Below are 54664 nucleotides of genomic sequence, written 5' to 3' on the forward strand. Positions count from 1 at the left end.
TCCGGCAAGCAGGTTCTGGGCCTCGCCGAGGACGGCGTCGGCTATGCGCTCGACGACAACAATGCCAGCCTCGTGACGCCCGAGATGAAGGCCGCCGCCGAGAAGGCCAAGGCCGACATCATCGCCGGCACCGTGAAGGTCCACAGCTACTACGCCGACAACGCCTGCCCCTATTGAGGCGGCTTCGCGGGCGCCCCGACGGCGCCCGCATCCCGGCTTCAGTAATGCGGCGGCCGGTCGATCGCGGGCGCCGGCTCGGCCTGCTGCAGCCGATCGGCGAACTGGCGGAGCACGGCCTCCAGCCGGTCGATCGCCGCGCCCTGCCGGCGGACCTCCTCGGAGAGGTCCTCGATCACGAGGCCCTGATGCGAGAGGAGGATCTGCAGATCCTCGATGCGCGGGTCGGCGTTCATGGCTCGGGTCTTTCCTGGTTCGGCTGTCGGGCGAGGCTCTATCATCCAAAGCCCGCGCGGCGAAACATCGGCTCTGGAGAACGCCCGGCCGCATGGCGAAGGCGGCTTTCCATCGCGCATCCAAGTCCATAGACTCGGCGAGGGCATAAGGACGGAGCGTTCATGGCGGCGATCGAGCTGATCGGAATTTCGAAGAGCTTCGGCGCCGTCGCCGCCAATCGCGACATCCGCCTCGCCGTCGAGAAGGGCACGATCCACGGGATCGTCGGCGAGAACGGCGCGGGCAAGTCGACGCTCATGTCGATCATCTACGGCTTCTATCAGGCCGATTCCGGCGAGATCCGCGTCGACGGCAAGCCGATCGCCATCCGCGGCACGAGCGAGGCCATCGCGGCCGGCATCGGCATGGTACATCAGCACTTCATGCTGATCGACAATTTCACCGTCGTCGAGAACGTCATGCTGGGCGCCGAGAAATCCGCCTTCCTCTCCTCCGGCATCGCGCGCGTGCGCGCCGAGCTGAAGCGCCTGTCGAAGGACCATGGCCTCGACATCGATCCCGATGCGGTCGTCGGCGAGCTGCCGGTCGGGCTGCAGCAGCGGGTGGAGATCCTGAAGAGCCTCTATCGCGGCGCCGATATCCTGATCCTCGACGAGCCGACGGGCGTCCTGACGCCGCCCGAGGCCGATCATCTCTTCGCCGTGCTCCGCCAACTGCGCGACGAGGGCAAGACGATCATCCTCATCACCCACAAGCTGCGCGAGATCCTGGCCGTCACCGACAGCGTCTCCGTCATGCGGCGGGGCGAGATGGTGGCGACGGTGAAGACGGCCGAGACGAGTTCGGCGGCGCTGGCCGAGCTGATGGTCGGGCGCCGTGTGCTCCTCTCGGTCGACAAGGCGCCGGCGACGCCGCGCGAGACGCGCCTGTCGGTCAAGGGCCTGACGGTCCGCGACGGACGCGGCGTCGCGATGGCCAAGGACGTGTCCTTCGATCTGAGGGCCGGCGAGATCGTCGGCATCGCCGGCGTCGCGGGCAACGGCCAGTCGGAGCTTCTGGAAGCCCTGGCGGGCCTGCGCGGCGCCGAGAGCGGCCGGGTCGAGCTTCTCGGCGAGCCGCTCGATCCGACGCGGGCCGGCGATCCCGCCGCATTGCGGGCGAAGGGCCTCGCCCATGTGCCGGAGGATCGCCACTCCATGGGCCTCGTCCTCGCCTTCGAGGAAAACGAGAATGCCGTTCTCGGCTATCATCGCGAGCCCGGCTTCTCGCGCGGCGGCTTTCTCGATCGCGCCGCCATGCGCCGGGACGCGGCCGAGAAGATCGCGGCCTACGACATCCGTCCGCCCGACGCCCGGCTGAAGACCGCGAACTTCTCCGGCGGCAACCAGCAGAAGATCGTGCTGGCGCGCGAGATGGAGCGCGGCCCGAAGGTGCTCCTGATCGGCCAGCCGACGCGCGGCGTCGATGTCGGTGCCATCGAGTTCATCCACCGGCGCATCGTCGAGATGCGCGATGCCGGCTGCGCCATCCTCCTCGTCTCCGTCGAGCTCGACGAGATCCGCGCTTTGTCCGACCGCATCCTCGTCATGTTCGACGGCCGGATCGTCGGAGAGCGGGGGCCGGGCGCCGAGGAGCGCGATCTCGGCTGCCTGATGGCGGGCGTCGGCACGACTGCGATCGAGGGGCGGGCGGCATGAGGGATGCGCGGATCACGCTGGTGACGCTCGGCGTCTCCGATCTCCAACGCGCCAGCGCCTTCTACGAGGCGCTCGGCTGGACGCGGACGCAGGCGGGCAACGAGAGCGTCGTCTTCCTGCAAGGGGAGGGCCTGGTTCTCTCGCTCTTCGGTCTTGCCGATCTCGCCAAGGATGCCGGCCTGACGGCGGAGCCCCTGCCGGCCTTTCGCGGCGTGACGCTCGCGATCAACCTTCCCAGCGAGGCGGAGACGGACCGGCTCTTCGACACGGCGCTCGGCGCCGGCGCGACGGCGGTGAAGCGGCCGGAAAAGGTCTTCTGGGGCGGCTATTCCGGCTATTTCGCCGATCCCGACGGCCATCTCTGGGAACTCGCCCACAACCCCTTCTTCGCCATGGACGAGCGGGGTCTGCTCGATCTCGATCCCGCGCGCCCGGAGACCGCATCTTGAGCCGTCCCTATGCCAAGCTGCCGAGGATCGTCGACTACGGACTGATCCCGATCCTCAACGTCGCCGTCGCCTTTCTGGTGGCGGGCCTTGTCGTCCTCATCGTCGGCGAAAGCCCGCTGGAGGCGGCGCGGCTGATGCTGCGGGGCGCCTTCGGCTATGGCGAGGGCATCGGCTTTACGCTCTACTACACGACGAACTTCATCTTCACCGGGCTCGCCGTCGCGGTCGCCTTCCATGCCGGGCTCTTCAACATCGGCGGGGAGGGGCAGGCCTATCTCGGCGGTCTCGGCGTGGCGCTGGTGGCGCTCGGCCTCGGCGGCTCACTGTCCTGGTGGCTGACGCTGCCGATCGCGGCGCTGTCGGGCTTCGTCTTCGGCGCCGCTTTCGCCTTCATTCCCGCGATCCTCCAGGCCCGGCGCGGCAGCCACATCGTCATCACGACGATCATGTTCAACTTCATCGCCGCCAGCATCATGGTCTATCTCCTCGTCGGCCCGCTGAAGCCGATGGGCTCCATGCAGCCGGAGACGCGCACCTTCGAGGCGGGCGCGCAGGTTCCCAAGCTGAAGGGTCTCTTCGAGGCCTTCGGCGCCAGTCTCGGCGGCGCGCCGCTGAACGTGACCTTCTTCGTCGCGCTGGCCGCCGCCCTCGCGGTCTGGGTCCTCATCTGGCGCACCCGGCTCGGCTACGAGATCCGCACGCTCGGCGCCTCGCCCAAGGCCGCGCTCTATGCCGGCATGAAGCGCACGCGGCTCGTGGTGATCGCCATGGCGATCTCGGGCGGCCTCGCCGGCATGATGGCGCTGAACCCGGTCATGGGCGACCAGTACCGGCTGCAGATCGACTTTCCCGCGGGCGCCGGCTTCGTCGGCATCGCGGTCGCGCTGATGGGGCGGGCGCATCCGGCGGGCATCCTGCCGGCCGCCCTTCTCTTCGGCGTGCTCTACCAGGGCGGGGCGGAACTCGCCTTCGACATGCCGGCCATCTCTCGCGACATGATCGTCATCATCCAGGGCCTCGTCATCCTCTTCGCCGGCGCGCTGGAGAACATGCTGCGGCCGATGGTGGGCGCGGGCTGGCGGCGCATCGCCCTGCGCTCGACCAGGACGACGCCCGTCGCGGAGGCCCGCTGATGGACGCCGCCTTCCTCGTCAACACGCTGGATTCGACGCTCCGCCTGTCGACGCCGCTGATCCTGGCGGCGTTGGCCGGGCTCTATTCCGAGCGGGCCGGCGTCTTCGACATCAGCCTCGAAGGCAAGATGCTGGTCGCGGCCTTCGTCTCCGCCGTGGTCGCCTCCCTGTCCGGCTCGGCGGTGGTCGGCCTTCTCGGCGGCATCGGTGCGGCCGTCGCCTTCTCCCTGGTGCACGGCCTCGCCTCCATCACCTATCGCGGCAACCAGATCGTCTCCGGCGTCGCGCTGAACTTCGTCGCCGCCGGCCTCACCGTGCTTCTCGGCCAGAACTGGTACGGGCAGGGCGGGCGCACCCCGGCGCTCGTCGGGCCCGAGCGCTTCGGCGAGGTCACGCTGCCCTTCGCCGCCGAGATCGCGGGCGTGCCGGTGCTGGGGCCGATCTATTCGGGCATCCTGTCCGGCCAGAACATCCTCGTCTACGCCGCCTTCGCGATGGTGCCGGTGACATGGTGGGTGCTGTTTCGCACGCGCTTCGGCCTGCGCCTGCGCGCGGTCGGCGAAAATCCTGCGGCCGTGGACACGGCGGGCATCTCCGTCGCCTGGCTGCGCTATCGTGCCGTCATCGTCTGCGGCGTGCTGACGGGCGTCGCCGGCACCTATCTGGCGCTGGCGCAGGGCGCCGGCTTCAACCGCGACATGACGGCCGGCAAGGGCTACATCGCGCTCGCCGCGCTGATCTTCGCCAAGTGGAAGCCGCTGCCGGTCCTCGGCGCCTGCCTCCTCTTCGGCCTGCTCGACGCGGTCGCGATCCGCATCCAGGGCGTCAGCCTGCCCCTCGTCGGCGAGGTGTCGGTGCAGTTCGTCCAGGCTCTGCCCTATGTGCTGACCGTCGTGCTTCTGGCCGGCTTCGTCGGCAAGGCCGTGCCGCCCAAGGCCGGCGGCGTACCCTATGTGAAGGAACGATAGACCATGGCCGACGATCTCTTCTCGCTCGCGCGATCGGCCATGCGAAAGGCCCATGCGCCCTATTCGCAGTTTCCCGTCGGCGCCGCGATCCGCACGGTGGACGGGCGCCTCTTCGCCGGCTGCAATGTCGAGGTCGTGAGCTTTCCCGAAGGCTGGTGCGCGGAGGCGACCGCGATCGGCCACATGGTCATGGACGGCGGCGGGCGCATCGCCGAAATCGCCGTCGTGGCGCCCAAGAAGGCGCGCTGCACGCCCTGCGGCGGCTGCCGCCAGCGCATCGCCGAATTCGCCGGGCCGGATGCGCGCGTCCACCTCTGCGACGAGACCGGCGTCGTCGAGACGCTGCGCCTCGACGCGCTCTTCCCGCGCGGCTTCGAGTCCGACGAGGTCGGGGGAGCCGCGGCATGAGCGCCGTCGACGTCGAGGCCCTGCGCGCCCGGCTCGGCGGCCGGTCGCCGAAGATCGCCCTCGTGCTCGGCTCCGGCCTCGGCGCGCTCGCCGCCGAGATCGAGGATGCGCTTCGCATTCCCTATGACGAGATCGAGAACTTTCCAAAGAGCGCCGTTTCCGGCCATTCCGGCGAGCTCGTCGCCGGGCGGCTCGCGGGCGTCGAGATCCTCGCTCTCTCCGGCCGCGTCCACTATTACGAGGCCGGCGACAGCGCCGCGATGCGCCCCGCGCTGGAGGCGCTGAAGGGCCTCGGCATCCGCATTCTCGTCCTCACCAACGCGGCGGGGTCGCTGAAGCCGGAGATCCATCCGGGCGAGGTCATGCTGATCGAGGATCACATCGCCTTTTCCGGCCGCAATCCGCTGATCGGTGAGCCCTCCGACGCCCGGTTCACCGGCATGACGGCGGCCTATGACGAGGCCTTGCGCGCGACCTTGATCGAGGCCGCGACCAAGGAGGACGTAGCCCTCCATCGCGGCGTCTACATGTGGTTTTCCGGCCCGTCCTTCGAGACGCCGGCCGAAGTGCGCATGGCGCGGCTTCTGGGGGCGGACGCGGTCGGCATGTCCACCGTTCCCGAGACCATCCTCGCCCGCTTTCTCGGGCTGAAGGTCGTCGCGGCCTCCGTCGTCACGAACTACGGCGCCGGCATGACCGGCGCCGAACTCAGCCATCACGAGACCAAGACCGTGGCCCCGAAGGGCGGCGCGACGCTGGCGCGCATTCTCAAGGCCGCGCTGCCCGACTTCCGCCCATGATGCTCCCGCAGGAGACCATCCGCCGCAAGCGCGACGGCCACGCGCTGGACGCGGCCGAAATCGCGGGCTTCGTCGCGGGCGTTTCGGACGGGCGCGTCGGGGAGGGGCAGATGGCCGCCTTCGCCATGGCCGTGTTCCTGCGCGGCATGGCGGCGGAGGAGACGGTCGCCCTGACGGTCGCCATGCGCGATTCCGGCGACGTGCTGGACTGGTCGGGCTTTTCGCGGCCGATCCTCGACAAGCATTCGACCGGCGGCATCGGCGACAATGTCTCGCTGATGCTGGCGCCGATCGTCGCCGCCTGCGGCGGCGCGGTGCCGATGATCTCCGGGCGCGGCCTCGGCCACACCGGCGGCACGCTGGACAAGCTGGAATCGATCCCCGGCTACACGGTGGCGCCCGACACCGCGCTCTTCCGCCGGACGGTCGCCGAGGTCGGCTGCGCCATCATCGGCCCGACCGGACGCCTCGCCCCTGCGGACGGGCGCCTCTACGCCGTCCGCGACGTGACGGCAACGGTGGAATCCATCCCGCTCATCACCGCCTCCATCCTCTCGAAGAAGCTCGCCTCCGGCCTGCAGGGGCTGGTCCTCGACGTGAAGACCGGCTCGGGCGCCTTCATGGCCTCGCGCGAGGCGGCCGAAGAGCTGGCGCGAAGCATGGTCGAGGTCGCGAACGGGGCGGGCCTGCCGACCGTCGCGCTCCTCACCGACATGGACGAGGCCCTGGCGAGCGCCGCCGGCAATGCCGTCGAGATCGAAAACGCCGTGCGTTTCCTCACCGGCGAACATCGCGACGCCCGCCTCCTCGACGTGACGCTTTCTCTCGCCGCCGAAATGCTGGCGCAAGGAGGCCTCGCCTCCGATGTCGCGTCCGGCCGCGCCCGCGCCGAGGCGGCTCTCGCCGACGGTTCGGCCGCGGAGGTCTTCGGCCGGATGGTCGCCGCCCTCGGCGGGCCTCTCGATTTCGTGCCGCGCAGGACGGCCTATCTGCCGAAGGCGGCGGTCGTCGGCGAGATCGCGAGCCCTGAGGCCGGTTTCGTCGTGGGCGTCGATGCGCGCCGGCTCGGTCTTGCCGTCCTCGCGCTCGGCGGCGGGCGCACGCGGCCGACCGACGCGGTGGATCACGCGGTCGGCCTCACCGCCTTGGAGGGCATCGGCGCGCGCATCGAGGCGGGCCAGCCGCTCGGGCTCGTCCATGCCCGCGATGCGGATGCGGCCGAGGCGGCGGTGCGCCTCGTGCGCGAGGCCTATACGCTCGGCGACGCCGCTCCGGCGCAGCGCGCGACGGTCATCGCGCGGATCGCGTGAGGGCTCACTGGACGAGGTTCAACGTCGCGCCCTCGACGCCGAAGCGCTTGAGCTTGCTAAGAAAGCTCATGCCGAGGAGCGTCGTGGACAGAACCTTGCCGCGCGAGACCATGACCTCGACGTCGCGCACCTCGATCGTGCCGATCTGCACGCGGTCGAGCTTGGCGAGCGCCACCTCCGTCTGCCCGTTGGCGGTCTCGGCCTTGTAGCGGAAATCCGCCGGGGCGAGGACGAGGCCGAGCTTGCGCGCGGTCTCCTCGCTGATCGAGACATAGGTCGCCCCGGTGTCGACGAGGACGGGAACCGCGCGGCCGTTGAAACGCGCGCTGGTGCGAAAGTGCCCGTCGGGCTCGGCGGTGAGCCGCGCGGAACGTCCGAGGGGAGCCGTGCTGGGCGCGGCGGCTTCCACGACGGCGGCCGGCGGCGACACGATCTCTTCGCGCCCCGCCTCCGCCGAGAGTTCGGCCTGATAGCGCTGGAACACGGAGGGAAAGGCGAAGCCGACGACCGCCACGGCCCCGACGATCGCGATCAAACCCTTCGACATGCCGGCCGCTCCTTGGAAGGGGCGGTGCCGGCAAGCCGGCATCGCCCGCGCCGGATCTGGGCATCCGGCCATCGGAGCCAAGCTTGGCAGGCTTTGCTGAGGAAAGACTGAAGGCGGCGCGCTCTGACGAAACGCCGGCTTACTTCGTGCCGTACATCCGGTCGCCCGCATCGCCGAGGCCGGGCATGATGTAGCCCTTCTCGTTGAGATGGCTGTCGATCGCGGCGGTAAAGACCGGGATGTCGGGATGGGCGTCGCGAAAGCGCTTCAACCCCTCGGGCGCCGCGAGAAGGCAGAGGAAGCGGATGTTCTTCGCACCGCGCGCCTTCAGCATGTCCATGGCCGCGATCACCGAATTGCCGGTGGCCAGCATCGGATCGACCACGATGACGAGGCGGTTTTCCAGATCCTCCGGCGCCTTGAAGTAATACTCCACCGCCTCCAGCGTCTCGTGGTCGCGGTAGAGGCCGATATGGGCGACGCGCGCGGCGGGCACGAGGTCGAGCATGCCCTCCAGAAGGCCGTTGCCGGCGCGCAGCACGGAGGCGAAGACGAGCTTCTTGCCCTCCAGGATCGGCGCGTCCATCGCCACCATCGGCGTTTCGATGCGCATGGTCGTGAGGTCGAGATTGCGCGTGACCTCGTAGCAGAGGAGCGTCGAGATCTCGCGCAGCAGCCGGCGGAAGCTGGCCGTCGAGGTCTCCTTGTTGCGCATCAGCGTCAGCTTGTGCTGCACCAGCGGATGGTCGACGACGGTAACTCCGTCCATGCGGAAGGCCTTTCGGTTCGCTTGTCGGCGGGGAGACTAGAGCGCCCGGCCTGCCGCGCCAAGCAAGCATGGCGCGACCCGCCGGCAATCCCCGGAAATCGGCGCAGCCCAATGACCTTTGCGGCTACGAACCCTCGCCCGACAGGAAGCTCTGCCCGTGCCGGCCGGGCTCCAGACCGAGATGCGCGGCGACGCTTTCGCCGATGTCGCAGAAGCTCGGGCGAAGGCCGATGGAACGGCAAGTGATACCAGGGCCGAAGGCGAGGACGGGCACGATCTCGCGCGTGTGGTCCGTGCCGCGAAAGCTCGGATCGCAGCCGTGGTCGGCGGTGATGACCACGAGATCGCCCGGCCGGAGCGCGGCCTCCAATTCCGGCAGGCGGCGGTCGAAGGCTTCCAGCGCCGCCGCATAGCCCGCGACGTCGCGGCGATGGCCGTAGAGGCTGTCGAAATCGATGAAATTGGCGAAGACGAGATCGCCGTCCCCGGCATCCGCGATCGCGCCGAGCATGGCGTCGAAGAGCGCCATGTTGCCGTCGCCCTTGCGGACCTCCGATATGCCGCGATGGGCGAAGATGTCGCCGATCTTGCCGATCGCGATCACCCGCCGGCCGTCCGCCGTCGCGCGGTCGAGCAGCGTGTCCTCCGGCGGCGGCACGGCATAGTCGCGCCGGTTGGCCGTGCGGCGATAGCTCTGGGGGTCCTCGCCGACGAAGGGCCGCGCGATGACGCGCCCGATATTGAGCGGATCGACATGGCGGCGGGCGGCGAGGCAGACCTCGTAGAGCCGCTCCAGGCCGAAGGCCTCCTCATGCGCGGCGATCTGGAGAACGCTGTCGATGGACGTGTAGAAGATCGGCCGTCCCGTGCGCACGCTCGTCTCGCCGAGCTCCTCGATGATCTCGGTGCCGGAGGCGTGCCGGTTGCCGATCGTGCCGGGAATGCCGGTCTCGTCGACGATCTGGCGGATCAGCTCGGCGGGAAAGGCCGGCACGGTCTGCGGAAAGTAGCCCCAGTCGAAGAGGACCGGCACGCCCGCGATCTCCCAGTGGCCGGAGGGCGTGTCCTTGCCGCGCGAGATCTCGCTCGCCGAGCCGTAGAGGCCGATGGGTTCGGGCGAGGAAAGCCCGCTCGCGCGGTGGAGACCGAGCCGGCGAAGGTTCGGCAGGAGGAGGGGACCCTTGCGCAGGCCCTCGCGATCCGCCCGCCCGAGGGCGCAGGCGCCGAGGATGTGGCCGAACGTATCGGCGCCGCGATCTCCGAACGCCTCGGCATCGGGCGCTTCGCCGATCCCGAAGGAATCCATCACGATGAGGACGGCACGCGCCAAAGATCCCGCTCCTTCAGACCAAGCTCGCCGACCCATGGTCGCCGAGGGCTTGCGCCTCAGCAGTCGGTGCAGTCGATCCTAGTTCCATTGCGCGGGTTGAGATAGGTCGTGCCGCCCATCTGGATAGAGCCGGTGATGAAGTAGCCGGCGACGGGCGTGTAGGTATAGCTCGTCTGAGCCACGACGAGATAGCGGTCGGGAAAGCTGGAGAAATCGGTGGGCAGCTTGAAGATCGAGCCCTTGGCCAGCTTCGGCAGGCCGCCGGTCGGGTAGTCCCAGTCGACCTTCGCGATGCCCTTGTCGTCGATCTTCACCTGCGTGATGCGGGTGCGGAGCGGCGCGAGATCGTAGGGGGTCAGGATCGACTTGGCGACGTTCATGAGGCCGGCGATGCTCGCCGTGTTCGTCGTGTTCGACTGCGTGATGAGATCGTTGATCGTGGCGGCGGCATTGTCGACCTTCCGGTCGATGGTCAGCGCCATCGAAAGCTGCGAGCCGCCGAGATAGAGCGTGAGCAGGAAGGGCGTGACCATCGCGAACTCGACCGCGCCCATCGCGCGCCGGTCCCGCGCGAAACGGCGGACGAGCCGGGAGAGGTTCTGGCGGGCGGTCATCAGAAGGGCTCCGTGCGGAAGGCGGAGATCGCGTAGAGGAGGTGCGTTCCGTCCCCTTTCTCGCCGCCGTCGGCGAGGTACTTGCGCATCATGTCTGTGGTGATCGGCCATTTGTAGAAGGCGCGCACGGCCGTGATGGTCTCCTTCCCGCCCGGTGCGTAGCCGAAGCCGCTCGTGTCCAGCTTGCCGTTCGTCAGCGGCTCCGGAATGGCGGCGAAGTTGTCGTAGGTGGCGACGTCGACCGAGAGCTTGTCGCAGGCGAGCAGGAAACCGACCTTGGCGCAGATCTGCTGCTTGAACGCATCCTTGGTGAGGTTCGCCTTCTGCGCCTGGCCCGTGCGCACGGTGCGCCCCACCTGGTCCACGGCCTGATCCAGCGTCATCTCGGCGAGACAGACGATGCTGGTCTCGATCGCGGCGAAGATCATCAGGAAGAAGGGCAGCGCCAGAAGCGCGAATTCGATCGCCGCCACGCCCTTCCGGTCGCGCCGGAAGCGTCGCAGAATTCCGCGCCGCGCCGGCATCGGGGCATCCGCGGTGTCTGTGCCGGGATCGGGCATCGCATCGGAGAGATCGCTCATGGCGGCGATCCTGACGCGCGGCGATTGAGAACAGGTTCAAAGGTTCGGTAAACGTATCATCAATCGCACGGGCTCCTCCGGCCGAAGCTTCGGATGCGATTGAGACATTCCTGCTGCCTTCAACCGTCGGATGTGTCCCGCATCCTCGGTCGTCGGTCCTTACTTGGCCGCGCCGACCGCCATGGACTGCCGGGTCTGGAACTGGCCGAAGGAGGCGTCGAACGTGCCGCCGTCGTCGCCGATCGTCACCGTCGGCTCGCATTCGGGCGAGCAGGCGAAGGTCACGCGCTGCGCCTGCCGGTAGACGCGGACCGTGCCGAGCTCGTTGCTCGTCACGATGACCTGCTCGTCGACGATCGAATTTCCCCGTGCGTCGAGGACGACGAGATTGGTCACGCCGTAGGATCGGCCTGTGAGGACGAGGGTGGAGGCGTCGTGGATGGTCACGTCGACGATCGCGGGATTGCCGATGATCACGGTCTCCGCCGGCCGGTCGATCTTGAGGACGCGCGCCTGGTCGGTGGCGACCTTCAGCATGGCGTCAGAATCGAAGGCGAGGGCCTCGGAAGCCGGAACGATCGCCAGGACCAGCGCCAGTCCGGCGGCAAAGCGCTTCAAGCCAAGCATTCGAAGTCCCATCCAAGGCGCGTGTCGTTGGAAGAGGACGCTAGCGGTTCTTGGTGAACGAAGTCTTTAGATCGGTAAGCCCGCAACGCTTTCTTTACTGCAATGAGGACGGCCGGCCATTTAAGCGTTGTTTAGCGTCTTCCTTAAATCGACTGCAACGCTCGGGGCTTAGGTTCTCATCCATCCGCTCGGTGGGAACAATCCGACGGCAGCGCTCAACGCGGATCATAGGAACCGATCATGTCCAAGCTCATCGCCCGCTTCGCCAGGAACGAATCCGGCGCTACCGCCATCGAATACGGCCTGATCGCCGCGCTTATGTCCGTCGCCGTCATTGCCGCTTTCCCGACGCTGAAGACCGCTCTTTCGACGACCTTCTCGTCGATCTCCACGACGATGGGCGCGGTCAAGTAACCAATTGTCATCGAACGCCTTCGCGGCGACGGGCCGGCCCTGCGGGCCAGCGTTCGCGGCGAGGCCCGACCATCGCTTCACTCCCTTCGACATCGGATCGGCCGCCGTCTCGGACGGCTTCGCCTGCCATCGCAAAACAGAGGAACCTGTCATGACCAAGCTCATCGCTCGCTTCGCCAAGAACGAATCCGGCGCCACCGCCATCGAGTACGGCCTGATCGCCGCTCTGATGTCGGTCGCCGTCATCGCCGCCTTCCCGACGCTGAAGACCGCTCTTTCCACGACCTTCTCGTCGATCTCCTCGAATATGGCCGCCGTCAAGTAAGAGCCGGCCTCGAGAGCGCCCTGCGAAAACGGTCCCGCAGACGAATGCGGGACTGTTCCTTCAAGGCAGGGGTCGCTTTCGACACTCGGCTCGAGGCCGTCGGTCGATCGGCGCAAGGCCGGTCGCCATGCTTCACTCAAGCGGATCGAAGGACCCGACCGTGACCCACATGCTTTCTCGCTTCGGTCGCAATGAATCCGGTGCCACCGCGATCGAATACGGCTTGATCGCCGCCGTCATGTCGGTCGCGATCCTCGCCGCCTTTCCGTTGCTGCGCACGGCGATCGAAACTGCCTTCGGCGCCATTTCGACGGCGATGACGACCGCCAAATAGTCGGCCCGCCCCTCGAGACGGCCGCTCCGCCCGGATCGCGCCGCAATCCGTTCGGAAGGTGGCGACGCCTTCGGCATCCGCATTCGGAAGACCCGGAGACCTGCCCGTGACCCTCGCTCTCGTCCTGGTCGTCTTCCCGATCTGCATGGCCTATGCGGCCTTTTCCGATCTCGTGTCGATGACGATCGAGAACTGCGTCTCCACCCTGCTCGTCGTCGCCTTTCTCGCGGTCGCATGGCTCATCGGCAAGCCGCCGATCGAGATCGCGGCGCATGTCGGCGTTGCCATGGCCTGCCTCGTCGTGACCTTCGGCATGTTCGCGGCCGGCTGGATGGGCGGCGGCGATGCCAAGCTGATCGCCGCGACCGCCATCTGGTTCGGCCCGACCGCCGACCTCGGCACTTATGCCATGATGGCCTCGCTCTATGGCGGAGCGCTGACAATGGCGCTTCTCCTCGCGCGAGCCCAGATGCTGCCGGTCACGGGCATCGGCTTCGTCGATCATCTCCTCGATCGGGAGACCGGCGTCCCCTACGGCATCGCGCTCGGCGCGGCTGGCCTGACGACCTTCAGCACCGGCTCCTGGATGGGCATCGCCCTCGCGCTCGGCGCCTGACACGGGCCCGCTCCCGCACATCACCGCCGCCACCTCGTGGCGCGACGTTTCCGCCATCTCGATGCCAAGGGTTGCTGCCTTCAGGCGCCCGACCTTTCGCGAAGGTTGCGTTTTCGTCAACGCGCGGGGGAGACCGTAGGGTTTCGTTAACTATAAATTGACGGTTCCGGCCCGATAAGCGTTCCGACGGCCCGCATGGTGCGAGGCTTCGGTGCGAGGAAACCGGAATGAAGATCGCGCGTCTTGCGGTCCTTGGCGTTGCGGTCCTGGCCGCAGGTGGCGCGGCGCTCGTGGCGTCCAATCTGTCCGCTCCGGACGCGGCCGATCCGGTCATCATCACTGCGGCGCCCGCGGAGCCGCCGATCAAGCTGACCGAAGTCCTCGTCGCCAACAAGGACCTGCCGATGGGCACGTCCGTGACGGACGGGCTCGACTGGCAGAAATGGCCGCAGGACGGCGTCAGCGGCACCTTCATCCAGAAGAACCAGCGGCCCAACGCCGTCGAGGAGCTGAAGGGCTCCGTCGCGCGCCAGACCTTCTTCGCCGGCGAGCCGATCCGCGAGGACAAGCTCATCAAGACCGATCGCGGCTTCATGTCGGCGATCCTGCCGGCCGGCATGCGCGCGATCGCCGTTCAGATCACTGCCGATACGTCGGCGGGCGGCTTCATCCTGCCGAACGACCATGTCGACGTCATCATGACGCGGCGCCGCGACGGGACGGCGAGCGGCTCCGAGAAGGCCGGATTCGAGACCGAGACGGTCCTCTCCAATCTCCGCGTCCTCGCCATCGACCAGACGATCGAGGAGCAGAACGGCACCAAGGTCGTCGTCGGCTCGACCGCGACGCTGGAGGTCGATGCCGAACAGGCCGAGGCCCTCACCGCCGCCCAGCAGATGGCCGAGCGCCTCGTCCTCTCGCTTCGCTCGCTCGCCGACAGCGTTCCGGGCTCGCCCGGCTATGCGCAGTTCCTGCTCCAGGACGAGCAGCGTCCCGGCAAGATCCGCATCGTCCGCTACGGCCAGACGACCGACATCACTCCCAAGAAGTGACGATGACGATGATCGACGTGATCCGCGCCAAGCCCCGCCGCTCCGCCGCCCTCATGGCGCGCACGATACTCTCGGGCGGCCTCAGCCTTCTCGTGGCCCTGTCCCCGCTGGCGGCGACGCCGGTCGCAGCGGCAGGCGACGACATCATCGCGATCTCGAACCCGCAGCAGCGGATCTCGCTCGGGCTGAACAAGTCCAAGGTCATCGATCTGCCGCGCGACGCGCACGACATCCTCGTCTCGAACCCGAGGGTCGCCGATGCCGTGACGCGCACGGCGCGGCGCATCTACATCTTCGGCAAGCAGGTCGGCCAAACCAACATCTTCGTCTTCGACTCCGCCGGGCGCGAGATCGCGGTCCTCGATCTTCGCATCGAGCGCGACGTGGCGGGTCTGGAGTCGACGATCCGCAAATACGTGCCGGATTCGGAGGTGACGGTCGAGATCCTCAACGACAACGTCGTCCTCACCGGCTCCGTGCAGACCCCGCAGGACGCATCGAAGGTCGTCCGCCTCGCCAATGTGTACCTTACGGGCGGCGAGGCGACGACGGGCATGTACGACCAGACGCCGACCGGCGCGACCAGTGCGGGCGGCGTGTCCATCAGCACCGACACCGACGAGGCGCGTCGCAAGAGCCAGATCGTCAACCTTCTCCAGATCCAGGGCGAGGATCAGGTAACGCTGAAGGTCACGGTGGCCGAGGTGCAGCGCTCGGTCGTCAAGCAGCTCGGTTTCAACGGCACGGGATCGACGACGATCGACGGCATCGGCATCGGTACGCTGATCGACAATCCTTTTGCCCTCGGAAAAGCCGTTTCGTCGTCCGCAACCGGTGTCGCCGGCCTCATCGGCAACGGAAGCATTTCCGCCCAGTTGAATGCCATGGAACAAGCCGGCGTCATGAAGACCCTGGCCGAGCCGTCGTTGACGGCGATCTCGGGCGAACAAGCAAGCTTTCGCGTCGGCGGCGAGTTCACGCTTCCCATGGGCCAGACGTTTACACCCGGAACCGCGGAGAGCCGCCAGTTCAAAGGCTACGATGCCCAGGGCAACGCGACCTTTGAAACGATTCCTGCCACTCCCGACTCGCGCAGGATTGAAACCGAGCGCATGGATTACGGCATCGGGCTCGATTTCACGCCGGTGGTCCTGTCTCCCGGCCGTATCAGCCTGAAGTTGCGGACATCGGTGTCGGAGCCGACCTTCGAATCGCCGCTTCATATTGCCGGCGGTCGCGACGGCGGCGTGGGGGCGGTGCAGATCCGCAAGCGCCTCGCCGACACGACCGTGGAGCTTCCCTCCGGCGGCTCGCTCGTCATCGCCGGCCTCGTGCGCGACGAGCAGCGGCAGGTCATATCCGGCTATCCCGGCCTCGCCAAGGTGCCGATCCTCGGCACGCTGTTCCGCTCGCGCGATTTCCAGCGCTACGAGACCGAGCTCGTCGTCATCGTCACGCCCTATCTCGTGCGGCCCGTCGCGCGGCAGGCTCTGGCGCGGCCGGACGACAATCTGAACTTCTCCTCCGACGGCGCCTCCAACTTCCTCGGCCGCATCAACCGCGTCTACGGCACGATGGAGACCAAGCTTCCGCCCGGCCGCTACCACGGCATCGTCGGCTACATCTACAAGTGACCCGGCCGAGGAGAGACTGAAATGATCCCGTCATCCATCCCGGCCCCCGTCTCCGGCGTCGCCCGGCACCGCGCGCTTCTCGTCGGCACGGCGCTTCTCGGCGTCGCCCTCCTCGCAGGCTGCGCCAAGCGCGATTCCATCGAGGTCGGCTCGATCCCGGACGACTACAGGACGCGCCATCCGATCGTCGTGGCCGAGGCCGAAAAGACGCTCGACATCCCGATCACCTCGTCGGACGTGCATCTCTCCATCGCATCGCGCGACCGCGTCGCCGATTTCGCCCGGCGCTTCAAGCGGTCGGGCTCGGCCGCGATCCGTGTCGTGGTGCCCGGCGGCTCCGCCAACTCCGCGGCCGCGGAACTGGCCTCCGCCGATGTCCTGAAGGCGCTGCGGCACGAGGGCGTCGGGCCGACGCGCGTCCTCGTCCAGTCCTACGACGCATCGGGCATGACGGGCCCCGTGCCGATCCAGCTCGCCTATTCGACGCTGACGGCTCAGACCGACCCGTGCGGCCGCTGGCCCGACGATCTCGGCTCCACGCACGAGAACAGGAACTACTTCAACTTCGGCTGCGCTTCGCAGCAGAACCTCGCGGCCCAGATCGCCGATCCGCGCGATCTTCTGGGGCCGCGCGGGGAGGGCGAGATCGACGCCGAGCGGCGCACCACCGTTCTGGAGGACTTCCGCCAGGGCCGCGTGACCTCTTCCGATCGCCCGCGCACCGAAATCAACTACAACCCATGAGCCCGGCCATGATCGACAGGAACGCCGCCTCGCTCGACGGGGATACCGAGGACGGGGGCCGCGACGAGACCGCCGCGGCCATGGAAGCCGTGCGCCCGATCCCGCGCATCTCGATCCAGGCCTTTTGCGAAAGCGAGCCGGTGGCCCGGCAGATCGAGCGCGCGGGCGAGGACCGGCGCATGGCCAAGGCCCATGTGCGCGTCCACATGGGCGGCATCCGCGCGGCAGTCGAGCACTATTCCGGCGCTCCGACGCCCAATCTCGTTATCCTGGAGTCGCGCGCCGGCGCCGAGGAGCTCGTCGGCGAGCTCGAAAGCCTCGCCGATGTCTGCGATCCCGGCTCCAAGGTCGTCATCATCGGCCATCACAACGACATCACGCTCTATCGCGATCTCATCCGCAACGGCATTTCCGAGTATCTGATCGCCCCGATCGCGATGCCCGACCTCATGGGCGTCATCGCGACGCTCTTCATGTCGCCCGATGCCGCCCCGCTCGGCCGCACGCTCGCCTTCGTCGGCGCCAAGGGCGGCGTCGGCTCCTCCACGATCGCCCACAACGTCGCCTGGTCGATCTCCAAGCTCTTCAATTCCGACGTCCTCCTCGCCGATCTCGATCTGCCCTTCGGCACCGCCAACATCAATTTCGACCAGGACCCCGCGCAGGGCATCGCCGAGGCGGTCTTCTCGGCCGATCGCATGGACGACGTCTTTCTCGACCGTCTCCTGTCGAAATGCGCCGACCATCTCTCGCTTCTCGCCGCGCCCTCCATCCTCGACCGGACCTACGACTTCGCCGCCGACGCCTTCACCGCCGTCATCGAGACCGCCCAGCGCTCGACGCCGATCGTGACGCTCGACGTGCCCCATGTCTGGAACGACTGGACGCGCACCGTCCTGTCGCGCGCCGACGACATCGTCGTCACCGCGACGCCGGACCTGGCCAATCTGCGCAATGCCAAGAACCTCGTGGACACGCTGCGGCGCGCCCGCCCCAACGACCGTCCGCCGCGCCTCGTCCTCAACCAGCTGGGCATGCCGAAACGTCCCGAGATCAGCGCGGCGGAGTTCGCCGATCCGCTGGAACTGGTGCCCATCGCCGAGATCGCCTTCGATCCCGGCGTGTTCGGCGCGGCCGCCAACAACGGCCGCATGATCGCCGAGACCGATGCCAAGCATGCCAGCGTCGAGGCCTTCCACCAGATCGCCTACGCCCTGACCGGCCGCTCCGAGCCCCGGCGCGCCAAGCGCGGCGCCTCCGGGCTCTTCGAGCGGTTCCGCCGCAAGTAGCCTGTCCCGCCGGCTCCATCGAGCCTTGAGCGGCATCGACCGTCGAACGAAGGGTTGTGAGTAGCGATGTTCGGAAAACGTGGAAACGGCGGAGCCGGCGAGGGCGGCGCGAAGGTGATGGAGCGCCCCGCGCCCACGCCGGCTGCGCCCGTCGCAGCCACCGGCCTCCGCGCGCCCGCCCCCGCGGCGCCCGTCGCGGCCGACCCGCGCCCGGCCTCTCCCGCCCCGGCCGCCGGCGGCAATGCCGTGCGCGAGCGCGGCGCCTCCTTCTACGAGACGAAGACGCAGGTCTTCGCGGCCCTCATCGACACGATCGATCTCTCCCAGCTCGCCCGGCTGGACGCCGAGAGCGCGCGCGAGGAGATCCGCGACATCGTGAACGACATCATCGCGATCAAGAACTTCGCGATGACCATCGCCGAGCAGGAGGACCTCCTCGCCGACATCTGCAACGACGTTCTCGGCTACGGCCCTCTGGAGCCGCTTCTGGCGCGCGACGACATCGCCGACATCATGGTCAACGGCGCCCGCCAGACCTTCATCGAGGTCGCCGGCAAGGTGCTGGAGACCAATGTCCGCTTCCGCGACAACCAGCAGCTCCTCAACATCTGTCAGCGCATCGTCAGCCAGGTCGGGCGCCGCGTCGACGAGACCTCGCCGATCTGCGACGCGCGCCTTCCCGACGGCAGCCGCGTCAACGTCATCGCCCCGCCGCTCGCCATCGACGGCGCCGTCCTCACGATCCGCAAGTTCAAGAAGGACAAGCTGACGCTCGACCAGCTCGTGAAGTTCGGGGCGATCTCGCCGCAAGGCGCGACGATCCTCGAGATCATCGGGCGCGTCCGGTGCAACATCGTCATTTCCGGCGGCACGGGCTCCGGCAAGACGACGCTCCTCAACTGCCTGACCCACTACATCGACAAGGACGAGCGCATCATCACCTGCGAGGACTCCGCCGAGCTCCAGCTGCAGCAGCCCCATGTCGTGCGTCTCGAAACGCGCCCGCCCAATATCGAGGGCGAGGGCGAGGTGACGATGCGCGATCTCGTCAAGAACTGCCTGCGCATGCGGCCCGAGCGCATCATCGTCGGCGAGGTCCGCGGCCCGGAGGTCTTCGATCTCCTCCAGGCCATGAACACGGGCCACGACGGCTCGATGGGCACGATCCACTCCAACTCGCCGCGCGAATGCCTGAACCGCATCGAGTCCATGATCGCCATGGGCGGGTTCACGCTGCCCGCGCGCACGGTCAAGGAGATCATCGTCGGCTCCATCGACGTCATCATCCAGGCCGCGCGCCTTCGCGACGGCTCGCGCCGCATCACGCACATCACCGAGGTGATGGGCATGGAAGGCGACGTGATCACCACGCAGGATCTCTTCGTCTACGACATCCTCGGCGAGGACGCGAACGGCATGCTGGTCGGCAAGCACCGCTCCACGGGCATCGGCCGCCCCGCCTTCTGGGATCGCGCGCGCTACTACAACGAGGAGCAGCGTCTGGCGAAGGCCCTCGACGAGGCCGATGTGACCAAGAGGATCTGACCCCACCATGTCCGGGCTGCCGCTGATCCTCTTCGTGGTTCTGTCGACCCTCTCCTGCGGGGCGCTCGCCTACGTCCTGCTTCAGCCGCGCATCGCCTCCGAGCGCAATGCCGAGGCGCGGCTGAACCAGTTCAAGCGGGCCGAGACGGACGGCTCGTCGAAGCGCATCGCGCGGGACCGGCTGCAGGAGGCGGCCAAGCGCCGCAAGACGATCCAGACCTCGCTGAAGGAGATCGAGGAGAAGCAGAAGGAGCGCTCGCGCCACACCGCCAAGCCTTCGCTGAAGCGGCGCATGGAGCAGGCGGGCCTGACCATCAGCGACCGGCAGTTCGTCCTCGGCAGCTCAGCGCTCGGCCTCGTGGCGCTGCTCGTCGCCCTGATGGTCGGCCAGCCGCTGTGGATCGCCGGCAGCATCGGCCTCATGTTCGGCTATGCCATGCCGCGGATGACGGTGAACCATCTGCGCAAGAAGCGGCAGGCGAAGTTCATCGACGAGCTGCCGAACGCGATCGACCTCATCGTGCGCGGCGTGAAATCCGGCCTGCCCGTCAACGACACGATCCGAATGATCTCCACGGAAGCCGCCGAACCCGTGAAGTCCGAGTTCCGCAAGGTCGTGGAGGCCCAGCAGGTCGGCCTCTCCATGTCCGAGGCGGTGGAACGGCTCTACGAGAACATGCCGATTCCGGAGGTCAATTTCTTCTCCATCGTCGTCAGCATCCAGTCCCAGGCCGGCGGCAACCTGTCGGAGGCGCTCGGCAATCTCAGCCGCGTCCTGCGCGACCGCAAGCGCATGAAGGGGAAGATCCAGGCCATGTCGATGGAGGCCAAGGCCTCCGGCGGCATCATCGGCGCGCTTCCCATCGTCGTCGGCACGCTCGTCTACATCACCACCCCCGACTATATCGGCCTCCTCTTCACCCAGCCGGTCGGCAATCTTCTTCTCGGCGCCTCGGCGATCTGGATGGTGATCGGCATCGTCGTGATGCGGCAGATGATCAACTTCGACTTCTAGAGTTTGTCAGGGATAAGTGGGAACCGGTTATCCCGAAAAGACAAACGACAACAAAGGAATCTGGAGTCCGTCTGGTTCGGTATGAACCTGACGGACTCTAGGCCGACCCGCCGCCCGCATCCGGCGAAAGCCCGCCATCGAAAGCCTCCCGGCATGGAACGCATCCTGGAATCCTACGGTCTCTCCGGCGAGTTCGTGCTCAGCGTCTTCGTCGCCATCGCGGTCTTCACCACCTTCGTCTCGGTGGCGATGCCCATGCTGTCCGGCAACGAGCTGAAGACGCGGATGAAGGCCGTGGCGCTGGAGCGCGACGAGGTGCGGGCCCGCGAGCGCGCGAGGCTCAGCACGGAAAAGGAGCGCTCGCGCCGGGGGCAGGTCCGGCAGGTCGATGCCAAGGGCCTCGCCGGCGCGGTGGTCGAGAAGCTGAATCTCAAGAACGCGCTGGTGGACGAGAAGACCGTCGCCAAGCTTCGCGTCGCCGGCCTGCGCGGCCAGCAGCCGCTGACGCTCTTCCTCTTCGCGCGCGTCGCGACGCCGCTCGTGCTCTTCGCCTTGGCTTTGTCCTACATCTTCTTCTTCGACGTCCTTGCCGAGAGCAGCACGATGGTGCGGCTCGTGGTCTGCCTCTTCGCGGCCTATATCGGCTTCTACCTGCCGAACATCTACGTGACCAACAAGGCGGCCTCCCGCAAGCTCTCCATCCAGCGGGCCTGGCCGGACGCACTGGATCTTCTCCTCATCTGCGTGGAATCGGGCAGCGCCATCGAGGCCGCGTTCCGCCGCGTCTCCGACGAGATCGGCATCCAGTCGGTGCCGCTGGCCGAGGAACTCGTCCTCCTCTGCGCCGAGCTCGCCTATCTGACCGACCGCAAGACCGCCTACGACAATCTGACGGCGCGCACCGACATGGAGGGTGTTCGCGCGGTCTGCACCGCGCTCATCCAGGCCGAGCGCTACGGCACGCCTCTCGGCACGGCGCTGCGCACGCTATCGCAGGAAAGTCGCGACGCCCGCATGAACATCGCGGAGAAGAAGGCCGCTGGCCTGCCGCCCAAGCTCACCGTTCCGATGATCATCTTCTTCCTGCCGGTCCTCTTCGCCGTCATCATCGGCCCCGCCGTCATCCAGATCATGGCGCGGTAGCCACCTCAAAGGCGCCGAGCGCAGGCGGGCGACATGCAAACGGGGAGGCCCTCTGGGAGCCTCCCCGTTTGCATGTCGCAGGATATCCAGGCCTTCGGTCAGCTCTTCGGCGCCTCGCCCTTGTCCTTCAGCATCGACCAGGTGTTCTGCTGGGCCAGCATCTTGCGCAGATAGGCGACGTTGGCCGTGGCATCTTCGGGGCTCAGCTCGGCGGAGGCGATCCTCTCGGCCTCGTCGAAACGGCCCTGGAGCCCGACGACGAGCGCCAGATTCTGCCGCACGCGGCTGTCGGCGCCGGGCTGCGAGACGGCGCGCGACAGATAGGTCTCGGCCGAGGGAAGGTCGTTGGCGAGAATGTAGGACATGCCGAGATTGGAGAGGACGCTCGGCTCGTTCGGCTGGAGGTCGAGCGCCTTGCGGTAGAGATCGCGAGCCTGGTCGGGGCGGCCGAGCTGGTCGAGGATCGCGCCCTCGGCGGAGAAGAGGCGCCAGTCCGGCGAATCCTGCGTCTGCGCGCGGCGCACGGTCTCGAGCGCCTTCTCGAGGTCGCCCGCGGCGGCCAGCGCCTTGCCGTAGGCGGAGAGCACGTCGCGATCCTTCGGATGGGCGATGGCGACCTGCTGCATCACGGCGAGCGACTGGTCGTTGCGCCCGGTCATCTGCAGCGCGGTTGCGAAGGCGACGCCCGTCTGCTTGTCCTTCGGGTTCCGCTCGTAGGCCGCGCCGTAGGTCCGCACGGCCCCGTCGAGCTGGCTGGCGGTCATCTTGTCGAGCGAGCGCGCAAGGCCGGGCCGCTGGATCGAGCCGGTCGTCTCGCGCGAGGTCTGCGAGCAACCGGACAAGGCGATGGCCGAGCCCGCCGCTGCCATGAGAAGGGCGGCTCGCAGCGTCCAAGCCTGTCCGCGGTCCTCAGTTCCCATGCCGATCCCTTCCCGAGGCTCGATGTCCCGCCGAGATCGCGTCGCAGGCCCGTCTTGACCGAAGGCGACAATATCTCGTTAACCAGAGCGAGCGTTGATACCGGTCCGCGAGCGGACCTCAGAAAGCGATGAACACCATGAACCTTGCCCCGAACGCGCCAACCGATGCCGCAGCGCTTCCCGTCTGGACGATCGGGCGCGAGGGGCTCGACAAACTGCCCGAGCCGGCGCGGGCCTGGGCGGCCGCCACGCGCTTCAAGGCCGGGGCGGGCGAGGTGCTTCTCGTGCCGGGCGAGGGGGCGAGCCTTGCCGGCGCCGTGCTCGGCCTCGGCGCCGAGGCGGACGCGCCCGCCCGGTCGCTGCTCGCCGGCGCGCTCGGCCGCAGCCTTCCCGAGGGCGACTGGCGCCTCGAAGGGCCGGACGCCCTCGACGCCGATCTCGCCGCGCTCGCCTACCGGATCGGCGCCTACCGCTTCGAGCGCTACCGCGCCAATCCCGATGGCGAGCCCCGCGCGCGCCTTCTCTTTCCCGCCGAGGTCGAGGCCCGCGCCGGGCGCCTCGCGGCCTCCGTCGCGCTCGCGCGCGATCTCATCAACACGCCCGCCAACGACATGCTGCCGGATGCGATCGAGGCCGCCGTGCGCGCGGTCGGGACCGAGTTCTCCGCGACCGTCACGTCCATCGTCGGCGACGATCTCCTGGCGCAGAACTTTCCGATGATCCATGCGGTCGGCCGGGCAAGCTCCGTCGCGCCGCGCCTGATCGAGCTTCTCTGGGGCCGCGAGGACGCGCCGCGCGTGACGCTGGTCGGCAAGGGCGTCGCCTTCGACACGGGCGGGCTCGACATCAAGCCCGCCTCCGGCATGCTCCTGATGAAGAAGGACATGGGCGGCGCCGCCAACGTGCTCGGCCTTGCCCGCGCCATCATGGATGCCGGCCTGCACGTGCGGCTTCGCGTGCTCGTGCCGTCCGTCGAGAACGCCATTTCCGCCAGCGCCTTCCGCCCCGGCGACATTCTGAAGAGCCGCAAGGGCCGGACGGTCGAGATCGGCAACACGGATGCGGAAGGCCGCCTCATCCTCGCCGACGCGCTGGCGCTGGCCGACGAGGAGGCGCCCGAGCTCCTGATCGACATGGCGACGCTGACGGGCGCCGCCCGCGTCGCGCTCGGGCCGGACCTGCCGCCCTTCTTCACCGCGGACGAGGCCTTCGCCGCCGATCTCGCCGCGGCCTCCGCGGCCGTCGCCGATCCGCTCTGGCGCCTGCCGCTCCACAAGCCCTATGCGCGCTCGCTCGCCTCCAAGATCGCCGACATCAACAACGTCACGCCCGACGGCTTCGCCGGCGCGATCACGGCCGCGCTCTTCCTCGAAGGCTTCGTGGAGAAGGCGGCGAGCTGGACCCATCTCGACGTCTACGGCTGGCGCCCACAGGCCTCCCATCTCGGCCCCGTCGGCGGCGAGGCGCAAGGGTTGCGCGCGCTCTTCCAGGTGATCGAGGGCCGATACCCACATGCAGGGTGAAATCTCAACGAAGCTCGGCTATGAAAGAGAACGGGTCCGAAACGACGGCGGTTCTTCATGGGTATCGAGCTTCGGCCCGCGCAAGCGCTCCGACTTCTCCATCAGACCGCGCTTCTCCAGGCGCGGGACGAGGAGCATGACCTGACCGTGCGCCAGACCGCCATCCTCCTCACCATCTATCTGGAAGCCCCGCCCCACACGGTGCGCGGGCTCGCCGCGCGTCTCAACGTCACCAAGCCCGTCATCACGCGGGCGCTGGATACGATGGGCGGGCTGGAGCTGGTGGAGCGTCGGCGCGATCCCGCCGACAAGCGCAACGTCCTCGTCCGCCGCACCGTCAAGGGCAGCCTCCACGTCGCCAAGATGGCCGACCGCGTGGTCGAGCAGGCGGCGGGCCTCCAGCCATGACCGCCCCGCTCGATAGGGCCGCCCCGCTCGACAAGCGCCTCAACGCCATGCGCCCCGATCTCGCCGATGTCCGGCTGAAGGGCCGGGTCGAGGCCGACCGCTTCGTCGAGGGCCGACCCGAAATCGTGCTCGACCCGATCGCCCCCTTGCGCCGCGCGCCGCGCCCCGATGCCGCGCTGGAGACTGAAGCGCTCTACGGCGAGACCGTGCTCGTCTTCGAGACCGACGAGGAGGGCTGGTCCTGGGTCCAGCTTCTCTCGGACGGCTATGTCGGCTACATGCCGACGACCGCGCTCGGGCCCTCGCTCGGCCCCTCGTTTGCCCTGCCGACCCACCGCGTCGCCGTGCCGCGCACGCTCCTCTTCCCCGGCCCCGACATCAAGCTCCCGCCGCTCGCCGGCCTTCCCATGGGCGCCCTCGTCGCCGTGCGCGGCGAAGCTGCGGACCACAACGCCACCTACGGACTCGTTCACCCCGCCGGCGCCATCGTCCGCCAGCACTTGAGCCTCCCCGACGCGGCCGCCGAAGACGTCGTCGCCACCGCCGAACGCTTTCTCGGCACGCCCTATCTCTGGGGCGGCAAGTCGACGCTGGGCATCGACTGTTCCGGCCTCGTCCAGCTCGCCCTCTCCATGGCCGGCTGCGCGGCGCCCCGCGACGCCGACTTGCAGGAGCAGGCCCTCGGCGCGCCGCTCCCCACGACCGAACCCCTCCGCCGCGGCGACCTCGTCTTCTGGAAAGGCCATGTCGGCCTCATGGCCGACAAAACCCGCCTGCTCCACGCCAACGCCTTCCACATGATGGTCACGATCGAGCCGCTGGCCGATGTGGTGGCGAGAGCAGAGGCGAGGGGGTCGAGGGTGACGAGCGTGCGGCGGCTTTAGATGGCGAGTCGCTCCGTGATCCACGGCGCATGCTATGGGCCGTACCTCGCCCATCCAGATCTTTGAGAGGAATTTCGACAACGGAGCCGGTGCTGGACCTACCGACGGGTGCCGGCAAGCCCCGACGAGAAGGCAATCCCCAAAGAGAGAACCGTCAGCCCGGTCGCCAGCAAAAAGGTCATCTGCATCCCGGTGGCAACCGCTTGAGGCGTCGCGCGGATGATGTCCTCCACGCCCACGGCGAAGGCGAAGACGGCGCCCATGAAGAAGGCGCCGGCCATCAGGCCGATATTTCGGGACAGGTTCAGCAGACCGGAAACTGTGCCGCGGCGCTCGCTGGATACGTCGCCCAGCGCCGCCGCGTTGTTGGCCGCTTGAAAGAGCTGATAGCCCGGCGTCAGAACCATGATGGAAAGTGCATAGCCCGCAACGCCGATCATCTTCGGCAGGAGCGCAAGCAGACAGCTGCCGCCCACGAGAAGCAGGAGCCCGGCGGCAGCCACGCGGTAGCCGCCCCAGCCATCGACGAGCCGACCCGCAGGAACACCGCAGATCATGGAAATGCCGGGCCCAATCGCCATGACGAGACCGATCGATGTTTCCGTCAAGCCAAGTCCGAGACGGAGATAGAAGGGGCCGACCACCAGAGTCGTCATCATCACGGCGGCCACCAGCATGTTGACGAAGAGATGGGGAACGATCCTGCCGTCGAGCACAGCCAGTAAACTCGGCATGGGCGTCTTCTCTTCCCGAGTTTCGGTGGGCAGCGTCGCGAGGCAAAGAACCAAGGCGGTGGCCGCAAGCGGAATCTGAACCCAGAAGATGCCCCGCCATCCCGTGACCGGAAGCAACAGCCCGCCCAGCGAGGGGCCCAGCGCCGTTCCCAACGCCGACATGGTACCGACGAGGCCCATGGCGCGCCCGATATGAGCCTTGGCGGTCATCTGACGCATCAAGGCCATCGAGAGCGCCATCAGGAAGGCCGCACCGACGCCTTGAACCGCACGTGCGCCGATCAACGACCAGAGGTTCGGCGCCAGGCTGCACAACACGGATGCGAAGAGGAACACTCCGAGCCCCGTCATCAGCATGGACTTGAGCCCGTAGCGGTCACCCAACCGGCCTGCGACCACGACGAAGACCGTCAATGCCGCGAGATATCCGACGACGACGGCCTGCACCTGGGAGAAAGGCGCCGCAAACGCCTGAGCCAGTGAAGGCAGCGCGACATTGGCGATGCTGGTTCCAAGAGTTGCCAGCAGCATGCACAGCGCCAGGGTCGCCGTGACGCCCGTCCGCTTCCCGTCCGACGGAAGGGTGTCGTTCGTTTCCATCTCTGCGTTCCTTGCCGAATAAAGTGTTCCAGCGCAGGCTGCCACTTCAACTCGACTTGAGGTCAAGCATGAGATGTCTGGATATCGGCGAGGTCGCTGCAAGGAGCGGAATCAAACCCTCGGCGTTGCGCCACTACGAGGAGGCCGGGTTGATCTCCTCGGTCTCTCGCCACGGGTTGCGTCGCCAGTTCCCGCCCGAAGTGCTGCTGCAGCTCAGGCTGATCTCCATGGGGAAGCTGGCGGGATTCTCGCTTGCGGAAATCGCCGGAATGTTCGGCAAGGACGGCGTGGCCGACCTGCCCCGCATTGTCTTGCGTGAGAAGGCGGCCGAGATCGATCGCCAGATCAGGCAACTGACCGCCCTCCGCGACACGCTCCGCCACGTCGCCGATTGTCCGGCGCCATCCCATATGGACTGCCCGACCTTCAGGCGGCTCGTTCATGCCGCCGGTAAGCCGCAAAGGGCAGGATCGAAGATTGCGAAGTCAGGGAAACCCAACGCTTGAGATTGACTCTGACGTCGATCCAGAGTGCGGCTTCGGCAACCGTCGCCTTCAATACCCCGCCGTCCGATCCACCAGATGCTTCAGCGCCTCTCCGCGTTCGAGCGCCTCGATCTGTCCGACGATCAGCGGCACCAGCGCATCCGGGTCGGAGCTGGCGGCCGCGTGGGGCGTGACGAAGACCTTCGGGTGGTGCCAGAGGGGGCTCGTGGCGGGGAGGGGTTCGGTCTGGAAGACGTCGAGGGAGGCTTCGAGAAGCGTGCCGGCGTCGAGGGCGGCGAGGATGTCGGCCTCGTTCTGGAGCCCGCCGCGGCCGGCATTGACGAGGATCGGACCACCGAAGGGCGTGGCGCGCTTCAGCTTGGCGAAGAGGGCGCGGTCGAGGATCCCGGCCGTGGCCGGCGTGTGCGGCAGGAGCACGACGAGGATGTCGGTCGTGCCGAGGAAGGCTGAGAGCTCCTCGTCGCCGGCGAAGCACGCGACGCCGGGCACTTGCTTCTTCGTGCGCGACCAGCCCGCGAGCTTGAAGCCGAAGGGCTTCAGCTTCTCCGCAGCGTCCCGACCGAGTTCGCCGAGGCCCATGATGCCGACCGTCACCGCGCCGGCCGCCGGCTGCACGCGCTCGTTCCACTGGCCGGCGGCCTGCTGCGCGCGGTAGGCGAAGCCGCGCCGGTGATGGTCGAGCACGCGCCAGGCGACGTATTCGCTCATCCGGCCCGTCAGGTCCTCCGCGACGATCCGGGCGATCGGGACGTCGGGAAGGCTCTTGTCGCGCAGGACGTGGTCGACGCCCGCGCCGATCGAGAAGATGGCCTTGAGGTTCGGCAGGGTCGAGAGCAGCCCCTCCGGCTGCTTCCAGACGACGGCATAGTCGATCCCGGGATCGCTCGCCCCGGTGGGTTCGGTGACGATCCGGCGGCCGGGCAGCGCCTTTTCCAGGGCGTCCAGCCAGGTTTTCGAGGGATAGCCGGTGATGGAGAGGAGAACGGTCATCGAGCGGATTCCTCGTCGAGGGCGATGGCGGCCTGAAGTCCGGCTGCCCGGGCGCGGCCGACGCGCGCGAACCAATGGGTGCAGGCGATGACGAAGCCGTTCTCGATCATCCCCTCGTCGACCGCCTCGACCAGCGCGCTGACGGGCGCCAGAATCGGGCGGATGTCCTCGTGCTCGTCGTCGAGCCCGGCGGCGTCGGAGAGATCGGAGGCATCGACGATCGCGAGGAAGATCAGCGCGTATTCGTCGGTGAGGCCCGGCGAGGGGAGCATGGTGAAGCAGCGCTCGACGGCCAGCGCCGTGAGCCCGGTCTCTTCCAGCAGCTCGCGCGCCGCCGCCGCGTCCGGCGCCTCGCCCGCGTCGATCAGCCCGGCGGGCAGCTCGATCGCCGCCGCGTTCGGCGTCTTCAGCGCGGCGCCGATGCGGAACTGCCTGAGCACCACGATCGCATCGAGTTTGGGATCGTAGGGCACGACGATCGCGACCGACCCCGTCGCGATGAACTCGCGCGAGAGGGGACCGATCTGCCGCGTCCCGTCGATCGAGCGATGCGTCAGGGTGATCTTCTCGAAGGGGCGGAAGCCGTCGTGCAGCCGCTCGCGCGTCTCAAAGGAGACGTCGAGCGGCTGGTCGGCGAGCGCGTCGCGATAATGGCTCTCCCTCATTGCGCGACGATCCCGGTCGGCGCCGTCTCGATGTTGAAGGCCGCGGCCATCAGGGCCTTCGTGTAGTCGGTCTGTGGCCGCTCGAAGATCTCCGTCGAGGGGCCTCGCTCGACCACCTGTCCGTTGCGCATGACGATGACCTCGTTGGCGAGCGCGCGCACGACGCGCAGGTCGTGGCTGATGAAGAGATAGGCCAGATCGTGCTTCTCCTGCAGATCGCGCAGGAGGTCCACGACCTGGGCCTGCACGCTCATGTCCAGCGCGGAGGTCGGCTCGTCCAGCATGACGAAGCGCGGATTGAGCACCATCGCGCGCGCGATCGCCACGCGCTGGCGCTGCCCGCCCGAGAACTCGTGCGGATAGCGAAAGCGCGTTCCGGGATCGAGCCCGACCTCGCCGAGCGCGGCCACGACGCGCGCGTCCCGCGCATGCGCCGACAGCTTGGGCTCGTGCACGGCCAGCCCCTCGCCGATGATGTCGGCGATCGACATGCGCGGCGAGAGCGAGCCGAACGGGTCCTGGAACACGATCTGGATGCGCTTGCGAAAGGCGCGCATCGCCTGGAACGAGCGCTGGTCGATGCGCTCGCCCTCGAAGGTGATGGCGCCCTTGGAGGAGATCATGCGGCAGAGCGCGAGGCCGAGCGTCGTCTTGCCGGAGCCGGATTCGCCGACGACGCCGACCGTCTGCCCCGCGCGAAGCTGGAGGTCGATGCCGTCCACTGCCTTCACATGGTCCGTCACCTTGCGGAAGAGCCCGGTGCGGATCGGGAACCAGACCTTTACGTCCTTCGCCTCCATCACGAGGGGCGCGTTGAGATTGGCCGGCGGCGGGGCGCCGCGCGGTTCGGCGGCGAGGAGATGGCGCGTATAGTGGTGCTGCGGGTTGGAGAAGATTTCCTCCGTCGGCCCGGTCTCCACGATCTCGCCGCGATACATGACGCAGACCCGGTCGGCGATCTTGCGCACGATGCCGAGATCGTGGGTGATGAAGAGCAGCGCCATGCCGCGCTTCTGCTGCTGGACCTTCAGAAGCTCCAGGATCTGCGCCTGCACGGTGACGTCGAGCGCGGTCGTCGGCTCGTCCGCGATGAGGAGGTCCGGCTCGTTGGCGAGCGCCATCGCGATCATCACGCGCTGGCGCTGGCCGCCGGACAACTGGTGCGGATAGGCGCCGAGGCGCTTTTCGGGCTCGCGGATGCCGACCTGATGGAGGAGGTCCAGCGTGCGCTTGCGCGCCTCCGCCGTCGAGACGCCGCGATGGAGCTTCAGCACCTCGCCGACCTGCCGCTCGATCGTGTGCAGCGGGTTCAGCGAGGACATGGGCTCCTGGAAGATCATCGAGATCTTGTTGCCCCGGACCTTTCTGAGATCGCGCTCGTCGTCGTCGATGAGGTTCTCGTCGCGGTAGTAGACCGCGCCCGCGGGATGGCTGGCGGCCGGGTAGGGCAGGAGCTTCAGGATCGAGAGCGCCGAGACCGACTTGCCCGACCCGGACTCGCCGACCAGCGCCACCGTCTCGCCCGCGCCGACCGTGAAGGACACGCCCTTCACGGCGAGCGAGGTCTTGCCGCCTTGCGTGAAGGCGACCTGCAGCCCCTCGACCGAGAGGAGCGGCCGGCCGGGCGCGGGGGACGGCGTCGCGAGCGCGCTCATGTCGAAACTCCCTGGAAGATGCCGGGGCCGGCGCTGCGATGCGAATGGCCGTGATCATGGCCGTGCGAGGCCTTGGCGGCCGTGTGCCGCCGGTCCTGCCCATGCCCATGCCCATGCGCGTGCTCATGATCATGGTCGTGGTGATCGTGCCCGTCTCCGCCCTCCTTCAGGGCGGCGTCGGCGCAGGTCTCGCGCTCGGTCTCCACGGTCGCGTGCTCGATGCTGAAGCGCGCCGCGAGCAGGCGCTTGACCGCCGTCACGGTCGGGTGGTCCTCCGCTCCAGCTCTCAGCCGAACGTGCAGCGTCGCGGCGCGGCGCTTGGAGGTGAGCGCCCAGCAATGGACGTGGTGGACGTCCTCGACGCCGGGCACCTCGGCGATCAGCACCTTGGCGATGGCCTGTCCTTCCGCGCCGGCCGGTGTGCCTTCGAGGAGGATATGGGCGGAATCGCGCACGAGCTTTCCGGCATTGCCGAGAATGAGCACGGCGACGAGGACGGAGAGGATCGGATCGATCGGCATCCACCCGGTCCAGAGAATGACGAGGGACGCCGCGATGGCCGCGACCGAGCCTAAGAGGTCGCCGACGACATGGAGGAGGGCGCCGCGAAGGTTCAGATCCTCCTTGTCCCCGCCATGGAGGACGAAGAAACTCACGATGTTCACCAGAAGCCCGCCGATGGCGATGACCAGCATCGGCCCGCCCAGAACCTCGACCGGCGCCGCGATGCGCTGCACCGCCTCGTAGAGGATGATGCCGGCCACGGCGAAGAGAACGAGGCCGTTGGAATAGGCGACGAGGATCTGGAAGCGCCCGTAGCCATAGCTGCGCAGCGCATCCGCCGGCCGCCGCGACAGCCGGATGGCGAAGACCGCGAGCGCGAGCCCGGCGAAGTCGATGAACATGTGTCCGGCATCGGCCAGCAGAGCCAGCGATCCCGAGAAGATGCCCCCGGCGATCTCCGCCAGCATGAACGTGCCCGTCAGCGCCGCCGCGATGAGGATGCGCCTCTCGCTGGCATGCCCGGCATGGTCGTGCCCGCCAGCGGCGTGGGAGTGGCCGGCGTGGTCGTGATGGGAATGGTCGTGGCTCACGAGGGCGCTCCCGGGCGCTGCGGCAGGTCTGCCGGCGAAAGGCGGTGAAGGGGCTTGGGCATTTTTAGACGCCGATCCGACGAGACGATCGCATCGCATTCGGCCGCGAGGGCGGTCGCTACGTGGATGCTGTCCGGCGTCGTTCCGCCGATGGATGCCCTGAGTTCGGCGGATCGGCGCAGGATCGTGCGATCGATGGGCAGCATTTCGATCAGCTTGCGATCGGCGAGAAGCTCTTCGAAGACGTGCACCCGCCAGGCCTCGCTGCGCTGGAGCGGCTGCACGATCACTTCCGCCAGCGTCAGTTCGCTCGTCACGAGGCCGACGGCGCGCGCTTCCGCTTCGGCGAAAAGGATCATGAGGTGGCGATCGCTCTTCTCGATGAAGTCGATGACGACGTTGGCGTCGATGTAGAGCCGCTCCTGCATCAGTCCCATTCGTCCCGAAGCGCGCGCACCCGTGCAACGGACTCCTCGGTCGTCGTGCCGAGATGGCTGGCGACGCCCCAGTAGCGCAGGTATCGCGGCCGTTCGTCACGCGTCGGCTCATCTTCCGCAAGGACGATCACCGTCACCGGCGTTCCCGGCGCGAGGTCGCCCCGGAAGCGGTCCGGCAGATCGGAGGCAGATGCATGTTCGACGATGGTCTTCTGCAGCGTGCTCATCGTTCCATCCTATCGAAAGCTCTTGCGCGGATCGAAGGCGTCGCGCACCGCCTCGCCGACGAAGACGAGGAGGGACAGCATCAAGGATAGCACCACGAAGCCGGAAATGCCGAGCCAGGGCGCCTGGAGGTTGTTCTTGCCCTGCTGGAGAAGCTCGCCGAGGGACGGGCTGCCGGGGGGCAGGCCGAAGCCGAGGAAGTCGAGCGAGGTGAGCGTCGTGATCGAGCCGTTGAGGATGAAGGGCAGGAAGGTCAGCGTGGCCACCATGGCATTGGGCAGGAGGTGGCGCACCATGATCGTCCAGTCGCCGACGCCGAGCGAGCGCGCGGCGTTGACATATTCGAAGTTTCGCGCCCGCAGGAACTCCGCGCGCACCACGCCGACGAAGGAGACCCAGGAGAAGAGGAGCATGATCCCGAGCAGGATCCAGAAGCCCGGCGGCAGGATCGCGGCGATGATGAGGAGGAGGTAGAGGACCGGGATCGAGGACCAGATCTCGATGAAGCGCTGGAAGATGAGATCGACCCAGCCGCCGAAATAGCCCTGCACCGCGCCCGCGAAGACGCCGATCACGGCGGAGAGGCCGGTGAGGATGAGGCCGAAGAGAACGGAGATGCGAAACCCGTAGATGAGGCGCGAGAGGACGTCGCGAGCCTGGTCGTCTGTGCCGAGCCAGTTGTAGTTGCCGTAGGTGCAGTTGGGGTCCGCCACCCCTTGCGGATAGCGCGCGCAGAGCTCCTCCTTCGAAAAGGTCCAGGAGGGCGCGGAGGGAGCGGGCGTCGGGATCTCGTTGTTGACCGTGCGATAGGAGTAGCGGATCGGCGGCCAGATCATCCAGCCGTTCGCCGTGATCTCGTCCTGCACGAACGGGTCGCGATAGTTCGTCACCGGCAGGAAGCCGCCGAAGACCTCTTCGGGATAGTCGACGAAGAGCGGCGCGTAATACTCGCCCTTGTAGTTCACGATCAGCGGCCGGTCGTTGGCCACGAGCTCGGCGAACATCGTGACGACGAAGAGGACGAGGAAGATCCAGAAGGACCAGACGCCGCGCCGGTTGGCCTGGAAGTTCTGCAGCCGCCGCTGGTTGATCGGCGAAAGGCGAGCGCGCACGACCTGAGCGGACGGCGCCATCTGCGCGACGCCCGACGTGTCGGCCTGCGCGTCCTGGCGCGCTTCTGCGGGCTCCGGCACGCGCTCTGCGGGTGCCAGCGGGTCGCGTGTGCCGTCCATCAGACGTCCCTCCGCTCGAAGTCGATGCGCGGGTCGATCCACGTATAGGTGAGATCGGAGATCAGCGTCGTCACGAGGCCGAGCAGCGAGAAGATGTAGAGCGTGGCGAAGACGACCGGGTAGTCGCGCTTGTAGATGCTCTCGAAGCCGAGCAGCCCCAGCCCGTCCAGCGAGAAGATCGTCTCGATGAGGAGCGAGCCCGCGAAGAAGGCGGAGATGAAGGCGCCGGGAAAGCCCGCCACGATGATCAGCATCGCATTGCGGAAGACGTGCCCGTAGAGGACTTTGGTTTCCGTCAGGCCCTTGGCCCGGGCGGTCGTGACATACTGCTTGCGGATCTCGTCGAGGAAGGAGTTCTTCGTGAGCAGCGTCGTCGTCGCGAAGGCCGAGAGCGAGAGGGCGATGAGCGGCAGCGTCAGGTGCCAGAAATAGTCCGCGATCTTCTGCGGCCAGGACATCTGCGCGAAATTGTCGGAGGTGAGGCCGCGCAGCGGGAAGAGGTCGTAGAACGATCCGCCCGCGAAGAGCACGATGAGCAGGATCGCGAAGAGGAAACCGGGAATCGCATAGGCGACGATGATGATGCCCGACGTCCAGGTGTCGAAGGTCGAGCCGTCCTTCAGCGCCTTGCGGATGCCGAGCGGGATCGAGATGCCGTAGGAGAGGAGCGTGATCCAGAGGCCGAGCGAGATCGAGACCGGCATCTTCTCCAGGATGAGGTCGATCACCGAGACCGAGCGAAAGTAGCTCTCGCCGAAATCGAAGCGGATGTAGTTCCACATCATCAGGCCGAAGCGCTCCAGCGGCGGCTTGTCGAAGCCGAACTGCTTCTCCAGCCGCTCGATGAAGGCGGGGTCGAGCCCCTGCGCGCCGCGGTAGCCCGACGATTCTCCCCCTTGCGCCCCGGCCGCGAAATCGGACGAGCCGCCGCCGACGCGGTCCGCGCCCGAGCCGCCCTGGCCCTGCAGATTGGCGATGACCTGTTCGACCGGCCCGCCCGGCGCGAACTGGATCACGGCGAAGGAGATCGCCATGATGCCGATCAGCGTCGGGATCATCAGGAGCAGTCGGCGGAAGATATAGGCGCCCATGGGCCTCCGGTCGTCGTCGCATCGTATCGCCGCCTGGAACGAGGCGGCGCGGGATCAGGCCCGGCCGATCGCCTTGGCCCGTGCCTCGTCGTACCACCAGAGTGATTCGACGGGGAAGCCGTAGTCGGGCTTCTCCTCCTTGAAGCCGAAGAGGTCCCAATAGGCAACGCGGTGCTGGTCGGCATTGATGTTGGGCAGCCAGTCGAGCCGCGCCCGCAGCACCCGGTCGAGGCACAGGATGGCCGTGGTCAGATCCTCGCGCGTCGTCGCCTCGCCGACCTTGGCGATCAGCGCATCGACGGCGGGATCGGCCGTTCCGGGGAAGTTGTAGGAGCCCGGCACGTCCCTCGACCGGCCTGCGAAGAAGAGGCCGAGGCTGTCGCGCGTCGGCGTCGCGCTGAAGGAGAAGGCGGCGAGGATCATGTCGTAGTCGAAGCGCTGCTGACGGTCCTGGTACTGCGCCTCGTCGACGAGCCGGAAGCTTGCATCCACCCCGATCCGGCGGAGCGTGTCGAAGAACTTGCCGTAGACCCGCTGCTGCTCGGCCCCGTTGATCATGTATTCCAGGCGGAAGACCTCGCCGGAAGCGTTCACCAGCCCCGAGCCCTGCCGCTTCCATCCCGCCTCGTCGAAAAGCCGGACGGCCTCGCGCAGGAGTTTCCGGTCGTTGCCCGTCCCGTCCGAGACCGGCTGCGTCCAGACCGCGCCGAAGACCTCGTCCGGCACCTGGCCCCGCAGCGGCTCCAGGATGGCGAGTTCGGCGGGCGAGGGCGTGCCGGCCGCCTTGTAGGGCGAGCCCTCGAAGGGCGAGTCGGAATGGGTGCGCAGGCCGAAGAGGATGTTCTGGTTCGTCCACTCGAAGTCGAAGCACAGGTTGATCGCCCGGCGCACGCGCGGATCGGCGAAGCGCTGGCGCCGCTGGTTCAGCGCCCAGCACTGGAACTTCGGCCGCGTTTCGACGGGAAACTCCCGCTTGATCACCTGCTTGGCGGCGACGGCGGGAAAGTCGTATTCCACGGCCCAGGACCGCGTCGTGAACTCCTCGCGAAAGGTGATCTCGCCCTTCTTGAAGGCTTCCAGCGCCGGTTGCCGGTCGCGGAAGAAGTCGATGCGCACGGTCTGGAAATGGTCGAGGCCCCGCGCGAAGGGCAGGTCCTTGGCCCAATAGTCCTCGCGCTTCTCGTATTCGATGAAGCGGCCGACCTCCATGCGCCCGATCTTTCGCCGCCCGCTGCCGGGGATGACGTCGAGCCCCGTGCGCTCGAAGTCGCGGCCCTCGAAGAAGGCTTCCGGCACGACGGGCAGGCCAAAGGCGTCGAGCGTCTCCTGGTAGGTCTGCTTCCCCGAAAAGGTCAGGCGGAACGTCCGCTCGTCAACGGCGACGGCCTCGGCCATTTCGCGCAGCGAGACGGCGATGGACGGATGGCCCTTCTCCTTCAGCACCCGATAGGTGAAGGCGACATCGCCCGCCGTGACCTTCCTGCCGTCGGAGAAGCGCGCCTCCGGCCGGAGCGCGAAGGTGAACGTGTTCCGGTCGGTCGAGATCGACACGGTCTCGGCCAGCGCGCCGTAGAGGCTGTCCGGCTCGTCCAGCGAGGAGACCATCAGCCCGTCATAGAGGCTTTCCAGCCGCGGCGGCGCGTTGCCCTGGAGGACGAACGTGTTCAGCGTGTCGAAGGTCTGCGGCGACTGGTTCAACACCCAGTTCGGCACCGAATAGTTCATCCGCCCGCCCTGCGGCGCCCCCGGCGTCGCATAGTCGAACGCCCCGTAGTCCGGCGGATATTTCAGGTCGCCGAAGGCGGAGAGCCCATGCAGCGGCGTGTCCGTGGGAATGGCGGCGAAGGCCGCGCGCGGAAGGACCGCCGCGCCGGCCGCAAGGCCGAGGCCTTTCAGAACCGTGCGGCGCGTCAGGCGGGAAAGGGCGGTGCTCATTGCTGCGCCGGAATCTTGGCGGCCTTGGCCTCGTCCCACCACCAGATCGTCGGCCAGCCATCCGAATATTCCGGCAGTTCGGGATGCGAGAACCGGTCCCAGTACGCGACGCGCTCGTCCTTCGGCACGTAGGAGGGGATGATGTACTGGTTGGCCATCAGAACCCGGTCGAGCGCGCGCGTTGCGGCGACGAGCGTGTCGCGATCCTTGGCCTGGACGACCTGGCGCACCAACTCGTCGATGACGGGGTCCTTGATGCCGGCATAGTTGCGGGAGGCCGGCTTGTCCGCCGCGTCGGAGCCGAAATAGTCGTATTGCTCGTTGCCGGGCGAAAGCGACTGCGCGAGCCCGCTATAGATCACGTCGTAGTCGCGCGCGCGGATGCGGTTGATATATTGCGAGGGATCGACGGCGCGGATGCGCATCTCGACGCCGATGCGCTTCAGGCTCTCCTGATACTGCGCGACGACGCCCGACAGCGCGTCGCCGTTGAGCAGGATCTCGAAGGAGAGCGGCGTGCCGGTCGCGGTCTCCACCATCTTACCGCCGCGCTGCTCGTAGCCGGCCTGTTTCAGGAGCTTCACCGCCTCGCGAAGATTGTCGCGGATGCGGGCATTGTCGCCGCCGACCGGGTTCGTCGCGGGGGCGCCGAAGACGCTGTCGGGCACCTTGCCGCGCAGCGGCTCCAGAATGGCGAGTTCGGCCGGCGAGGGCGTGCCGGTCGCCGCCAGCTCGGTGTTGTAGAACCAGGAATTGGGCCGCGCATATTCGCCGAAGAACAGCGTTCGCTGCATGGTTTCGAAGTCGAGCGCATAGTTCAGCGCGCGGCGCAGATCGACGTTCTGGAAGAGGGGACGGCGCAGGTTCGGCACGAAGCCGACCATCAGGCCCGCCGAGCGATAGGAATTCTCGAAGCGCTCCTGCTTCACCGCGCCGCTGCGCACGGCGGGAAAGTCGTAGCCGGTCGCCCAGCGCGACGCCTTGTTCTCGCTCCAGAAATCGAACTGGTTCGCCTTGAAGGCCTCGAAGGCCACCGTGTCGTCGCGGAAGTAGATGTAGTCGATGCGGTCGAAATTGTACTGTCCGACATTGATCGGCAGGTCCGCGCCCCACCAGTCCTTGACGCGCTCGTAGGAGACCCCGCGTCCGGTCGAGGACGAGACGATCCGGTAGGGACCGGAGCCGAGAGGCGCCTCGACGGTGGTCTCGGCGATGTCGCGCTGGCGACCGTTCGCATCCTTGCGCGTCCACCAGTGCTTGGGCAGGACGATCAGCTGGCCGACGATGTTCGGCAGCTCGCGATTGTTCTTCTCGTCGAAGGTGAAGGTCACTTCGCCGGGGGCCGTCTCCGCCGCGTCGACCACATGGCGATAGTAGAAGCCCTGGCTCGCATTGACCTCCTTCAGCGCCTCGAAGCTCCAGATCACGTCCTCGGTCGTGATCGGCTGTCCGTCGTGCCAGCGCGCCTTGGGGTCGATGCGATAGGTCACGGAGGAGAAGTCGGCGGGAAAGGACACGGCGTCGGCGATGCGGCCGTAGCCGGTCGAGGTCTCGTCCATCGTCGGCGAGGTCAGCGTCTCGTAGATCAGTCCGAGCCCCTCGGCGGCGTCGCCCTTGGAGGCGATGGGATTGAAGCTGTCGAAACTGCCGATCGCATCCAGCCGGATGCGCCCGCCCTTCGGCGCGTCGGGATTGACGTAGTCGAGATGCCGGAAGCCCGGCTCGTACTTGAGATCCCCGAGAAGGCTCGTGCCGATGCGCCAGTCGCGCGTCGCGGCGGCGTCGGGCGTGGCGGGTGCGATCGGGGCGGGCGTCGATGGATCGGCGGCGGCCGGGCTCGCTGGAGCCGCGGCCGGTGCCGCCGTCGCGGGGGCGGTGGTCTGTGCCTGGGACGGCGCCGGAACGAGCCCCGCGAGCAGAATGGCGAGGCTGGGAACGATGCGGCGCGCGAATGGCGTCAAGGAGGACCTCCGGTGCGATGAGCTCGACGCTCCACGCTTTGGTGCAGACTGTGGCCGTCGTTCGGCACACATAGGATCATGACGAAGTTTTAATCGCCCCGGCGCCGCTGTCCAACCGTTCCGCAGCGGCGATCGATCACGATCCGGGTGGCATCTCGCGAAGGCGGCCGGATGACGGAGAGCCTGGGCGAAGGCGGAGGGTGCCCCGAATCGAAAGGCCCCGGCTTTCGCCAGGGCCTTCGTCGTCTTAGCGGATCGGTGCGGACCCTTACTGCGGGCCGCCGGCGCCGGTCTCGTCGTAGCTCTTCAGGAAGGCGATGACGTTGGCGATGTCCTCGGGCTTCTTCAGGCCGGGGAAGGCCATCTTGGTGCCGGGCACCTCGCCCTTCGGGTTGGTGAGCCAAGCCGTCAGAGCCGCGTCGTCCCAGGTCGGGTGCGTGCCGGCATAGGCCTTCAGCGCGGGCGAGAAGGCGTAGCCCTCGACCGAGGCGACCGCCTCGCCGAAGATGCCGTTCAGCTCGGGGCCGATCTTGTTGGCCGCGTTCGGGCCGACCGCATGGCAGGCCTGGCACTTCTTGAAGACCTGCGCGCCGGCCTTGGCGTCGCCGGCGCTCGCGACCTGCGTCGCGGCGGGAGCTGCGGCAGGCGCAGGCGTCGCCGCGCCCTGCTGCTGCGGGGCGGCTGCGGGCGCTGCCGGAGCGGGCGCTGCCGGTGCCGGAGCGGCAGGAGCCGGAGCGGGTGCCGCCGGAGCCGCCGGTGCAGGCGCTGCGGGAGCAGGAGCCGCCGTGGCAGGAGCAGGAGCAGCGGGAGCAGGAGCCGCCGGAGCAGGTGCAGGTGCAGCCGGAGCGGCCTGGGCCGCCGGAGCCGGCGTGGCCGGGGTGTTGGCGGGCGTCGGGCCGGAGCCCTGCGTCGGCTCGGCGGCGCCGGCGGCGGGAGCCGCAGGCGCGTCGGCCGGCGCGGTCGCGGCGGGGGCCGCATCGGCGGTGGCGGCTGCGGGCTCGGCGGCGGCGGTCGGCTCGGGCAGCGGCACCGGGCTGTCGGAGAGCGTGCGCAGATAGGCCAGGAGGTCGGCGCGGCCCTGCGGGTCCTTGATGCCGGCAAAGCCCATCGCGGTGCCCGCGACATACTGCTTGGGGCCCTTCAGGAAGTGATAGAGGTGGTCGTAGTCCCACTTCGTCTCGCCGCCCTTGGCGAAGTCCTTCATGCCGGCCGAATAGGAGAAGCCCTCATGCACCGCCACCGGGCGGTTCACGAGATCCCAGAGATCGGGGCCGACCTTGTTCGGTCCGCCCTTCTCGCCGGAATGGCAGGCCTGGCACTTCTTGAACTCGGTCGCGCCCTTTTCGGCATTGGCCGAGACGAGGAGCGTGGCGACCGGCGGGTCTTCCGCCGCGGCCGGTGCGCCGCCGGCCGCCGGGGCTTCCGCCGCGACGATCGTGTAGCCGGGCTTTTCCGGCGCCTCGGAGTGAAACAGGCCATCCGCGAGAAGGCTGCCGCCGAACACGACGAAGATCGTGCCCAGCACGGCTCCGAAGATCTTGTTGGCTTCTAAGGAATCCATGAAGACGGCGGCTCCCGACATGCCGGCCGCATCGGCGGCCTCTTACAACGAACGAGCCGCCTTGGCGGCCTCCCAACGATCCTGTATCCGCATCGGAACCTTCGGTCCTTTGCGGATGATCGACAACGCCTATAAGAGGCGTTCTAAACGACCTTTTGACACCTCGAAGCCCGGCGTTCAATCGCCCCCGCAGCTTCTTTCTGCACCAAGGCCCCGATACCTCCGATGTCCGTCCTCATCCTCATTCCCGCGCGGCTGGCTTCGACGCGCCTGCCGGGCAAGCCGCTGGCCGATATCGGAGGCCGCCCGATGATCGTGCGCGTCGCCGAACGGGCCGCCGCATCGGGGCTCGGACGGGTCGTCGTGGCGACCGATACGCCCGAGATCGCGAGGATCGTCGAGGCTCACGGCTTCGAAGGCGTGATGACGAAGCCGACCCACGAATCGGGCTCCGACCGCATCCACGAGGCGCTTCTCGCCGTCGATCCGGAAGGGCACTGCCGGACGATCGTCAACCTCCAGGGCGATCTGCCGACCATCGACCCCGCGATGATCGGACGCGTCCTCGCGCCTCTGGAAAACCCGGACTGCGATATCGCGACGCTGGCCTTCGAGATCACCGAGGCGGCCGAGCGCACCAATCCGAACGTCGTGAAGCTCGTGGGGACGCAGATCGCGCCGGGCACCTTGCGCGCGCTCTATTTCACCCGCGCCACCGCGCCCTGGGGGGAGGGGCCGCTCTTCCACCATGTCGGGCTCTACGCCTATCGGCGCGCCGCGCTGGAGCGCTTCGTCGCGCTGCCGCCCTCGCCGCTGGAGCTTCGCGAGCGGCTGGAGCAGCTGCGCGCCCTGGAGGCCGGCATGACCATCATGGCCGGCATCGTCGACACCGTTCCGCTCGGCGTCGACACGCCGGAGGATCTCGAGCGCGCGCGGCGCCATCAGGCCGGGGAGAACAGGACGTGAGCCGCTTGCAGAAGATCTCGTTCCAGGGCGAGCCCGGCGCCAATTCCGACATGGCCTGCCGCACCGTCTTCGGTGACACGCTGGAGCCCATGCCCTGCCCTTCCTTCGACGACGCCTTCGAGGCGGTGAAGAGCGGCGAGGCGGCCTATGCGATGATCCCGATCGAGAACACGCTCGCCGGGCGCGTGGCCGACATCCATCATCTCATGCCGAAATCCGGCCTGCAGATCACCGGCGAACACTTCATGCCGATCCACTTCCAGCTGATGGTCCGCCCGGGCGTCCGCCGGGAGGAAATCCGCGCCGTGCACAGCCATGTCCATGCGCTCGGCCAGTGCCGCGAATACCTGAAGCGCAACGGCTGGAAGCCGGTCATCGCCGGCGATACGGCGGGCGCGGCGCGCGAGGTCTCCGAGATGGAGAGCCGCGATCAGGCCGCCCTCGCGCCGGAACTCGCCGCCGGCTACTACGGCCTCGACATTCTCGACCGCAATGTCGAGGATTCCGATTCCAACGTCACGCGCTTCGTCGTCCTGCGCGATCCGTCCCGCGTCGATCTCGCCGATGCCGAAGAGCGGGCGACGAGCCTCTGGGCGCCGCGCGATCCCCGCCTCAACGAGACCGAGCGCGCCTATATCAGCCGCGACGTGGTCACGACCTTCGTCTTCCGCGTCCGCAACATTCCGGCCGCGCTCTACAAGGCGCTGGGCGGCTTCGCGACCAACGGCATCAACATGACCAAGCTCGAAAGCTACCAGATCGGCGGCAGCTTCTCGGCGACGCAGTTCTATGCCGACATCGAGGGCCACCCGCACGATCCCGCCGTCGCCCGCGCCCTGGAGGAGCTCCGCTTCTTCTCCGCCGAATATCGCAATCTCGGCGTCTACAGGGCCGCCGAGAACCGGCACGCGCTCCTCGTGCCGGCGGAGTGATCCGGGCCGGCCGCGGCGCAGCCCGGGGGCTCGCGCGTCAGCCCTTCAGCGCGCCGTCCACGAAGGCCTTGACCAGATGGTGCGCGATGGCGAAGGGCTTGGGCGCGGTCAGCGCGTCCTCGTGCGTTCCTGCCATCATCCGCGCAACCTCGTCGCGATTGAACCAGCGGCAGTCCTCCAGTTCCAGCCCGTCGAAGACGATCTCGTCGTCGAGGGCGAGCGCCGCGCAGCCGATCATCAGCGAGCCCGGAAAGGGCCAGGGCTGCGAGGCGAGATAGGCGACGGGCCCGACGCGGATGCCGGCCTCTTCCAGCGTCTCGCGGCGCACCGCGTCCTCCAGAGTCTCGCCGGGCTCGATGAAGCCGGCAAGGCACGACCACATCTTTTCGGGAAAGCGCGGCTGGCGGCCGAGAATGCAGCGGTCCGCGCCGTCGTGAACGAGCATGATGGAGACCGGGTCCGTGCGCGGAAAGTGAACGTCGCCGCAGCCGGGGCACTTGCGGCGATAGCCGGCGGCCTCGGGCTTGGTTTCCGTCCCGCAACGCCCGCAGAAGCGCGACTTGGCGTGCCAGTTCAGGAAATGCTCGGCCTGTCCGAGCTGCCCCTCGATGTCGCCGCTCAGACGGCCGCTCATGGCGAGAGGCCTGAGTGCTACGGCGGTGAGATCGGCCGCCGCGCCCGCGCTGGCGCTTGCCGAGACCGCCAGCGACGGCACACCGGCCGCGTCGTGCCCGAGGAGCACCGCCGCAGACAGGTCCGCCCCGAGCGCCCGCGCGAGCGTCAGGTCGAGAACGGGGTCGGCTGTGGCCTCCTCGCCCCGGCAGAGCCAGAACCCTTCCGCCGACGCGAAGATGCGGGCGCCGGGATGGTCGAGGGCGGTGGCGAGCGTCGCCTCGTTGCGCGTCTCGCCGCCCCGGTCCAGCCGGTTTCCCGCAAAGCCGAAGGCGGGCCGGTCGCCGCCCCCGGTCACGAGGGAAGCGCCGCGTTGCGGATGAGATCTGTCATGCGGGCCGCCTCCTCGGGCGAATAGGGTTCCGCCGTGCCGACGCCCCAGACGGGCGCGGGCCACGCCGCATCGGTGTCGAACCGCGCGATGACATGCGTGTGGAGCATCGGCACCATGTTGCCGAGCGCCGCGATGTTCATCTTCTTCGCGCCGAAGACCCGCTTCATCCCGTCCGCCAGCGACAGCGTCTCGAAGGAGAGGAGGACCTGGTCGAGCGGCCGCAGCTCGAAGATCTCGGTGATGCCGGGCCGCCGAGGCACCAGGATCGCCCAGGGAAAGCGCCGGTCGTTCATCAGCCGAACCTCGGAGAGGTTCAGCACCGTCACCGGCAGCGTGTCCCGCGCGAGTCGGGGATCGAGTTCGAAGCCTTGCATGGCGTTTCATGGCACGCCCGAACCGCCCCTTGCAATCGGCCCGCGCCCCTGCGATATGAGCGGCGGGAGGTTGGTGGTGGACGAGCCACTCGCCAACCGGGTCAGGTCCGGAAGGAAGCAGCCCCAACGAGCACGGCACGGGTCATCGTGCCAGCCTCCCACCCTTTTCCCTTCGACAGGTTCATTCGGCTGAAATCCCCGCCATGCGGGGTGACGTCGTCTTGCGCGCCGCAGTGAGTCTGTCGCGCCTAGGGCAGCAGAAGGTGGAGCGGCAGATGGCCGCTCGTCTGCAGGAACTCGATGCCCTCGAAGAGCGGGATCGCGGTCAGGAAGACCAGCCCGTCGATCAGCGTGCGGTAGACGCGGTCCGTGCGGATCGTCATCTCGGCCCGGTCCTCGTAGCCGCAGAGACGCGGCACGAAGCGCGGAACGCGCGCCACATAGGCCGCGTAGGGCGCCCCGAACTTTTCCAGGAGATGCCGTTCCTCGCGCCGGATCACCGGCTGGAAGGCGAGCGCGCAACCGATCGCGAAGACCGCGCCGAGAACGAGGCTGCCCGTCTGCGCGCCGACCCCGGCCGCCGCGACCGTGGAGAAGACGTAGAGGGGATTGCGCGTCATCGAATAGGGCCCGGCATCGACGATCTCGGCCGACTTGCGCCCGCCGATGTAGAAGGTGCACCAGATGCGCCCCATGATGCCGGCGATCATCAGCGCGAAGCCGAGCTGCTCGATGAACTCGTGCATCTCCTCGCCATGGCTGGAGCCGACGACCGCGAGCGCCAGGAAGGCGCTCGCCAGAAGTCCGGCCAGCGCGCCGCGTCGAAGCTTCTGATAGCGCGAGAGGTTCATGGCGTCCCCGACCGATTCCATCGTGGCCTGTCCAAGGTTCATAACAGCCTCGAGCGCCAAGTCCCGCTTTGAACGGCCGGCATCATGGCTTAAGTGAGGAGCATGGCGCCTCGACCTCCTCGTCTTCCCCAAATGCACGATTCGGCCCGATGAGCGCGGTCGATCCCGCCGCCGCGCCCTATCGGGTGCTCGCGCGCAAATACCGGCCCGCGAGCTTCGACGACCTCATCGGCCAGGAGCCGATGGTGCGCACGCTGACCAATGCCTTCGAGACCGGCCGCATCGCGCAGGCCTGGATGCTGACCGGCGTTCGCGGCGTCGGCAAGACGACGACGGCGCGCATCCTCGCCCGCGCTCTGAACTACGAGACGGCCGAGATCCACGAGCCGACGATCCACATGCGCGAGCCCGGCATCCACGACAAGGCGATCATGGAAGGGCGCCATGTCGACGTCGTGGAGATGGACGCCGCGTCCCACACCGGCATCGACGACATCCGCGAGATCATCGCGCAGGTGCGCTATCGCCCGGTCTCGGCGCGCTACAAGGTCTACATCATCGACGAGGTCCACATGCTCTCCAACCAGGCCTTCAACGGCCTGTTGAAGACGCTGGAGGAGCCGCCGGAGCATGTGAAGTTCGTCTTCGCGACGACCGAGATCCGCAAGGTGCCGATCACGGTCCTGTCGCGCTGCCAGCGCTTCGACCTGCGCCGCGTCGACGCGGCCAAGCTGATCCTGCACCTCAAACGCATCTGCGAGGCCGAGGCCGTGCCGGCGGAGGACGACGCGCTGCGCCTCATCGCGCGCGCCGCCGAGGGCTCGGTGCGCGACGCCCTCTCGCTGACCGATCAGGCCATCGCCCACGGCGCGGGCACCGTGGGGGCGGAGGCCGTGCGCGACATGCTCGGCCTTGCCGACCGGGGGCGGGTGATCGACCTCTTCGAGCACCTGATGGCCGGCGACGCGGCCAAGGCCCTGGCCGAGCTGCGCGACCAGTACGAGGGCGGCGCCGATCCGGTCGTGGTCCTCGCCGATCTCGCCGACTTCACCCATCTCGTCACCTCCTTCCGCTTCGTGCCCGGCGCCGCCGAGGACCCGACGCTTGCCCCCGCCGAGTCCCAGCGCGGGCTGGACCTTTCCAAGCGCCTGTCGGTGCGCACGCTCTCCCAGGTCTGGCAGATGCTCCTGAAGGCCATCGAGGAGGCGAGGGGGGCGAGCGCGCCGCGCCAGGCCGCCGAGATGGCGATGATTCGCATCGCCCATGCCGCCGACCTGCCGGCGCCCGCCGATCTCCTGCGCGCCCTACGCGGCGGCGACGATCTGCCCGCCATCCCGGCCGCGCCGAACGGCGGCGGCTCGGCCTCGGGGCCGACGGCCGAGCGCCCCTCCGCCACGCTGCTCTCCGCCCCGCCGCGCCTGTCCATCGCCTCGAACGGCGGCGGCGAGGCGCGCGCGCAGAGCCGCGCGCCGCAGCCCTCTCCCGTCCAGGCCGAGCCGCAGGCGCCGCGCTACGATTCGATCGAGGCGCTCGTCGCGCTCTCGGAGGAGAAGCGCGACTCGCGCATGCGGGCCTATCTGCGCCGCTACATCCGCCCGGTCCGCATCGAGGACGGGCGGCTCGAATTCGCCCTGACCGACGAGGCGCCGCGCACGCTGCCCGGCGATCTCCAGCGCAAGCTGCACGAATGGACCGGCCGCCGCTGGACCGTCTCGATCTCGAACGAGCCGGGCCGGCCGACGCTGGAGGAGGCGGAGACGGCGCGGCGCACGGCGCTCGTCACCGACGCCGCTCTCGACCCGGAAGTCGCCGCCATCCTGCAACTCTTTCCCGGCTCGCGCGTCGTGGATGTGCGGCTGCGCGGCGAGGCGGCCGCGGCCGAAGCCGCGGAGATCGCGGTCGAGGCCGGACTGCCCGAGGCACAGGCGCCCGCCGATCCGCCGCCGGAGGATGACGACGACGAGGCCTGACGGGCCCGAGCCCGAGACGGACCGCGCCGACCTCTCATGCGACGGCGCTCCGAGCGACGAAACGACGACCCGCCGGTTGCGACCGGCAAGAGTTAGAACACCAGCGAAAGGGATTCCATGAAGGACATCATGGGGATGATGAAGCAGGCAAAGGCCATGCAGGAGAAGATGCAGAGCCTTCAGGACGAGATCGCCGGCATTTCGGCGACCGGCGAGGCCGGCGGCGGCCTCGTCTCCGTCACGCTGAACGGCAAGTCCGACCTCACAGCGCTCTCCATCGATCCCTCGCTGGTGAAGCCGGAGGAAAAGGACATTCTGGAGGACCTCCTCGTCGCCGCCCATGCCGACGCCAAGCGGCGCCTGGAAGCCACGATCGCGGAGAAGACCGAATCGCTCACTGCCGGCCTCCAGCTTCCCGGCGGCATGAAGTTCCCCTTCTAAGCCTTCGCCGAAGCGCGATCGGCCAAGCGATGCCGCCTGCCGATCGCGCCCGGCTCGACGACGAATCGAAATGACGACACGATGGCCAAATCCATTGCCGGCCCCGAGATCGAGCGGCTGATCCAGCTTCTCGCCAAGCTTCCGGGGCTCGGCCCCCGCTCGGCGCGGCGCGCGACGCTGCATCTCGTCAAGCGCCGCGAGCAGCTCCTCGCCCCGCTCGCCGGCGCCATGGCCGAGGCGCTGGAGCGCGTCGTCGTCTGCTCCAATTGCGGCAACATCGACACGCGCGACCCCTGCACGATCTGCTGCGATCCCGCGCGCGACCAGACGCTCGTCGTGGTGGTGGAGGACGTGTCGGACCTCTGGGCGCTGGAGCGCGCCAAGGCGCTGTCCGCCTCCTACCACGTCCTCGGCGGCGTGCTCTCACCGTTGGAAGGCGTCGGCCCGGAGGATCTGACCATCCGCCGCCTCGTCGAGCGCGTCGCCTCCGGCGAGGTCCGCGAGGTCATCGTCGCCGTCAATGCCACGGTGGAGGGCCAGACCACGGCCCATTACATTATCGACCAGCTCGCCGGCTTCGACGTGAAGATCACGCGCCTCGCCCACGGCGTTCCGGTCGGCGGCGAGCTCGACTATCTCGACGAGGGTACGCTCTCGGCGGCGATGCGCGCTCGGACGAGCTTCTGACGCGCAAGCGATTTCGAAAGCCGGCGGCGCTCTGGTAGAATGCTCGCACAGCCGAAGGAGCGGACGAAATGCAGGTCAAGGTCGCAAGCCCCTGGGACGGTCTGGTCGAGACGCTGATCGAAAGCGGCCGCTACGCCTCCGCCGACGAGGCCGTCGAAGACGGGCTTCGCCTGCTGCAGGAGCGGGAGAGCAAGCTCGACTGGCTTCGTGCGAAGATCGGGCGCTCGCTGGCCGCGGGCGGCGAGACGTCGGATGCAGATGTCGAACAGGCCTTGGATGCGGCAACGGAGCGGCTGAGCGCGACGGGCTCCTGAGATTGCGCCGCCTTCTCTACACGAAGGAAGCGCAGGCCGACCTCGTTTCGATCCTGACGCATGTCGCGAGAACGTCCGGCAGCGTGGAAACGGGACGAAGAGTGGTCGACCGGATCAGGACGAAGTGCCGGAAATTCGCCTCTCTGCCCGGTATGATGGGCAGGACGAGACCAGAGATTCGCCCGGATCTTCGCTCCGTCGCCATCGGCCGCTACGTCGTCTTCATGCGGTATCATGATCGCGAGCGCCTCGAGATCGTCGCGATCGTCGAGGGGCATCGGGACATCGACGCCTATTTCCATCCCCAACAGTGAGGTTTCCATGCAGCGAGGCTTGAGAACGGCCATCGTCCTCGTCGGTGCGATCATCTTCGCGGGCCCCGCCTTCGCCCAATCCTCCGTCGAGACCGGCTTTCGCAAGTTCCTCGAAGCCGACATCTGGCCGGCCGCCAAGGCGAACGGTGTGCCGCGCGCCGTGTTCGAGGAGGCCTTTCGGGGCGTGAAGCCCAATCTCGACCTGCCCGATCTCCAGAGACCCGGCGAGACCGCGAAGGTGGAGGAGGTGAACCGGCAGGCCGAGTTCCAGAGCCCCGCCGCCTATTTCGACGAGAAGAAGCTCGCCGGCCTCGCCGCCAAGGGGCGCGGGCTTCTGAAGACCCATGCGACGCTTCTGGCGCGGATCGAGGCGGAGACCGGCGTGCCCGGGCCGATCGTCGTCGCGATCTGGGGCCGCGAATCCGGCTTCGGCGCCGCGAAGATTCCTTACAACGCCTTCGAGGTTCTCGGCACCAAGGCCTATCTCTCCCGCCGCAAGGAGATGTTCCGCACCGAACTTTTGGCCGCGCTCGACATCGTGGCGGACGGGCATCTCAAGGTCTCCGAGATGCGCTCCTCCTGGGCCGGCGCGCTCGGCCAGCCGCAGTTCATGCCGACGAAGTTCAAGGCGCTCGCGGTGGACGAGGACGGCGACGGCCGCCGCGACATCTGGGGCTCGGTCCCCGACACGCTCGCCTCCATCGGCCGCTATCTCGAGTCCTACGGCTGGGCCAAGGGGCGCGGCTGGGGTTTCGAGGCCGATGTTCCCGCCGCCGTCTCCTGCGCCGGCGAGGGGCCGGACAAGGGGCGCCCGATCCAGGCCTTCGCCGCCGAGGGCGTCACCCGCATCTCCGGCAAGCCCTTCCCGCCGCGCGAGATGAAGGCGACGGGCCATCTCCTCATGCCGGCCGGCCGCTCCGGTCCGGCCTTTGTCGCAACGCCGAACTTCTACGTCCTGAAAAGCTACAACAATTCCGATCTCTACGCCCTCTTCATCGGCCATGTCGCCGACCGCATGGCCGGCGCCGGCGCCTTGAAAGCCGGCTGGGGCAAGCCGACCGGCCTCTCGCGCGGCGATGTCGCCCGCCTTCAGGAAAAGCTCCAGGCGGCGGGCTACGATGTCGGCGGCGCCGACGGCCTGCCCGGCTTCAAGACCCGCCGCTCCATCGGCGCCTACGAGACGAAGGCCGGCCTGCCCGCGACCTGCTGGCCCTCGAAGGCGCTGGCCGCGCGAATGAAATGAGACGGCCCACCGGGCCCGACCGCGAACCCCTCCGCCGCCCTCACCCTCAGCCCGTCGAAGGACGAGGGCGCTTGCCCCAAGCGCCGTGCGCCATGAGTTGAGACCCCTGCGCCTCGGTCGATCGGCCGGATGCAGCCGAAAATGGCTCGGGCGCGGCAGGAGACCTGCCGCGCCCGAGTTGGAAGCCTATCGGGTGATCCGACTGCTCAGGAACTCGCGATCTTGCCGCCGCCGGCTTTGGTGATGGCGACGACCGAGGGACGGACGGGCATGTCGGGCTTGAAGTCCGGCCAGCGCGTCGAGAGGTCTTCGTAGTAGGACGGGCGGCCGAAGCCTTCCCAATCCTCGCCGCCGTCGCCGGGATGCTGGACCGCGACGAAGAAGGTCGCCATGTCCGGCAGCATCAGCGGGCCGCACATTTCCGCACCCACGGGCACGCGGAAGAAGAGCTTGGACGTGGCGCGCGCGGCGCCCTCCGTGTCCACCGCGAAGAGGCCGTCCGTGCGGCCCGTCGCCTTCGGCGAATTGCCGTCGGTGGAGACCCAGAGCCGCCCGTCCGTGTCGACCGCGCAATTGTCGGGCATGCCGAACCAGCCGTTCTTCGTCGTCTCGGTCGAGAAGGAGGCGCCGACCTCGGCGACGGACGGGTCGCCGCACTTCAGGAGCACCTCCCAGCGGCCTGTCGTCGCCGCGAAGTCGCCATCGGCCTCCGCGATCTCGATGATGTGGCCGAAGGCGTTCTTGGCGCGGGGATTGGCGGCGTCCGTCTCCTTGCGCTTGGAATTGTTCGTCAGCATCACGTAGACGCGCCCGTTCACGCCGTTCGGCGCGATGTCCTCCGGCCGGTCCATCTTCGTCGCGCCGAGCAAGTCGGCGGCGCGGCGCGTCTCGATCAGAACGTCGGCCTGCGAGGCGAAGCCGTTTGCCGCCGTCAACTCGCCCTGGCCATGCGTCAGCGGCATCCAGGCGATCGTGCCGTCCTCGGAGAACTTGGCGACATAGAGCGTGCCCTCGTCGAGAAGGTCGAGATTGGCGGCGCGATCGTTCGGATCGAACGTGCCCGCGGTCACGAACTTGTAGACATAGTCGAAGCGCTCGTCGTCGCCGAGATAGAAGACGACATGGCCGTCCTTGGAGACGATCGAATCCGCGCCCTCGTGCTTGAAGCGGCCGAGCGCGGTGCGCTTCTTCGGGATGGAATTGGGATCCTCGACGTCGACCTCGACGATCCAGCCGAAGCGGTTCGGCTCGTTCGGCTCCTTGGCGAGATCGAAGCGGTCGTGGAATTGGCCCCAGGCATAGGTGCCTTCCGGAATGCCGAGGCGCTTGTAGTTCTCGGCCTCCTTGTGGCCCTCCGGCAGCGTGCCCATGAAGTAGCCGTGGATGTTCTCCTCGGCCATGACATAGGTGCCCCAGGGCGTGACGCCGCCGGCGCAGTTGTTGATCGTGCCGAAGACCTTGCGGCCGGACGGGTCGGCGACGGTCTGGAGGCGGGCATCGCCGGCCGCCGGGCCTGACAGCTGCATCTCGGTGGTGGAGGTGATGCGGCGGTTCTTGGCGCCGTCGCGCACGACCGCCCATTTCCCGCCCTCCTTGCGGATCTCGACGACGGTGCCGCCATGCGCGGCCATCTCGATATCGACGCGGGCCTTGTCGGCCGGCGCGATCTCGAGCGCCTTGACCATCTTGGCCGGGTCCTTCTCATCGGGCTTGTCGACGACCGAGACGATGCCGGGGAACATCAGGTGCTCGTTCGTGTACTCGTGGTTTACCACGAGAAGCCCGTGCTCGGAGGAGCCGTCGATCGGGATGTAGCCGACATAGTCGTTGTTGTAGCCGAACTGGCGGGCCTGCGACTCCGCGCTCTGCCGCGTCGGATCGAAAGCCGGCGAATCGGGGAAGAGCGCGTCGCCCCAGCGAAGCAGAACATCGGCGTCGTAGCCCGCGGCCACGTGGTGGTTCGCGTCGATCCCGGCTTCGACCTCGGTGAAGGTGAAGCGCGAGGCGTCGGACGCCGTGCCGGCCGTCTCGGCGCGGGCATCGCCGGCGGTCGCGAGGGCAAGGGGGCTGACGGTCGCGGCGATCGCCGCGGTCGCCAGCGATCCGCGCAGGAAGTCGCGGCGCGAGAAGCGCGAGGCGATGATCTCGCCCATGGTCGGATTGGCGGTTTCGTTGTGCCCGTCGCCCTCGTTCTCTTCCAGGAGAGAGGTGCGGAACGCGGCGCGCGTCATGTCGTGGTCGGTCATGATCCGGAACCCTTCTTCGGGGACGAGCCCCTCTTTGAAACGGTTCCAGACTGCTAGACGCGGCACATAACAGAGGCATGACGCTCGTCGCCGGCCCCGAGCGCCGGCGACGGAGAGGGGAAGGTCACTCGCCGTTGAGGCAGAGAACCGGATGGATCGCGGACTGAACGCCCTCGGTCGTGTCGGCGACGCTCTTGTCCGCGCCACGCTCGGCAGCCTTGATGAAGGCGATGTCGTTGTCGTCGAGGAAGCGAATGGCCGCGTCCGGGCGGATCGCGAAATTGATCGACTGCGGGATGTCGCCGGTCGCATCGGCGATGGCGACGGCGTTCAGCTTGGCCGTGACGATGCCGACGACGCGGCCGGAGAGATCGACGAGCGGGCCGCCGGAATTGCCGGGCTGGACGGGCGCCGAAATCTGCAGATAGCGCTTGTCGTTGCCGAGGCCGAGCAGCGAGGAGACGTTGCCGCGCGTGACGTTCAGGCTGTCCGCGAGGATCGAGCGCAGCGGGTAGCCGAGCGCCAGGATATCCTCGCCGAGGCGCGGAACGCCGGCCGCGATCGGCAGCGGCGCGCCGAGATCGGCATCGACATGCACGAGGGCAAGATCGTTCTCTTCGTCGATCAGAACCTTGTCGGCCTTGCCCGCCGTGCCGACGAGAACCGAGCGGCAGGACTTCGCGACATGCGCATTGGTCAGGAGCCAGCCATCCTTCGAGACGACGAAGCCGCTGCCCGACGAGTCGATGCCGCTGCTCTCGGAATCGGCATCCGGCGCGATCCCGGCATGAAGCAGAGACACGTTCGGCACCGTCTCCGCGCGACGCGCAACGTTGGACTCGCCGGATTCGCGACCGACCAGACGGAGTTCGGAGCCGGGGGCGACCGGTTCGAAGAGGTTCATCGCGACGGTCACGAACGGGCGCATCGCCGATTCGACCGAACGGTCGTAGGACACGACATAGCCGCGCACGTCGCCGTCCGTGCCGCCGAAGCGCATGGAATAGGGCCGGCCGTTCTCCGTGCCGGACACCGAGAACCCGTCGGTCGAAAGAACGGCGCTTTCGACCGTGCGCGTTGCCGCAGGCGAGCCGAGAACGTCGAACAGCCCGTCGATCGACTGGCCGTCGCCGGTCATGCGAACGGCCTCGATTTCGATCGTGCCGTTCTCCGAGCGCCAGACACGGCCGACATCGGTCGGGCCCGCATCGGCGACGAGCGCCGTCGGCAAGGCAACGCGCGTTCCGGTCGCGGCCTCGTCGTACATCTTGAAACCGGTCTGGTGTTCCGCACGGTCGCTGACATCGATCAGGCGGCGCAGCATCGCCTCGTCGATGATGCCGGTCGCGGACATGCCGTGGCGAGCCTGGAAGTCGCGGATGGCGCGAAGGCTGGCCGCGTCGATCTCGCTGCTGAAGGGCCCGACATAATCGCCGGTCCAGGCAAGGCGCATCTGCAGGCCGAGGCGAAACGAAGGTTCGGTCTCTTGCTGATAGGCGGTCGAGAGCGACGCTACGTCAGTGCCGAAGGTCGCGCCGACGGCAGGCGTCGCGACGAGCAAGCAACCAACGAACAGGGCCTGGAACTGGCGACGCATGCCGCTCTCCGAAAGGCAAGACCTCAGATGTCGTTCAAACGTGACATCGACCGTTTTCGATCCATTCCAACGTAACGATTTGTCAATGGATCGTCTTCATCTTCCCACACCTCCTTGCACGAGATCGGATGGGCGAGTGAGCACTTCTCCATCTAAAGGCCCACCAGTTGTCCCTGCGGCGCCAGCGGTATCGCGTCCTCCGCCGGCCCGAGTTCGACCTCCGCGATTCGCTCGCCGCGTCGGATCAGCTTCTCCGTCGAAATCAGGATTTGGTCGATGTCCCGCCCGGTCTGGCCGAAATGGGTCTTCAGGGCGGCGACGCGTGCGTCGAGGCGCCCGACATCTTCCATCAGAAGCCGCACCTCCGATTGGATGCGCCCAGCCTCCTGGCGCATCCGGGCGTCCTTCAGGATCGACTGCACCACCTGGATCGAGAGCATGAGGAGAGCCGGCGAGACGATGACGACGCGAAGCCGCTGCGCCTTCTGGACGATGTCGGCGAAATGCTCGTGGAGCTCGGCAAAGATCGATTCCGAGGGCACGAAGAGAAAGGCCGTGTCCTGCGTCTCGCCGGGCAGGAGATAGCGTTCCGCGATGGCGCGCGCATGGACGTCCATGTCCCGCCGCAGCCGCGCGGCGGCGAGCTGCCGGTCCGCATCGGCTTCGGAGTCGCGAAAGGCCGACCAGGCCTCCAGCGGAAACTTCGCGTCGATCACGAGGGCCGGCCCCCGGTTCGGCATATGGACGAGACAGTCCGGCCGCCGCCCGTTGGAGAGCGTCGCCTGAAAGGTGAAGGCGCCGGGCGGCAGGGCATCCGCGACGATCGCCTCCATCCGCCCCTGTCCGAAGGCGCCGCGCGCCTGCTTGTTGGACAGGATATCCTGAAGCCGCACGACCTCGCCCGCCAGGTCGCTGATCCGCCCCTGCGCCCGGTCGATCACCGCGAGCCGTTCGGACAGGGCGGAAAGGCTCGCCTTGGTCTCGCGCGTCGTCTCCAGAATGGACTGGCCGACGCGCGAGGACATGCCGTCGAGCCGCTCCGCAACCGTCCGCGTCAGGTCCGCCTGCCGTGTGCCGAGGATTTCGGCCATGGTCTGCATGCGCCCGGTGATCTCGGCCTGGGACTGGAGCACCGCGTCGAGACGGTCGGCCGTCTCGGCCGCCGCCTGCCGCGCCGCGCTCCGCCCGCGCAGCGCGCCGACCAGTGCCAGGATAAGAAGGACGGCGAGCGCGGACGCCAGAGCCGGGCCGATGCCGACCGTTCCGCCGGGGAGCGGAATCGACCGGTCGAGAAAGGCGGTGAGCGAGCCGAGATCCATGGGTCGGGAGGCTAGAGGAGAACGCAGGTCAAATCCAGATCAAAAGAAGAACAAAATGAGCGGAGGCGGCGGATGCGCGGGCCCTGGGGCTCTCGAAACGGCCTGCGATTGACCGCCGCGCCGCCAGCCATTACCTGACGGGAATGACGATCAAGCCGCTCATCATCCTGCCCGATCCGCTCCTGCGCCAGGTCTCGCGCCCCGTCGAGACGGTGGATGCCGCCG

57 protein-coding genes, 1 other RNA gene and 2 pseudogenes (2 of these 60 running past the window's edge) are annotated in these 54664 nt (G+C 68.0%); 33 read left to right on the forward strand and 27 right to left on the reverse strand.

What is annotated here, in order from left to right; translation table 11 throughout:
- Positions 1-177 carry the end of a BMP family lipoprotein gene (locus ASG62_RS19710; RefSeq protein WP_056696684.1) on the forward strand. 831 nt of this gene lie to the left of the window's left edge, so 177 of the gene's 1008 nt are visible here — the last part of the coding sequence; the start codon falls outside the window, past its left edge; it ends in the stop codon at positions 175-177.
- A 41-nt stretch (positions 178-218) separates the two neighbouring features.
- Here ASG62_RS19710 and ASG62_RS27055 read toward each other — a convergent pair whose 3' ends face one another.
- Positions 219-413, reverse strand: coding sequence for a SlyX family protein (locus ASG62_RS27055; protein ID WP_056696683.1), 195 nt, complete (start codon positions 411-413; stop codon positions 219-221).
- Positions 414-575: 162 nt separating this feature from the next.
- Between ASG62_RS27055 and ASG62_RS19720 the strand changes: the two genes are divergently transcribed.
- From ASG62_RS19720 to deoA, 7 genes are read left to right on the forward strand one after another with little or no spacing between them, the layout of a single operon-like run.
- Positions 576-2111 (forward strand): ABC transporter ATP-binding protein, encoded by a 1536-nt coding sequence (locus ASG62_RS19720; RefSeq protein WP_056696681.1) that lies wholly within the window; start codon positions 576-578, stop codon positions 2109-2111.
- Positions 2108-2560: a VOC family protein gene (locus ASG62_RS19725; RefSeq protein ID WP_056696679.1), complete on the forward strand. Its 453-nt coding sequence runs from the start codon at positions 2108-2110 to the stop codon at positions 2558-2560. Before ASG62_RS19720 ends, ASG62_RS19725 begins: the two co-directional genes overlap by 4 nt.
- Positions 2557-3693 carry an ABC transporter permease gene (locus ASG62_RS19730; protein WP_056696676.1) on the forward strand — a complete coding sequence of 379 codons (1137 nt, stop codon included), beginning with the start codon at positions 2557-2559 and terminating at the stop codon, positions 3691-3693. Before ASG62_RS19725 ends, ASG62_RS19730 begins: the two co-directional genes overlap by 4 nt.
- Positions 3693-4661, forward strand: a complete 969-nt coding sequence (locus ASG62_RS19735) for an ABC transporter permease (RefSeq protein WP_056696674.1) — start codon at positions 3693-3695, stop codon at positions 4659-4661. Before ASG62_RS19730 ends, ASG62_RS19735 begins: the two co-directional genes overlap by 1 nt.
- 3 nt (positions 4662-4664) lie before the next feature.
- Positions 4665-5069 carry a cytidine deaminase gene (locus tag ASG62_RS19740; RefSeq protein WP_056696671.1) on the forward strand — a complete coding sequence of 135 codons (405 nt, stop codon included), beginning with the start codon at positions 4665-4667 and terminating at the stop codon, positions 5067-5069.
- Positions 5066-5869: a purine-nucleoside phosphorylase gene (locus ASG62_RS19745; protein ID WP_056696668.1), complete on the forward strand. Its 804-nt coding sequence runs from the start codon at positions 5066-5068 to the stop codon at positions 5867-5869. Before ASG62_RS19740 ends, ASG62_RS19745 begins: the two co-directional genes overlap by 4 nt.
- On the forward strand, positions 5869-7179 hold the full coding sequence (gene deoA / locus ASG62_RS19750) for a thymidine phosphorylase (RefSeq protein WP_056696829.1): 1311 nt from the start codon (positions 5869-5871) through the stop codon (positions 7177-7179). Before ASG62_RS19745 ends, deoA begins: the two co-directional genes overlap by 1 nt.
- Positions 7180-7183: 4 nt before the next feature.
- On the opposite strand, the gene ASG62_RS19755 is transcribed toward deoA, so the two are convergent.
- The 6 genes from ASG62_RS19755 to ASG62_RS19780 all read right to left on the reverse strand — a co-directional run bounded on the left by ASG62_RS19755 (position 7184) and on the right by ASG62_RS19780 (position 11647).
- On the reverse strand, positions 7184-7726 hold the full coding sequence (locus tag ASG62_RS19755; protein WP_056696665.1) for a TIGR02281 family clan AA aspartic protease: 543 nt from the start codon (positions 7724-7726) through the stop codon (positions 7184-7186).
- 139 nt (positions 7727-7865) lie between these two features.
- Positions 7866-8495 carry a uracil phosphoribosyltransferase gene (upp, locus tag ASG62_RS19760; RefSeq protein ID WP_056696664.1) on the reverse strand — a complete coding sequence of 210 codons (630 nt, stop codon included), beginning with the start codon at positions 8493-8495 and terminating at the stop codon, positions 7866-7868.
- Between the two features lie 124 nt (positions 8496-8619).
- Positions 8620-9825 (reverse strand): phosphopentomutase, encoded by a 1206-nt coding sequence (locus ASG62_RS19765; RefSeq protein ID WP_056696663.1) that lies wholly within the window; start codon positions 9823-9825, stop codon positions 8620-8622.
- A gap of 56 nt (positions 9826-9881) precedes the next feature.
- Complete coding sequence (locus ASG62_RS19770) at positions 9882-10439, reverse strand: TadE/TadG family type IV pilus assembly protein (RefSeq protein WP_056696661.1); 558 nt, start codon at positions 10437-10439, stop codon at positions 9882-9884.
- Positions 10439-11020 (reverse strand): TadE/TadG family type IV pilus assembly protein, encoded by a 582-nt coding sequence (locus ASG62_RS19775; RefSeq protein ID WP_056696660.1) that lies wholly within the window; start codon positions 11018-11020, stop codon positions 10439-10441. Before ASG62_RS19775 ends, ASG62_RS19770 begins: the two co-directional genes overlap by 1 nt.
- 159 nt (positions 11021-11179) lie before the next feature.
- Positions 11180-11647: a pilus assembly protein N-terminal domain-containing protein gene (locus ASG62_RS19780; protein ID WP_156382268.1), complete on the reverse strand. Its 468-nt coding sequence runs from the start codon at positions 11645-11647 to the stop codon at positions 11180-11182.
- 240 nt (positions 11648-11887) lie between these two features.
- Between ASG62_RS19780 and ASG62_RS25925 the strand changes: the two genes are divergently transcribed.
- The 11 genes from ASG62_RS25925 to ASG62_RS19830 all read left to right on the forward strand — a co-directional run bounded on the left by ASG62_RS25925 (position 11888) and on the right by ASG62_RS19830 (position 21758).
- Positions 11888-12061 (forward strand): Flp family type IVb pilin, encoded by a 174-nt coding sequence (locus ASG62_RS25925; protein ID WP_082537346.1) that lies wholly within the window; start codon positions 11888-11890, stop codon positions 12059-12061.
- A 151-nt stretch (positions 12062-12212) separates the two neighbouring features.
- Entirely contained in the window at positions 12213-12386 is a 174-nt protein-coding gene (locus ASG62_RS25930; protein WP_082537364.1) for a Flp family type IVb pilin, read from the forward strand.
- Between the two features lie 160 nt (positions 12387-12546).
- On the forward strand, positions 12547-12720 hold the full coding sequence (locus ASG62_RS19790; RefSeq protein ID WP_082537363.1) for a Flp family type IVb pilin: 174 nt from the start codon (positions 12547-12549) through the stop codon (positions 12718-12720).
- A gap of 106 nt (positions 12721-12826) precedes the next feature.
- A complete protein-coding gene (locus tag ASG62_RS19795; RefSeq protein ID WP_156382269.1) occupies positions 12827-13336 on the forward strand; it encodes a prepilin peptidase in 510 nt (169 codons plus the stop codon).
- A gap of 227 nt (positions 13337-13563) precedes the next feature.
- Positions 13564-14388, forward strand: coding sequence for a Flp pilus assembly protein CpaB (cpaB, locus tag ASG62_RS19800; protein ID WP_056696654.1), 825 nt, complete (start codon positions 13564-13566; stop codon positions 14386-14388).
- Between the two features lie 8 nt (positions 14389-14396).
- Entirely contained in the window at positions 14397-16022 is a 1626-nt protein-coding gene (locus tag ASG62_RS19805) for a type II and III secretion system protein family protein (protein ID WP_082537362.1), read from the forward strand.
- A 21-nt stretch (positions 16023-16043) separates the two neighbouring features.
- Positions 16044-16766, forward strand: coding sequence for a CpaD family pilus assembly protein (locus ASG62_RS19810; protein ID WP_082537345.1), 723 nt, complete (start codon positions 16044-16046; stop codon positions 16764-16766).
- 80 nt (positions 16767-16846) lie between these two features.
- Complete coding sequence (locus ASG62_RS19815; protein ID WP_244487632.1) at positions 16847-18055, forward strand: AAA family ATPase; 1209 nt, start codon at positions 16847-16849, stop codon at positions 18053-18055.
- Between the two features lie 66 nt (positions 18056-18121).
- The gene (locus ASG62_RS19820) at positions 18122-19600 is read left to right on the forward strand and encodes a CpaF family protein (protein ID WP_056696652.1); all 1479 of its coding nucleotides are present in this window, start codon (positions 18122-18124) and stop codon (positions 19598-19600) included.
- Between the two features lie 7 nt (positions 19601-19607).
- On the forward strand, positions 19608-20615 hold the full coding sequence (locus tag ASG62_RS19825) for a type II secretion system F family protein (RefSeq protein WP_056696650.1): 1008 nt from the start codon (positions 19608-19610) through the stop codon (positions 20613-20615).
- 153 nt (positions 20616-20768) lie between these two features.
- A complete protein-coding gene (locus tag ASG62_RS19830; RefSeq protein ID WP_056696648.1) occupies positions 20769-21758 on the forward strand; it encodes a type II secretion system F family protein in 990 nt (329 codons plus the stop codon).
- Between the two features lie 98 nt (positions 21759-21856).
- Here the strand turns inward: ASG62_RS19830 and ASG62_RS19835 are convergent, their stop codons facing one another.
- Positions 21857-22678: a tetratricopeptide repeat protein gene (locus ASG62_RS19835; RefSeq protein WP_056696647.1), complete on the reverse strand. Its 822-nt coding sequence runs from the start codon at positions 22676-22678 to the stop codon at positions 21857-21859.
- A 137-nt stretch (positions 22679-22815) separates the two neighbouring features.
- Between ASG62_RS19835 and ASG62_RS19840 the strand changes: the two genes are divergently transcribed.
- From ASG62_RS19840 to ASG62_RS19850, 3 genes are read left to right on the forward strand one after another with little or no spacing between them, the layout of a single operon-like run.
- The gene (locus ASG62_RS19840; protein ID WP_056696816.1) at positions 22816-24201 is read left to right on the forward strand and encodes a leucyl aminopeptidase family protein; all 1386 of its coding nucleotides are present in this window, start codon (positions 22816-22818) and stop codon (positions 24199-24201) included.
- Between the two features lie 57 nt (positions 24202-24258).
- Positions 24259-24609, forward strand: coding sequence for a MarR family winged helix-turn-helix transcriptional regulator (locus ASG62_RS19845; protein ID WP_056696645.1), 351 nt, complete (start codon positions 24259-24261; stop codon positions 24607-24609).
- The gene (locus ASG62_RS19850) at positions 24606-25493 is read left to right on the forward strand and encodes an NlpC/P60 family protein (RefSeq protein ID WP_056696643.1); all 888 of its coding nucleotides are present in this window, start codon (positions 24606-24608) and stop codon (positions 25491-25493) included. Before ASG62_RS19845 ends, ASG62_RS19850 begins: the two co-directional genes overlap by 4 nt.
- A gap of 98 nt (positions 25494-25591) precedes the next feature.
- Here ASG62_RS19850 and ASG62_RS19855 read toward each other — a convergent pair whose 3' ends face one another.
- Positions 25592-26827, reverse strand: coding sequence for an MFS transporter (locus ASG62_RS19855; RefSeq protein WP_056696641.1), 1236 nt, complete (start codon positions 26825-26827; stop codon positions 25592-25594).
- Positions 26828-26895: 68 nt separating this feature from the next.
- Here ASG62_RS19855 and ASG62_RS19860 point away from each other — a divergent pair, with 68 nt between their 5' ends.
- Entirely contained in the window at positions 26896-27333 is a 438-nt protein-coding gene (locus ASG62_RS19860) for a helix-turn-helix domain-containing protein (RefSeq protein ID WP_056696814.1), read from the forward strand.
- A 48-nt stretch (positions 27334-27381) separates the two neighbouring features.
- Here the strand turns inward: ASG62_RS19860 and ASG62_RS19865 are convergent, their stop codons facing one another.
- The 12 genes and pseudogenes from ASG62_RS19865 to ASG62_RS28130 all read right to left on the reverse strand — a co-directional run.
- Positions 27382-28323 (reverse strand): 2-hydroxyacid dehydrogenase, encoded by a 942-nt coding sequence (locus ASG62_RS19865; protein WP_056696639.1) that lies wholly within the window; start codon positions 28321-28323, stop codon positions 27382-27384.
- The gene (locus ASG62_RS19870) at positions 28320-28988 is read right to left on the reverse strand and encodes an NUDIX domain-containing protein (RefSeq protein WP_056696638.1); all 669 of its coding nucleotides are present in this window, start codon (positions 28986-28988) and stop codon (positions 28320-28322) included. Before ASG62_RS19870 ends, ASG62_RS19865 begins: the two co-directional genes overlap by 4 nt.
- The gene (locus ASG62_RS19875) at positions 28985-30643 is read right to left on the reverse strand and encodes an ABC transporter ATP-binding protein (RefSeq protein ID WP_056696636.1); all 1659 of its coding nucleotides are present in this window, start codon (positions 30641-30643) and stop codon (positions 28985-28987) included. The genes ASG62_RS19870 and ASG62_RS19875 overlap by 4 nt, the downstream gene beginning before the upstream one ends.
- Positions 30640-31737, reverse strand: coding sequence for a cation diffusion facilitator family transporter (locus ASG62_RS19880; RefSeq protein WP_244487626.1), 1098 nt, complete (start codon positions 31735-31737; stop codon positions 30640-30642). The genes ASG62_RS19875 and ASG62_RS19880 overlap by 4 nt, the downstream gene beginning before the upstream one ends.
- Positions 31734-32165 (reverse strand): type II toxin-antitoxin system VapC family toxin, encoded by a 432-nt coding sequence (locus ASG62_RS19885; protein WP_057180563.1) that lies wholly within the window; start codon positions 32163-32165, stop codon positions 31734-31736. The genes ASG62_RS19880 and ASG62_RS19885 overlap by 4 nt, the downstream gene beginning before the upstream one ends.
- Positions 32165-32401, reverse strand: coding sequence for a hypothetical protein (locus ASG62_RS19890; protein WP_056696632.1), 237 nt, complete (start codon positions 32399-32401; stop codon positions 32165-32167). Before ASG62_RS19890 ends, ASG62_RS19885 begins: the two co-directional genes overlap by 1 nt.
- A gap of 9 nt (positions 32402-32410) precedes the next feature.
- A complete protein-coding gene (locus tag ASG62_RS19895) occupies positions 32411-33532 on the reverse strand; it encodes an ABC transporter permease (protein WP_056696812.1) in 1122 nt (373 codons plus the stop codon).
- Between the two features lie 98 nt (positions 33533-33630).
- Positions 33631-34722 carry a microcin C ABC transporter permease YejB gene (locus ASG62_RS19900; RefSeq protein ID WP_056696630.1) on the reverse strand — a complete coding sequence of 364 codons (1092 nt, stop codon included), beginning with the start codon at positions 34720-34722 and terminating at the stop codon, positions 33631-33633.
- 54 nt (positions 34723-34776) lie between these two features.
- Positions 34777-36657, reverse strand: a complete 1881-nt coding sequence (locus tag ASG62_RS19905; RefSeq protein WP_056696628.1) for an extracellular solute-binding protein — start codon at positions 36655-36657, stop codon at positions 34777-34779.
- Complete coding sequence (locus ASG62_RS19910; RefSeq protein WP_200944737.1) at positions 36654-38618, reverse strand: extracellular solute-binding protein; 1965 nt, start codon at positions 38616-38618, stop codon at positions 36654-36656. Before ASG62_RS19910 ends, ASG62_RS19905 begins: the two co-directional genes overlap by 4 nt.
- A gap of 268 nt (positions 38619-38886) precedes the next feature.
- Positions 38887-39207 (reverse strand): annotated as a pseudogene (locus tag ASG62_RS28125) (c-type cytochrome); the annotation flags it as partial.
- Positions 39208-39384: 177 nt separating this feature from the next.
- Positions 39385-40179: pseudogene (locus ASG62_RS28130) on the reverse strand (c-type cytochrome); the annotation flags it as partial.
- A 225-nt stretch (positions 40180-40404) separates the two neighbouring features.
- Here ASG62_RS28130 and ASG62_RS19920 point away from each other — a divergent pair.
- Positions 40405-41145 (forward strand): 3-deoxy-manno-octulosonate cytidylyltransferase, encoded by a 741-nt coding sequence (locus ASG62_RS19920; RefSeq protein ID WP_056696626.1) that lies wholly within the window; start codon positions 40405-40407, stop codon positions 41143-41145.
- A 50-nt stretch (positions 41146-41195) separates the two neighbouring features.
- The gene (locus ASG62_RS19925; RefSeq protein WP_056696808.1) at positions 41196-42077 is read left to right on the forward strand and encodes a prephenate dehydratase; all 882 of its coding nucleotides are present in this window, start codon (positions 41196-41198) and stop codon (positions 42075-42077) included.
- A gap of 37 nt (positions 42078-42114) precedes the next feature.
- Here ASG62_RS19925 and nudC read toward each other — a convergent pair whose 3' ends face one another.
- The gene (gene nudC, locus ASG62_RS19930) at positions 42115-43047 is read right to left on the reverse strand and encodes an NAD(+) diphosphatase (protein ID WP_056696624.1); all 933 of its coding nucleotides are present in this window, start codon (positions 43045-43047) and stop codon (positions 42115-42117) included.
- Positions 43044-43457, reverse strand: coding sequence for an HIT domain-containing protein (locus ASG62_RS19935; protein WP_056696622.1), 414 nt, complete (start codon positions 43455-43457; stop codon positions 43044-43046). Before ASG62_RS19935 ends, nudC begins: the two co-directional genes overlap by 4 nt.
- 65 nt (positions 43458-43522) lie before the next feature.
- Between ASG62_RS19935 and ffs the strand changes: the two genes are divergently transcribed.
- Positions 43523-43619: signal recognition particle sRNA small type (ffs, locus tag ASG62_RS25940), an RNA gene on the forward strand.
- 86 nt (positions 43620-43705) lie between these two features.
- Here ffs and ASG62_RS19940 read toward each other — a convergent pair.
- Positions 43706-44350 (reverse strand): methyltransferase family protein, encoded by a 645-nt coding sequence (locus ASG62_RS19940; RefSeq protein WP_413814224.1) that lies wholly within the window; start codon positions 44348-44350, stop codon positions 43706-43708.
- A 107-nt stretch (positions 44351-44457) separates the two neighbouring features.
- Here ASG62_RS19940 and ASG62_RS19945 point away from each other — a divergent pair, with 107 nt between their 5' ends.
- From ASG62_RS19945 to ASG62_RS19970, 6 genes are all read left to right on the forward strand, one after another.
- Positions 44458-46278: a DNA polymerase III subunit gamma/tau gene (locus tag ASG62_RS19945; RefSeq protein ID WP_056696620.1), complete on the forward strand. Its 1821-nt coding sequence runs from the start codon at positions 44458-44460 to the stop codon at positions 46276-46278.
- Between the two features lie 117 nt (positions 46279-46395).
- A complete protein-coding gene (locus ASG62_RS19950; RefSeq protein WP_056696617.1) occupies positions 46396-46719 on the forward strand; it encodes a YbaB/EbfC family nucleoid-associated protein in 324 nt (107 codons plus the stop codon).
- Between the two features lie 81 nt (positions 46720-46800).
- A complete protein-coding gene (gene recR, locus ASG62_RS19955; RefSeq protein ID WP_056696615.1) occupies positions 46801-47406 on the forward strand; it encodes a recombination mediator RecR in 606 nt (201 codons plus the stop codon).
- A 68-nt stretch (positions 47407-47474) separates the two neighbouring features.
- On the forward strand, positions 47475-47720 hold the full coding sequence (locus tag ASG62_RS19960; protein ID WP_056696613.1) for a type II toxin-antitoxin system ParD family antitoxin: 246 nt from the start codon (positions 47475-47477) through the stop codon (positions 47718-47720).
- A 2-nt stretch (positions 47721-47722) separates the two neighbouring features.
- Positions 47723-48034, forward strand: a complete 312-nt coding sequence (locus ASG62_RS19965) for a type II toxin-antitoxin system RelE/ParE family toxin (RefSeq protein WP_056696611.1) — start codon at positions 47723-47725, stop codon at positions 48032-48034.
- Positions 48035-48041: 7 nt separating this feature from the next.
- Positions 48042-49277, forward strand: a complete 1236-nt coding sequence (locus ASG62_RS19970) for a lytic murein transglycosylase (RefSeq protein WP_056696609.1) — start codon at positions 48042-48044, stop codon at positions 49275-49277.
- Between the two features lie 206 nt (positions 49278-49483).
- On the opposite strand, the gene ASG62_RS19975 is transcribed toward ASG62_RS19970, so the two are convergent.
- The 3 genes from ASG62_RS19975 to ASG62_RS19985 all read right to left on the reverse strand — a co-directional run bounded on the left by ASG62_RS19975 (position 49484) and on the right by ASG62_RS19985 (position 54439).
- Complete coding sequence (locus ASG62_RS19975; RefSeq protein ID WP_056696607.1) at positions 49484-51523, reverse strand: PhoX family protein; 2040 nt, start codon at positions 51521-51523, stop codon at positions 49484-49486.
- 124 nt (positions 51524-51647) lie between these two features.
- Positions 51648-53120 (reverse strand): serine protease, encoded by a 1473-nt coding sequence (locus tag ASG62_RS19980; RefSeq protein WP_056696606.1) that lies wholly within the window; start codon positions 53118-53120, stop codon positions 51648-51650.
- A gap of 152 nt (positions 53121-53272) precedes the next feature.
- Complete coding sequence (locus ASG62_RS19985) at positions 53273-54439, reverse strand: DNA recombination protein RmuC (protein WP_056696604.1); 1167 nt, start codon at positions 54437-54439, stop codon at positions 53273-53275.
- 143 nt (positions 54440-54582) lie between these two features.
- Between ASG62_RS19985 and def the strand changes: the two genes are divergently transcribed.
- On the forward strand, positions 54583-54664 hold the start of the coding sequence (gene def, locus ASG62_RS19990) for a peptide deformylase (RefSeq protein WP_056696602.1). It continues 434 nt past the right edge of the window; the window shows 82 of its 516 coding nt (coding positions 1-82); the start codon lies at positions 54583-54585; the stop codon falls past the right edge of the window.

It is taken from the genome of Aureimonas sp. Leaf427, assembly GCF_001425485.1.
Classification (GTDB): domain Bacteria; phylum Pseudomonadota; class Alphaproteobacteria; order Rhizobiales; family Rhizobiaceae; genus Plantimonas.

Bases quoted from the DNA above. Each gene is read 5' to 3' on its own strand.
- ASG62_RS27055 (WP_056696683.1), bottom strand. From the start codon at position 413: ATGAACGCCGACCCGCGCATCGAGGATCTGCAGATCCTCCTCTCGCAT.
- ASG62_RS19720 (WP_056696681.1), top strand. From the start codon at position 576: ATGGCGGCGATCGAGCTGATCGGAATTTCGAAGAGCTTCGGCGCCGTC.
- ASG62_RS19725 (WP_056696679.1), top strand. From the start codon at position 2,108: ATGAGGGATGCGCGGATCACGCTGGTGACGCTCGGCGTCTCCGATCTC.
- ASG62_RS19735 (WP_056696674.1), top strand. From the start codon at position 3,693: ATGGACGCCGCCTTCCTCGTCAACACGCTGGATTCGACGCTCCGCCTG.
- ASG62_RS19740 (WP_056696671.1), top strand. From the start codon at position 4,665: ATGGCCGACGATCTCTTCTCGCTCGCGCGATCGGCCATGCGAAAGGCC.
- ASG62_RS19745 (WP_056696668.1), top strand. From the start codon at position 5,066: ATGAGCGCCGTCGACGTCGAGGCCCTGCGCGCCCGGCTCGGCGGCCGG.
- deoA (WP_056696829.1), top strand. From the start codon at position 5,869: ATGCTCCCGCAGGAGACCATCCGCCGCAAGCGCGACGGCCACGCGCTG.
- ASG62_RS19755 (WP_056696665.1), bottom strand. From the start codon at position 7,726: ATGTCGAAGGGTTTGATCGCGATCGTCGGGGCCGTGGCGGTCGTCGGC.
- upp (WP_056696664.1), bottom strand. From the start codon at position 8,495: ATGGACGGAGTTACCGTCGTCGACCATCCGCTGGTGCAGCACAAGCTG.
- ASG62_RS19770 (WP_056696661.1), bottom strand. From the start codon at position 10,439: ATGACCGCCCGCCAGAACCTCTCCCGGCTCGTCCGCCGTTTCGCGCGG.
- ASG62_RS19775 (WP_056696660.1), bottom strand. From the start codon at position 11,020: ATGAGCGATCTCTCCGATGCGATGCCCGATCCCGGCACAGACACCGCG.
- ASG62_RS19780 (WP_156382268.1), bottom strand. From the start codon at position 11,647: ATGCTTGGCTTGAAGCGCTTTGCCGCCGGACTGGCGCTGGTCCTGGCG.
- ASG62_RS25925 (WP_082537346.1), top strand. From the start codon at position 11,888: ATGTCCAAGCTCATCGCCCGCTTCGCCAGGAACGAATCCGGCGCTACC.
- ASG62_RS25930 (WP_082537364.1), top strand. From the start codon at position 12,213: ATGACCAAGCTCATCGCTCGCTTCGCCAAGAACGAATCCGGCGCCACC.
- cpaB (WP_056696654.1), top strand. From the start codon at position 13,564: ATGAAGATCGCGCGTCTTGCGGTCCTTGGCGTTGCGGTCCTGGCCGCA.
- ASG62_RS19805 (WP_082537362.1), top strand. From the start codon at position 14,397: ATGATCGACGTGATCCGCGCCAAGCCCCGCCGCTCCGCCGCCCTCATG.
- ASG62_RS19810 (WP_082537345.1), top strand. From the start codon at position 16,044: ATGATCCCGTCATCCATCCCGGCCCCCGTCTCCGGCGTCGCCCGGCAC.
- ASG62_RS19815 (WP_244487632.1), top strand. From the start codon at position 16,847: ATGGAAGCCGTGCGCCCGATCCCGCGCATCTCGATCCAGGCCTTTTGC.
- ASG62_RS19820 (WP_056696652.1), top strand. From the start codon at position 18,122: ATGTTCGGAAAACGTGGAAACGGCGGAGCCGGCGAGGGCGGCGCGAAG.
- ASG62_RS19825 (WP_056696650.1), top strand. From the start codon at position 19,608: ATGTCCGGGCTGCCGCTGATCCTCTTCGTGGTTCTGTCGACCCTCTCC.
- ASG62_RS19830 (WP_056696648.1), top strand. From the start codon at position 20,769: ATGGAACGCATCCTGGAATCCTACGGTCTCTCCGGCGAGTTCGTGCTC.
- ASG62_RS19835 (WP_056696647.1), bottom strand. From the start codon at position 22,678: ATGGGAACTGAGGACCGCGGACAGGCTTGGACGCTGCGAGCCGCCCTT.
- ASG62_RS19840 (WP_056696816.1), top strand. From the start codon at position 22,816: ATGAACCTTGCCCCGAACGCGCCAACCGATGCCGCAGCGCTTCCCGTC.
- ASG62_RS19845 (WP_056696645.1), top strand. From the start codon at position 24,259: ATGGGTATCGAGCTTCGGCCCGCGCAAGCGCTCCGACTTCTCCATCAG.
- ASG62_RS19850 (WP_056696643.1), top strand. From the start codon at position 24,606: ATGACCGCCCCGCTCGATAGGGCCGCCCCGCTCGACAAGCGCCTCAAC.
- ASG62_RS19855 (WP_056696641.1), bottom strand. From the start codon at position 26,827: ATGGAAACGAACGACACCCTTCCGTCGGACGGGAAGCGGACGGGCGTC.
- ASG62_RS19860 (WP_056696814.1), top strand. From the start codon at position 26,896: ATGAGATGTCTGGATATCGGCGAGGTCGCTGCAAGGAGCGGAATCAAA.
- ASG62_RS19865 (WP_056696639.1), bottom strand. From the start codon at position 28,323: ATGACCGTTCTCCTCTCCATCACCGGCTATCCCTCGAAAACCTGGCTG.
- ASG62_RS19870 (WP_056696638.1), bottom strand. From the start codon at position 28,988: ATGAGGGAGAGCCATTATCGCGACGCGCTCGCCGACCAGCCGCTCGAC.
- ASG62_RS19875 (WP_056696636.1), bottom strand. From the start codon at position 30,643: ATGAGCGCGCTCGCGACGCCGTCCCCCGCGCCCGGCCGGCCGCTCCTC.
- ASG62_RS19885 (WP_057180563.1), bottom strand. From the start codon at position 32,165: ATGCAGGAGCGGCTCTACATCGACGCCAACGTCGTCATCGACTTCATC.
- ASG62_RS19890 (WP_056696632.1), bottom strand. From the start codon at position 32,401: ATGAGCACGCTGCAGAAGACCATCGTCGAACATGCATCTGCCTCCGAT.
- ASG62_RS19895 (WP_056696812.1), bottom strand. From the start codon at position 33,532: ATGGCGCCGTCCGCTCAGGTCGTGCGCGCTCGCCTTTCGCCGATCAAC.
- ASG62_RS19900 (WP_056696630.1), bottom strand. From the start codon at position 34,722: ATGGGCGCCTATATCTTCCGCCGACTGCTCCTGATGATCCCGACGCTG.
- ASG62_RS19905 (WP_056696628.1), bottom strand. From the start codon at position 36,657: ATGAGCACCGCCCTTTCCCGCCTGACGCGCCGCACGGTTCTGAAAGGC.
- ASG62_RS19920 (WP_056696626.1), top strand. From the start codon at position 40,405: ATGTCCGTCCTCATCCTCATTCCCGCGCGGCTGGCTTCGACGCGCCTG.
- ASG62_RS19925 (WP_056696808.1), top strand. From the start codon at position 41,196: ATGGCCTGCCGCACCGTCTTCGGTGACACGCTGGAGCCCATGCCCTGC.
- ASG62_RS19935 (WP_056696622.1), bottom strand. From the start codon at position 43,457: ATGCAAGGCTTCGAACTCGATCCCCGACTCGCGCGGGACACGCTGCCG.
- ASG62_RS19940 (WP_413814224.1), bottom strand. From the start codon at position 44,350: ATGAACCTTGGACAGGCCACGATGGAATCGGTCGGGGACGCCATGAAC.
- ASG62_RS19945 (WP_056696620.1), top strand. From the start codon at position 44,458: ATGAGCGCGGTCGATCCCGCCGCCGCGCCCTATCGGGTGCTCGCGCGC.
- ASG62_RS19950 (WP_056696617.1), top strand. From the start codon at position 46,396: ATGAAGGACATCATGGGGATGATGAAGCAGGCAAAGGCCATGCAGGAG.
- recR (WP_056696615.1), top strand. From the start codon at position 46,801: ATGGCCAAATCCATTGCCGGCCCCGAGATCGAGCGGCTGATCCAGCTT.
- ASG62_RS19960 (WP_056696613.1), top strand. From the start codon at position 47,475: ATGCAGGTCAAGGTCGCAAGCCCCTGGGACGGTCTGGTCGAGACGCTG.
- ASG62_RS19970 (WP_056696609.1), top strand. From the start codon at position 48,042: ATGCAGCGAGGCTTGAGAACGGCCATCGTCCTCGTCGGTGCGATCATC.
- ASG62_RS19975 (WP_056696607.1), bottom strand. From the start codon at position 51,523: ATGACCGACCACGACATGACGCGCGCCGCGTTCCGCACCTCTCTCCTG.
- ASG62_RS19980 (WP_056696606.1), bottom strand. From the start codon at position 53,120: ATGCGTCGCCAGTTCCAGGCCCTGTTCGTTGGTTGCTTGCTCGTCGCG.
- ASG62_RS19985 (WP_056696604.1), bottom strand. From the start codon at position 54,439: ATGGATCTCGGCTCGCTCACCGCCTTTCTCGACCGGTCGATTCCGCTC.